The 56030-nt window shown below is 59.1% G+C and carries 58 protein-coding genes and 1 pseudogene (1 of these 59 running past the window's edge); 23 read left to right on the top strand and 36 right to left on the bottom strand.

What is annotated here, in order from left to right; all coding sequences use genetic code 11:
* From K5Q35_RS18315 to K5Q35_RS18195, 25 genes are all read right to left on the bottom strand, one after another.
* Positions 1 to 621, bottom strand: the 5' portion of a protein-coding gene (locus tag K5Q35_RS18315; RefSeq protein WP_220800863.1) for an APC family permease. 705 nt of this gene lie to the left of the window's left edge; 621 of the gene's 1326 nt are visible here — the first part of the coding sequence; the start codon lies at positions 619 to 621; its stop codon lies off the left edge, out of view.
* A gap of 198 nt (positions 622 to 819) precedes the next feature.
* On the bottom strand, positions 820 to 1485 hold the full coding sequence (locus K5Q35_RS18310) for an isoprenylcysteine carboxylmethyltransferase family protein (RefSeq protein ID WP_220800906.1): 666 nt from the start codon (positions 1483 to 1485) through the stop codon (positions 820 to 822).
* Positions 1485 to 1748: a DUF2933 domain-containing protein gene (locus K5Q35_RS18305; protein ID WP_220800862.1), complete on the bottom strand. Its 264-nt coding sequence runs from the start codon at positions 1746 to 1748 to the stop codon at positions 1485 to 1487. The genes K5Q35_RS18310 and K5Q35_RS18305 overlap by 1 nt, the downstream gene beginning before the upstream one ends.
* A gap of 15 nt (positions 1749 to 1763) precedes the next feature.
* Entirely contained in the window at positions 1764 to 4091 is a 2328-nt protein-coding gene (locus K5Q35_RS18300) for a copper-translocating P-type ATPase (protein WP_374758661.1), read from the bottom strand.
* Positions 4092 to 4440: 349 nt separating this feature from the next.
* A complete protein-coding gene (locus tag K5Q35_RS18295) occupies positions 4441 to 4806 on the bottom strand; it encodes a hypothetical protein (RefSeq protein ID WP_220800860.1) in 366 nt (121 codons plus the stop codon).
* Between the two features lie 84 nt (positions 4807 to 4890).
* Entirely contained in the window at positions 4891 to 5442 is a 552-nt protein-coding gene (locus tag K5Q35_RS18290; protein ID WP_245538197.1) for an EF-hand domain-containing protein, read from the bottom strand.
* A gap of 606 nt (positions 5443 to 6048) precedes the next feature.
* Complete coding sequence (locus K5Q35_RS18285; protein ID WP_013959895.1) at positions 6049 to 6744, bottom strand: CBS domain-containing protein; 696 nt, start codon at positions 6742 to 6744, stop codon at positions 6049 to 6051.
* A 112-nt stretch (positions 6745 to 6856) separates the two neighbouring features.
* Positions 6857 to 7036, bottom strand: coding sequence for a hypothetical protein (locus K5Q35_RS18280; RefSeq protein WP_013959896.1), 180 nt, complete (start codon positions 7034 to 7036; stop codon positions 6857 to 6859).
* Between the two features lie 6 nt (positions 7037 to 7042).
* Positions 7043 to 8863: a DUF3141 domain-containing protein gene (locus K5Q35_RS18275; RefSeq protein ID WP_259650581.1), complete on the bottom strand. Its 1821-nt coding sequence runs from the start codon at positions 8861 to 8863 to the stop codon at positions 7043 to 7045.
* Entirely contained in the window at positions 8799 to 9002 is a 204-nt protein-coding gene (locus tag K5Q35_RS22725; RefSeq protein WP_259650580.1) for a hypothetical protein, read from the bottom strand. Before K5Q35_RS22725 ends, K5Q35_RS18275 begins: the two co-directional genes overlap by 65 nt.
* A 221-nt stretch (positions 9003 to 9223) precedes the next feature.
* Complete coding sequence (locus K5Q35_RS18265) at positions 9224 to 9850, bottom strand: RNA polymerase sigma factor (RefSeq protein ID WP_220800858.1); 627 nt, start codon at positions 9848 to 9850, stop codon at positions 9224 to 9226.
* Positions 9851 to 10076: 226 nt separating this feature from the next.
* On the bottom strand, positions 10077 to 10973 hold the full coding sequence (locus K5Q35_RS18260) for a DMT family transporter (RefSeq protein ID WP_220800857.1): 897 nt from the start codon (positions 10971 to 10973) through the stop codon (positions 10077 to 10079).
* Positions 10974 to 11277: 304 nt separating this feature from the next.
* Positions 11278 to 12516, bottom strand: a complete 1239-nt coding sequence (locus K5Q35_RS18255; protein ID WP_220800856.1) for an ABC transporter transmembrane domain-containing protein — start codon at positions 12514 to 12516, stop codon at positions 11278 to 11280.
* Positions 12517 to 12533: 17 nt separating this feature from the next.
* Entirely contained in the window at positions 12534 to 13178 is a 645-nt protein-coding gene (locus tag K5Q35_RS18250; protein WP_220800855.1) for a plastocyanin/azurin family copper-binding protein, read from the bottom strand.
* Positions 13175 to 13888: a copper-binding protein gene (locus K5Q35_RS18245; RefSeq protein WP_013959903.1), complete on the bottom strand. Its 714-nt coding sequence runs from the start codon at positions 13886 to 13888 to the stop codon at positions 13175 to 13177. The genes K5Q35_RS18250 and K5Q35_RS18245 overlap by 4 nt, the downstream gene beginning before the upstream one ends.
* 44 nt (positions 13889 to 13932) lie before the next feature.
* A complete protein-coding gene (locus K5Q35_RS18240) occupies positions 13933 to 15291 on the bottom strand; it encodes a multicopper oxidase family protein (RefSeq protein WP_220800854.1) in 1359 nt (452 codons plus the stop codon).
* A 13-nt stretch (positions 15292 to 15304) separates the two neighbouring features.
* Entirely contained in the window at positions 15305 to 16765 is a 1461-nt protein-coding gene (locus K5Q35_RS18235; protein WP_220800853.1) for a TolC family protein, read from the bottom strand.
* On the bottom strand, positions 16765 to 16986 hold the full coding sequence (locus tag K5Q35_RS18230) for a hypothetical protein (protein WP_220800852.1): 222 nt from the start codon (positions 16984 to 16986) through the stop codon (positions 16765 to 16767). Before K5Q35_RS18230 ends, K5Q35_RS18235 begins: the two co-directional genes overlap by 1 nt.
* Positions 16987 to 17572: 586 nt before the next feature.
* Positions 17573 to 18340: a MauE/DoxX family redox-associated membrane protein gene (locus tag K5Q35_RS18225; RefSeq protein ID WP_220800851.1), complete on the bottom strand. Its 768-nt coding sequence runs from the start codon at positions 18338 to 18340 to the stop codon at positions 17573 to 17575.
* Between the two features lie 16 nt (positions 18341 to 18356).
* Positions 18357 to 19292, bottom strand: a complete 936-nt coding sequence (locus K5Q35_RS18220) for a DUF305 domain-containing protein (RefSeq protein ID WP_220800850.1) — start codon at positions 19290 to 19292, stop codon at positions 18357 to 18359.
* A 65-nt stretch (positions 19293 to 19357) separates the two neighbouring features.
* Entirely contained in the window at positions 19358 to 19795 is a 438-nt protein-coding gene (locus K5Q35_RS18215; RefSeq protein ID WP_220800849.1) for an ion channel, read from the bottom strand.
* A 113-nt stretch (positions 19796 to 19908) separates the two neighbouring features.
* On the bottom strand, positions 19909 to 20289 hold the full coding sequence (locus tag K5Q35_RS18210) for a rhodanese-like domain-containing protein (protein WP_220800848.1): 381 nt from the start codon (positions 20287 to 20289) through the stop codon (positions 19909 to 19911).
* Positions 20290 to 20298: 9 nt separating this feature from the next.
* Complete coding sequence (locus K5Q35_RS18205; protein ID WP_220800847.1) at positions 20299 to 21198, bottom strand: MBL fold metallo-hydrolase; 900 nt, start codon at positions 21196 to 21198, stop codon at positions 20299 to 20301.
* Between the two features lie 105 nt (positions 21199 to 21303).
* Positions 21304 to 21729 carry a Cu(I)-responsive transcriptional regulator gene (cueR, locus tag K5Q35_RS18200; RefSeq protein ID WP_220800846.1) on the bottom strand — a complete coding sequence of 142 codons (426 nt, stop codon included), beginning with the start codon at positions 21727 to 21729 and terminating at the stop codon, positions 21304 to 21306.
* Between the two features lie 12 nt (positions 21730 to 21741).
* Positions 21742 to 24252 (bottom strand): heavy metal translocating P-type ATPase, encoded by a 2511-nt coding sequence (locus K5Q35_RS18195; RefSeq protein WP_220800845.1) that lies wholly within the window; start codon positions 24250 to 24252, stop codon positions 21742 to 21744.
* 206 nt (positions 24253 to 24458) lie between these two features.
* Between K5Q35_RS18195 and K5Q35_RS18190 the strand changes: the two genes are divergently transcribed.
* Positions 24459 to 24752, top strand: a complete 294-nt coding sequence (locus tag K5Q35_RS18190; RefSeq protein ID WP_220800844.1) for a DUF2933 domain-containing protein — start codon at positions 24459 to 24461, stop codon at positions 24750 to 24752.
* Positions 24753 to 24805: 53 nt separating this feature from the next.
* Positions 24806 to 25006: a heavy-metal-associated domain-containing protein gene (locus K5Q35_RS18185; RefSeq protein WP_220800843.1), complete on the top strand. Its 201-nt coding sequence runs from the start codon at positions 24806 to 24808 to the stop codon at positions 25004 to 25006.
* Here the strand turns inward: K5Q35_RS18185 and K5Q35_RS18180 are convergent.
* From K5Q35_RS18180 to K5Q35_RS18140, 9 genes are all read right to left on the bottom strand, one after another.
* Complete coding sequence (locus K5Q35_RS18180; protein ID WP_220800842.1) at positions 24993 to 25721, bottom strand: DsbA family protein; 729 nt, start codon at positions 25719 to 25721, stop codon at positions 24993 to 24995. The genes K5Q35_RS18185 and K5Q35_RS18180 overlap by 14 nt on opposite strands.
* Before the next feature lie 10 nt (positions 25722 to 25731).
* On the bottom strand, positions 25732 to 26208 hold the full coding sequence (locus K5Q35_RS18175) for a cytochrome c (RefSeq protein ID WP_220800841.1): 477 nt from the start codon (positions 26206 to 26208) through the stop codon (positions 25732 to 25734).
* Positions 26205 to 27590, bottom strand: a complete 1386-nt coding sequence (locus K5Q35_RS18170) for a multicopper oxidase family protein (protein WP_220800840.1) — start codon at positions 27588 to 27590, stop codon at positions 26205 to 26207. The genes K5Q35_RS18175 and K5Q35_RS18170 overlap by 4 nt, the downstream gene beginning before the upstream one ends.
* Positions 27587 to 28453: a copper resistance D family protein gene (locus K5Q35_RS18165; RefSeq protein WP_220800839.1), complete on the bottom strand. Its 867-nt coding sequence runs from the start codon at positions 28451 to 28453 to the stop codon at positions 27587 to 27589. The genes K5Q35_RS18170 and K5Q35_RS18165 overlap by 4 nt, the downstream gene beginning before the upstream one ends.
* A 3-nt stretch (positions 28454 to 28456) precedes the next feature.
* Positions 28457 to 28801, bottom strand: coding sequence for a copper resistance CopC family protein (locus K5Q35_RS18160; protein ID WP_220800838.1), 345 nt, complete (start codon positions 28799 to 28801; stop codon positions 28457 to 28459).
* A 26-nt stretch (positions 28802 to 28827) separates the two neighbouring features.
* The gene (locus tag K5Q35_RS18155; protein ID WP_220800837.1) at positions 28828 to 29268 is read right to left on the bottom strand and encodes a cytochrome c; all 441 of its coding nucleotides are present in this window, start codon (positions 29266 to 29268) and stop codon (positions 28828 to 28830) included.
* A complete protein-coding gene (locus K5Q35_RS18150) occupies positions 29268 to 29837 on the bottom strand; it encodes a L,D-transpeptidase (protein WP_220800836.1) in 570 nt (189 codons plus the stop codon). The genes K5Q35_RS18155 and K5Q35_RS18150 overlap by 1 nt, the downstream gene beginning before the upstream one ends.
* A 121-nt stretch (positions 29838 to 29958) precedes the next feature.
* On the bottom strand, positions 29959 to 31410 hold the full coding sequence (locus tag K5Q35_RS18145) for an ATP-binding protein (protein ID WP_220800904.1): 1452 nt from the start codon (positions 31408 to 31410) through the stop codon (positions 29959 to 29961).
* The gene (locus K5Q35_RS18140; RefSeq protein WP_220800835.1) at positions 31410 to 32138 is read right to left on the bottom strand and encodes a response regulator; all 729 of its coding nucleotides are present in this window, start codon (positions 32136 to 32138) and stop codon (positions 31410 to 31412) included. The genes K5Q35_RS18145 and K5Q35_RS18140 overlap by 1 nt, the downstream gene beginning before the upstream one ends.
* Positions 32139 to 32383: 245 nt before the next feature.
* On the opposite strand from K5Q35_RS18140, the gene K5Q35_RS18135 reads away from it, so the two are divergent.
* The 4 genes from K5Q35_RS18135 to K5Q35_RS18120 are packed head-to-tail and all read left to right on the top strand — an operon-like array spanning position 32384 to position 34882.
* Positions 32384 to 32770, top strand: coding sequence for a DUF6010 family protein (locus tag K5Q35_RS18135; RefSeq protein WP_259650578.1), 387 nt, complete (start codon positions 32384 to 32386; stop codon positions 32768 to 32770).
* Positions 32771 to 32773: 3 nt separating this feature from the next.
* A complete protein-coding gene (locus tag K5Q35_RS18130) occupies positions 32774 to 33421 on the top strand; it encodes a TVP38/TMEM64 family protein (RefSeq protein ID WP_220800834.1) in 648 nt (215 codons plus the stop codon).
* Position 33422: 1 nt separating this feature from the next.
* Entirely contained in the window at positions 33423 to 34436 is a 1014-nt protein-coding gene (locus K5Q35_RS18125) for a cation diffusion facilitator family transporter (RefSeq protein WP_220800833.1), read from the top strand.
* Positions 34433 to 34882, top strand: a complete 450-nt coding sequence (locus tag K5Q35_RS18120) for a DUF411 domain-containing protein (RefSeq protein WP_220800832.1) — start codon at positions 34433 to 34435, stop codon at positions 34880 to 34882. The genes K5Q35_RS18125 and K5Q35_RS18120 overlap by 4 nt, the downstream gene beginning before the upstream one ends.
* Here K5Q35_RS18120 and K5Q35_RS18115 read toward each other — a convergent pair.
* Positions 34879 to 35442: a Crp/Fnr family transcriptional regulator gene (locus K5Q35_RS18115; protein ID WP_220800831.1), complete on the bottom strand. Its 564-nt coding sequence runs from the start codon at positions 35440 to 35442 to the stop codon at positions 34879 to 34881. The two genes, K5Q35_RS18120 and K5Q35_RS18115, sit on opposite strands and share 4 nt — an antisense overlap.
* 76 nt (positions 35443 to 35518) lie before the next feature.
* Between K5Q35_RS18115 and K5Q35_RS18110 the strand changes: the two genes are divergently transcribed.
* Both K5Q35_RS18110 and petA read left to right on the top strand, forming a co-directional pair.
* Positions 35519 to 36043: a hypothetical protein gene (locus tag K5Q35_RS18110; RefSeq protein WP_220800830.1), complete on the top strand. Its 525-nt coding sequence runs from the start codon at positions 35519 to 35521 to the stop codon at positions 36041 to 36043.
* 108 nt (positions 36044 to 36151) lie between these two features.
* Positions 36152 to 36709 carry a ubiquinol-cytochrome c reductase iron-sulfur subunit gene (petA, locus tag K5Q35_RS18105; protein WP_220800829.1) on the top strand — a complete coding sequence of 186 codons (558 nt, stop codon included), beginning with the start codon at positions 36152 to 36154 and terminating at the stop codon, positions 36707 to 36709.
* A gap of 70 nt (positions 36710 to 36779) precedes the next feature.
* On the opposite strand, the gene K5Q35_RS18100 is transcribed toward petA, so the two are convergent.
* Positions 36780 to 37847 (bottom strand): helix-turn-helix domain-containing protein, encoded by a 1068-nt coding sequence (locus tag K5Q35_RS18100; RefSeq protein WP_220800828.1) that lies wholly within the window; start codon positions 37845 to 37847, stop codon positions 36780 to 36782.
* 226 nt (positions 37848 to 38073) lie between these two features.
* Between K5Q35_RS18100 and K5Q35_RS18095 the strand changes: the two genes are divergently transcribed.
* From K5Q35_RS18095 to K5Q35_RS18025, 15 genes and pseudogenes are all read left to right on the top strand, one after another.
* A complete protein-coding gene (locus K5Q35_RS18095; protein WP_220800827.1) occupies positions 38074 to 38958 on the top strand; it encodes a recombinase family protein in 885 nt (294 codons plus the stop codon).
* 143 nt (positions 38959 to 39101) lie between these two features.
* Positions 39102 to 40295, top strand: coding sequence for a plasmid partitioning protein RepA (repA, locus tag K5Q35_RS18090; RefSeq protein ID WP_132998387.1), 1194 nt, complete (start codon positions 39102 to 39104; stop codon positions 40293 to 40295).
* Positions 40279 to 41211 (top strand): plasmid partitioning protein RepB, encoded by a 933-nt coding sequence (gene repB, locus K5Q35_RS18085; protein ID WP_188479601.1) that lies wholly within the window; start codon positions 40279 to 40281, stop codon positions 41209 to 41211. Before repA ends, repB begins: the two co-directional genes overlap by 17 nt.
* A 214-nt stretch (positions 41212 to 41425) precedes the next feature.
* Positions 41426 to 42637 (top strand): plasmid replication protein RepC, encoded by a 1212-nt coding sequence (gene repC, locus K5Q35_RS18080; protein ID WP_220800826.1) that lies wholly within the window; start codon positions 41426 to 41428, stop codon positions 42635 to 42637.
* 1061 nt (positions 42638 to 43698) lie between these two features.
* On the top strand, positions 43699 to 44184 hold the full coding sequence (locus K5Q35_RS18075) for a hypothetical protein (protein WP_220800825.1): 486 nt from the start codon (positions 43699 to 43701) through the stop codon (positions 44182 to 44184).
* Positions 44185 to 44223: 39 nt separating this feature from the next.
* Positions 44224 to 45165, top strand: coding sequence for an ArdC family protein (locus tag K5Q35_RS18070; RefSeq protein ID WP_220800824.1), 942 nt, complete (start codon positions 44224 to 44226; stop codon positions 45163 to 45165).
* Positions 45166 to 45188: 23 nt separating this feature from the next.
* Positions 45189 to 45395: pseudogene (locus K5Q35_RS22860) on the top strand (DUF6330 family protein); the annotation flags it as partial.
* Positions 45396 to 45485: 90 nt separating this feature from the next.
* Positions 45486 to 45875 carry a DUF3768 domain-containing protein gene (locus K5Q35_RS22855; RefSeq protein ID WP_220800903.1) on the top strand — a complete coding sequence of 130 codons (390 nt, stop codon included), beginning with the start codon at positions 45486 to 45488 and terminating at the stop codon, positions 45873 to 45875.
* Positions 45876 to 46025: 150 nt separating this feature from the next.
* On the top strand, positions 46026 to 47072 hold the full coding sequence (locus tag K5Q35_RS18055; protein WP_220800823.1) for an IS110 family transposase: 1047 nt from the start codon (positions 46026 to 46028) through the stop codon (positions 47070 to 47072).
* A gap of 574 nt (positions 47073 to 47646) precedes the next feature.
* Positions 47647 to 49629 carry a ParB/RepB/Spo0J family partition protein gene (locus tag K5Q35_RS18050; RefSeq protein ID WP_220800822.1) on the top strand — a complete coding sequence of 661 codons (1983 nt, stop codon included), beginning with the start codon at positions 47647 to 47649 and terminating at the stop codon, positions 49627 to 49629.
* Positions 49630 to 49705: 76 nt separating this feature from the next.
* Complete coding sequence (locus K5Q35_RS18045; protein ID WP_220800902.1) at positions 49706 to 50299, top strand: regulator; 594 nt, start codon at positions 49706 to 49708, stop codon at positions 50297 to 50299.
* A complete protein-coding gene (locus K5Q35_RS18040; protein WP_220800821.1) occupies positions 50299 to 50955 on the top strand; it encodes a DUF6927 domain-containing protein in 657 nt (218 codons plus the stop codon). Before K5Q35_RS18045 ends, K5Q35_RS18040 begins: the two co-directional genes overlap by 1 nt.
* Before the next feature lie 104 nt (positions 50956 to 51059).
* Positions 51060 to 51359 (top strand): type II toxin-antitoxin system RelB/DinJ family antitoxin, encoded by a 300-nt coding sequence (locus K5Q35_RS18035; RefSeq protein ID WP_008327444.1) that lies wholly within the window; start codon positions 51060 to 51062, stop codon positions 51357 to 51359.
* Positions 51346 to 51621 (top strand): type II toxin-antitoxin system mRNA interferase toxin, RelE/StbE family, encoded by a 276-nt coding sequence (locus K5Q35_RS18030; RefSeq protein WP_040884151.1) that lies wholly within the window; start codon positions 51346 to 51348, stop codon positions 51619 to 51621. The genes K5Q35_RS18035 and K5Q35_RS18030 overlap by 14 nt, the downstream gene beginning before the upstream one ends.
* 107 nt (positions 51622 to 51728) lie before the next feature.
* Positions 51729 to 55991 carry a strawberry notch-like NTP hydrolase domain-containing protein gene (locus K5Q35_RS18025; RefSeq protein ID WP_220800820.1) on the top strand — a complete coding sequence of 1421 codons (4263 nt, stop codon included), beginning with the start codon at positions 51729 to 51731 and terminating at the stop codon, positions 55989 to 55991.
* Positions 55992 to 56030 lie beyond the last annotated feature (39 nt).

Genomic DNA, 56030 nt, shown 5'->3' with positions numbered 1-56030 from the left:
AAGGATGGCCAGCGCAACGGAGGCAATGAACCCCACGATCCCCGATGGCTCGGCCGTCGGCGATGCGGCGGCGAACTGAAATCCGCTCGACCACAGAGCGGCAATACCGAAGAGAGCGATGCCGCCGATCTTGATTGCCGCCATGATCAGCGAAAACAGCCCGACGGAGCGGTTGCCTGCGATATTGACGAGAAACGCGAAAACGATCACTGCAACCGCCAGAATGGGGACGAGGGGCCCGCCGGTGATGTCGAAGGGGCGCAGGACGTAGGTGGCAAATGTCCTTGCCACGAGGCTTTCTGCAATCACCATGCTCAGCGCCATCAGAAGCGCTGCTCCCGCCGCGACTGCGCCTGATCCATAGCATTTCTGCAGGATCATCGCGATCCCGCCCGCCGAGGGCCAGGCGTTCGACATCTTGATATAGCTGTAAGCGCTGAAGCTGGTGACGATGGCACCGGCGATGAAGGCCAGCGGGAAAAGTGGTCCGGCCAGTTGGGCGATCTGCCCGGTCAGCGCAAAAATTCCCGCCCCGATCATAACGCCCGTGCCCATGGCTACGGCACCGCCAAGGCTTATTGATCCTTCGTTATAGTCGCTGCTCTTCTGGTTATGCTGCATACTGGTTCTTGCCTGCTTTCAGATTTCTCGTTTCATTTGGCGCATCGCTGTTCTGGCCAGAGCCTATTTCTGCAGTTCCATTATCGCACCCGAACGAACCCTACTGGCCTTCAGCTCTCGCTGGCAAAAGGCCCGAAAATGCAGTCAACGATGGGGACAACTAGCAATGCTAGGTACGGGCCTCATTTCCACATATTCTCAGACTTCGCGGCTGTCGTGTTTATTGCCCGCCCCCGCAAACCTTGGAATAAACGCTGGCACTGATTGCGCGTATTGCTCATAGCCCTGTCCGAAACGGGCGCTGGTGTCGGCCTCCTCGCTGCGTGCCAATCGGACGTACATCCAGACCAGTACCGGGAACATCGCCAGTGTCAGAATGGTCGGCCATTGAACGAGAAATCCGAGCATGACCAGAATGAACCCCACGTATTGGGGATGTCTGATCCTCGCATAGGGCCCGGTGACGGCCAACCGGCCCTGCCGCTGTGCATTCCACAGATGGTGCCATGCCACCGAGATCAGCCAGAACCCTCCTCCGATCAGGGCGAAGCTCAACAGGTGGAACGGTCCGAAATGCGGGTTCGACTTCCAGCCGAACATCATTTCGGGCAGATGTCCGCTATCGTGGGCGAGCCAGTCGATGTCCGGCCAAGTGGATTGCAACCAGCCGGACAACACAAAGATCGTCAACGGGAACCCGTACATTTCGGTGAACAGCGCCAAGACAAAGGTGCTGAATGCACCGAAGCTCCGCCAGTCTCGGGACGTTTGCGGCTTGAAAAAGCTGAAGGCAAAAATGATGAAGACAGCCGAGTTGATGAAGACCAGAAGCCAAAGGCCATACGATGCACCTGCATCAGTCATCATTGATCATCTCCCTTGCCATGTCCGCCGTGGCCTCCATGCCCGCCATGCATGAAGAAGTGCATGCCAACACAGAGCAGCAACGGCAGCCAGATCAGCAACCCGCTGCCCAGAATGTGCACCCGATGCTCGTAACCCAGCAGAAGTCCGCCAAGGACAAGCGCGAAGATCAGGTAGATGCCCGCGCGTGATTTCCAGAACGAGGGCGGCCTCGGCGGATTGTCCTGCGGGTGATAATCGCCGTGTGTCGAAGGTTTTTCCATGTCACTTTTCCTTTGTCAGATTTTCGCGCCGCGCAGTCGCAACGCGTTTAAAACAACTGAGATGGACGAAGCGCTCATCGCAAAGGCGGCGAACATCGGGCTGATCAGGACGCCCAGGAACGGATACAGCACACCCGCGGCTACTGGCACGCCCGAAGCATTGTAGATCAGTGCAAAGAACAGGTTCTGTCGGATGTTGCGCATCGTAGCGCGCGATAGACGCCGAGCGCGCACGATCCCGTCAAGGTTGCCTTTGATCAGCGTGAAGCCCGCGCTTTCGATAGCGACATCCGCACCGGTGCCCATGGCGATGCCGACATCCGCCTGCGCTAACGCGGGCGCATCGTTGACGCCGTCGCCCGCCATGGCGACCTTGCGACCGGCTTCCTGCAACTCGCGGATGATCCGTGCCTTGTCCTCAGGCAGAACATCGGCGCGGATCTCGTCGATTCCCAGCCGTGCGCCAATGGCCTTTGCGGTGCGTTCGTTGTCACCTGTGGCCATGATGATCCGAAAGCCCAGATCATGCAGCGCCTTTAGCGCAGCTGGCGTCGTTTCCTTCACCGGGTCGGCGACGCTGACCAGCCCGGCAATCGTGCCTTCCAGTACGACAAACATCACCGTTTCGCCTTCGTCACGCCGCGCGTTAGCCTTTGCGGTCAGCGCACCGGCCTCTAGACCCATATCCGAAATCAATGCGAGATTTCCCAGAGCCACCGCGTGGCCGTCGACCACACCCTTGACGCCCTTGCCGGTCACCGCCTCGAAATCGCTGGCGTTCGCCATATCCACGCCGCGGTCTTCAGCACCACGCACGATGGCTTCGGCCAGCGGATGTTCCGATCCGCGTTCCAGCGAAGCGGCCAGTCGCAGCACCTCGGCCTCGTCATGCCCCGGTTCGGGCAGGACTGCGATCAGCCGGGGCTTGCCTTCTGTGAGAGTGCCGGTCTTGTCTACGATTAGAGTGTCTACCTTCTCGAACCGCTCCAGCGCTTCGGCGTTCTTGATCAGAACGCCCGCCTGGGCACCGCGCCCTGTGGCCGTCATGATCGACATTGGCGTCGCCAGACCCAGCGCGCAGGGACAGGCGATGATGAGGACCGCCACTGCAGAGATGAGGGCATAAGAAAGGGCGGGCGCTGGTCCCCAGATCGCCCACGCGATGAACGACAAGATGGCGACCACAATCACTACAGGCACGAAGAACCCCGCGACTTTGTCGGCGTATTTCTGGATCGGCGCGCGCGACCGCTGGGCATTCGCCACCATTTCGACAATCTGCGCCAGCATCGTGTCGGCTCCTACTCTCGTCGCCTCCATCACCAGGCTGCCGGTGCCGTTGATCGTAGCCCCCGTCAGCACGTCACCTTCGGTTTTCTCGACCGGAACCGGCTCCCCCGAAATCATGCTTTCATCCACCGAAGAGCGTCCATCGACCACGGTGCCATCGACCGGTACCTTATCACCGGGACGAACACGTAGATGGTCACCGACTTCCACCTCTTCCAGCGGAATTTCCTCTTCGCTCCCGTCTTCGCGGATCACGCGCGCAGTCTTGGCTGCCATGTCCAGCAGCGCGCGGATCGCTTTGCCGGTGCCTTCACGGGCGCGCAATTCCATCACCTGCCCTAGCAGGACAAGGGTAACGATCACCGCCGCAGCTTCAAAATAGACGCCAACATGGCCTTCGGGATCGCGGAAGCCATCGGGAAAGATGTCAGGTGCAAGAACGGCCACGATGCTGAAAAGCCAGGCCGCCATCACGCCCATGCTTATGAGCGAAAACATATTGAGGTTCATCGTCCGGAATGAATTCCAGCCGCGCACCATGAACGGCCAGCCGCTCCAGAGGACGACGGGTGTGCCCAGTACAAGTTCGATCCACAAGGTCGTGCGTTCGCCGAATATGTCGCGGACGCCCCCAAAACCTAGATAAGGGCCCATCGTCAGAACCAGTAGCGGCAGGGTCAGCACTGCGCCGACCCAAAACCGGCGCGTAAAATCCACCAGCTCGTGGTTCGGTCCGTCCTCGACCATCGTGGCGCTTTCGAGCTCCAGCCCCATGCCGCAGATTGGACAGGATCCCGGATCGGTCTTGCGGACTTCGGCATGCATTGGACAGGTGTAGACTGCGCCTTGATAACCGGCGGGCACGGTGTCGTATCTGCCTCCCTTTTCACCAGTCGTGGTGGCGGAATGCCCATGGGCGTGGTGGCCGTGCCCGTCCGCGGCACCGTGTCCGGCGTGATCATGTTGTGGAGCCGCAACCTCGCCTTCAGGCACAAGATGCATGCCGCATTTCGGGCAATCTCCAGGTTCGGTCTTGCGCACTTCGTGATGCATCGGACAAGTATAGATCACACTCTCTTGCGTCGGGTCAGGATTGGGTCTTTGGTTCATGTGTCCGCCTCAAACGTATTCGGGTTTCTCAAGTCGTTGTGGGTGTCAGGACAGCGTGTCGAGCCTAGGTCGGCGGCCGACTACGCAGGGTCCGCACCGCATGGGTCGCTAGACACCGCGTTCGATTCCTTGCTCATCGGCAAAATCCCGATGTTTCGATACATATTGCTGTACTTCGTCCAGTAGCTGGAAGGTCAACACCTCTTATCACCATGGGGCAGATTTCGGCGACGACGGGTGATGTGTCGATATCATTCGACACGCGTGCCACTGATCGGTTGGGGAGTTGGCGTCATAACTTTACCCCCTTATTGGCCATGGCGTTGAAGAGCCCGCCGAAGATCAGCGCTGCATACCAGCCATAAAGAAAGCTTTCGGCCAGACCGATAATGAAGCTCATCGGGGTCAGCCAGACGAACCCAGGCAGCAGGCCAGCCCAGGTTTCATACATCGCGTAGTCGGGGAAAATCATGTCGAACGCGACGAAGACAACGAATGTCACTGCCAAAAACAGGCTTAGTGCCCAGCCCAGCGGAATAAGCGGCAAACCTGCACGCCCTGCCCCAGTATTTGCGCCCATGACACAGGCCCCGCAGGTCATGCGCAAGGCCAGAAAAAGGATCGCCGCTATCGCAGTGAAATAGATAATTGGCAGCATGGTTCGCTCCTTTTTTGTCGGTCAGATTGAGAACGAAGAGACCCCGCAAAATGCCGGGCAAGCCGGCTTACCCGGCATTATATCCTAGTTGTCGGAATTATCCGTCGACATAGCGCCCATCCTCTCGCGCATGCTCATCCGACCGGCCGGAGCAACCATCTCCGAGGGGCTCACTGTGCCATCTCCGTCGGCATCCAGATGCTGGAACCGGTCAACCATGGACTCGCGGATCATTGCGCTGTGCAGGGTTTCAAATTCGCTCAGGGACAGGCTGCCATCGCCATCCGCGTCAAACTCGCTCAACCGCGCTTGCATCGCCGCGGTAGCCTCCTCGACCGAGGGTACTCCCATCATTCCAGGGCCCATCATCATCTGCATCATGCCCCGATCCATCATAGCCATGCCCGGTCTGTCGCCATGATCCATCATCCGGGCGTGCATGCCCATCATCATGGGCATCATCTTTTGCATCATGTCGGTCTGATCACCAGTCATGGGACCAGACTCGCTATCGCTTGTTCCCGTGGCCACACCAGGCTGCTGAGCACCATGACCGTGACCGGCCTGGGCAAAAACCACACCCGTAGCAGCCAGCAACAGCGTGGCGGAGGTCGCGAGTATCTTAAGAGTTTGCATTATGTATTTCTTTCTTGTTTCAGTTGATCATGTTTAGCAGAAACGGCCTTGCGACCGTCTGAATCAGAGACGCCAGTGCGTCAGTTGCTGCTGCAACAGCAGCCCCCTTTGCCCGCCTTTTCCGGCTTGCTGTCTTCCGTTGGTCGCGATTCTGTCTCGGCAACGGCCTCGGTTTGAGTCACGCTTCCGCAGCATTCTTTCGACGACCCAGTGTTAATGTCTTGGGCCGGGGTATCGGAACGATTGTCCATCTGAACCTCCTCGGGTTTTTGCGTTCATTCAGTAGACGCTCACCGTCGAAAAACGTTACAGAAAAAGAAAAGTATCATGATTTTGGGGATGAGATCCGGCAGCCGCGTTGATAAAAAACGACCGGATATTAATGCCTTGGCAATCGTTTTCTGGAATAGCGACACACGGGTCCATAGACCCCCTTGAAAGTGGTCCTGCTTGTCCTCTCACTCGTTGGTCAGTTCGAATTGGACCCGACAAATCGTGTCCGTCGATATTTTTTGGAGCTCTGTCTCCGCTCCCGCGATGGTCGATCATCCCCACGCAAATGCTGTGCCGACTTCCAATCGCCGGTATCTGTTTGGGCATGCGCTCTCAAATGCCGTAGGCCCATGCCGCCAGTCGGCCCATGTGGATGTCAACACTATGGACACCGGACACGTTTTCCACGGCGACCCGAATGGCGTTCTCTTCGAAATCGCTGTCTGCAACGCCCCAGATCGCGACATTGCCCTTGTCCACGGTGTAGTTGATCAAATTGACTGTCGCACCGGGAACCTCTTTCAGGGCTTCATCTATCTTCGAGCGCAGCACCCTATCATCTTCCGATGGTTCCCCCAGTGCCCCGTCCGGGAGTGCCGACAAAGCATGGAGCAGGTTCGCACGACTGACAATTCCAACGACGGGCCCCTCTCGCAGCACCGGCACCCGTTTGATCCGGTGCTTTTCCAGAAGGCGCGCGATCTCGGCAACCGGTGCGTCTTCCTCGACCGAAACGACATCGCGGGTCATCACGTCCGCGATATGGTGGCTGTTGAGCTTGACGAATTCCTGGGCAGAATTGCCCGACCCGCTCAGCAGTTCGAGCCACCAGGATCGGCGCGGGCCGTCGGTGTCGCGGACGCGCCGCATCAGGTCTCCTTCGCTGACCAGTCCCTTCAGGGCGCCGTCCACGTCTACGACGGGTAGCGCGCTGACGTGATGGTCGAGCATCAGGCGCACGGCGTCCTCGATTTTTCCGTCCTGCGGGACGGAGATCACGGACGTCGTCATGATATCCTTGGCTTGCATGTCGTTGTCTCCTTCTCAAATACTGTGTTGACGCGTCGATCAGTTGCCGATGACCAGGCCCTTGCGACCGGACAGGTCCAAGAGTTCCATGGGATCGCAGCATTCGGGGAAGTCAGGCATCTTCCGGTTGAACCCGGGTATCGGCGGGTGCGTCTAGCACCTTCTTCTGTGCAGTTTGACGCTTCGCGGTCTTGCCGTGCTTATGCCCGCCGTGTCCATGCCCGAAGAGATGCATCACAGCCATTCCGCCGATCACGAGGACCAGAATCCAGTTTTCGATAATCCATTCCATGGTTGTTCACTCCTTGTTTGATGTGTCGGGCGGCTGGCCCGTTTGCGTGGTGGTGGCGAAAGGAAAACTGCCGTACATCGCGCCGAAGACATGTGTGAGCCATGCGTCGCGCGCTTTGCGCAATGACGCCAGGCTTTCGCCGGTACGCGCCAACAGCGCGCGTTCGGCAAGGATGGCAGGATGGTCTTTCGGCAGGGGATCGCGCGTCTCGCGCACGGAGTCGGCTGTGGATTTCACCAGCGCCATCCATGGGTTCACACGTTCGGAAAACATCGTTCTGGTCCATCGCATCGGATGCAGGGCGCGCAGCATCTCGGCACTGGCCGGGGACGTCGCGGCCTTGATCCAAGGGCTGACGAATGTCGAATAAGCCGCCTCGTTGATCCGTGATATCTGCGCGACCTGCGCCAGCGCTCCATGGTCTGACCCAAAACCGAGATCTTCGACGTCGCGCTTCACAAAACGCACGTCGTAGTCGCTGGTTTTGCGCTTTGCGCCGCCCGAAGGAATATCGAATACCATCTCATAAAGCCCGGGCGCCAGCGCCTCGACCGCCTCCAGGCTTTCCAGGATCGTCCGATGCTGAAGCCGCGCGACAGACCCGGAGACGAAGATACCCAGATGCCCGACAGTCTCGTGCGTCATGTAGACGATGCGCTGTCCTGCGGCCTTGAGCGCTTCGGTGTCAGGATACAACTTGGCAATCCAGCCCAACGCCTGCTGCGGTGGGGTGATGTTGTCGCCCTCCGAGGCAAAGACGATGATCGGGTTGCGGATCCGTTTCAGATCGATGGTGCAATGCGCGTCCAGTTGCATTTCGCCCTGCTCCAGCCGATTGCCGATAAAAAGGTTCTGCGTGATGCCGAGAATTTCCTCGCGGCTCAGCGTATAGTAGCCATTCCACAAGCGTTCGAAGTCGAGGAACCGTTCACGTTCGGTATCGGCATGGGAAAAGAGGTTGACGTATTTCTCCCAGATCGCCTTTTCGGGTTGCAGTGTTTCGAAGTTTTGCGCCAGCCACGCGCCGTCGAACCGCCCGTCGCCCAGATCGGCAATCATGTGCGCCGCCCACGACCCGCCCGAGAGCGCGCCGAGCATCCGCATCGGGCTGCTGGCCGCCTCGCCCGACCAGTAGCTGAGCGGCGAGCCATTCAGGACGATGGGTCCGGTTAGACCGTCGCAATCGGCAGCCAGCAGCGCGGCGGCCCAACCAGCCTGGCAATTTCCGTAGAGTACAGGTGCTTTGTCCGGGTGACGGCGGGCAACTTCGGTGACGAAGTTACGCAGGGCATAGTGTACGTCGGCCAGCGTCTGTCCTGGCACCGGCTCTAGAAAGAAGATCACGAAATAGACCGGATGGCCCTCGTGCATAGCCATGCCGACCTCGCTGTCGTGCTTGAAGCCGCCGATGCCCGGCCCATGACCCGCGCGCGGATCAATGACGATGACTGGCGGTTTCGCCTCGTCCACGCAATCCTCCCAGCAATCGTCTCCGACTCGCGTGATCCTGAGCAGCGCATAATTGGCGGGCCGGTCGAAAGTGCGGGCATCCATCAAGAGCTCGTAATCGAAATCCAGAAGCGGCGGCATGCCCTGCCGTTCATGCGCTATCATGTTGTCGGCGCGTTCCCGCAAGGTATCGAGGAACAGCAGCCAGCGTTCGAAGGCGTCCTGGGCGTAGGGGACATGGGCGTCAGCCGAGGGCTGTTGAGACTCGGGTTCCGTAGTTTGCTCCGTTGTCACAGTTGCAAGGCGCAAGCTTTTATTCATCATCAGTTCCCTTCTGATCATTGATTTCTCTGGATGGCCGACCTGCAAGAAGCGCAAGTGCGAGTTCCTTGGCGACCTCCTTGCGCAGACCGGTCAGCAGGTAGGCCGCATCACCGGGATTTAGGCCCAGTGCGCGCGCCGCTAGTTCCGGGGGGTGCTTTGAGATTTCCACGCGCTGGAACAACGCCAGAGCCATCGGAGCGTCTGAATGCGCGGGAGACTCTGCACAGGCACAGATCATCCCAGACAAGAAGACCGGAACGTCGGAATCGCGTGACCACGACTCCGTTACGTCGGAAGGACAATTCGTCCTGGCCCGTGGCATGTTCCGGTTCCTCCTGCTGTGCTGCTATAAGGCGCAGTCACAGAAGAAGACGTCGGTGGACGGAAAACGTTACAGAACCGACCGCGTTTCGATCAGGAACTCTGCTGCTCTGCTTCGCAATCAGTTTCGTACTCGGCGTTCTTGCAACCCTCAGGCCGACAATAGCAATCGTCACGGTCATCCTGGCAGCAAGCGCCGCAATGATTTGTCAGCGCCTCGCGCAGAGCCGTGCGCGCCCGGTGTAGCCGAACGCCAAGGGCGTTGCGGGTCAGTCCAAGGTCGCGCGCCACGTGCTCGCGGTCCTCTTCGCCGAAGTCGATGCGCCGGAGTAGTTCCGAATCCGCCGGGCGCAGTTCGGAGATTAGTCCACGATGACAGGTGCACAACCGCGCCATCTGAGTCGGCGCATCGGCGATCCATTCCTCCGGTTCGCGCGCCACTGCCGCATCCAATCGACCACGCCGCATGCCCTTGCGGTAGAAGTCATTCAAAGTGGACCTCAGGATCGCATAGAGCCAGGCATCCATCCGTTCGACGTCTCTGAGCTGATCCTTGCGTCCCAGCACGCGAATGCAGAAGTCTTGCAGGACATCCTCTGCATCCGCCCGATTTCCAAGCCGTTTGATCAGAAACCCCAGAAACGCGGTCCGTCCATCCAGCAACGCACGTTCCGGCGACGTGTCCGGCACCTTCGCTTTTCCGGTATCTTGCAGTGCCATAACGTTCCTGTCCTTTCCAAGTTTTCAGAGATTTAAGCGATCAACAACGAGATCATCGCCTTTTTTCACATTCAATGCTTGGAGACGCTAACATGAACTATCCATCCTCCTTTCGTTTCACCGCGCCGAATTCCATGAAGACTCTTCCGTTTTGCTGAGAAGTCATTCGACGACGACAACCACGATAACCGGAGCGCCTTAACTCATTGAATTGATTTTTTCCTTTCTAGATTTTGCTAAGCTGATCCTGCAGCCTACCCTTAAGATTGACGAACGAAATGCCCACAATGACCAATAAGATGCCGAAGAGTTGGACAGCTGAAAGACGCTCGCCAAAGAACAGTGCACCAATTGTGAGGCCGAAAATCGGCACTAAGAAGCTGAACACGATCGCCCGGTTTAGTTCCACGACCTCCAGCACAGAAAACCAGAGCCAGTAAACCAATGCAGAGCCAAACAAGGCCAGACCCAACAGTGACACTACGAAAACCGATGTCCATTGGATGGCAGATTGATCTTCAAGGAGTAGTGCCGCCACGGCAAGAGGCACGCTACCGATCAGCATCTGAAATCCCATTGCAAACAGACCATCAACCTCACCTGCGATAGATTTGATAGCCACGTTGCTGATGGTCACTCCAACGGCTGCTAGAACGATGTACGCAAAGCCGATGGCCGTTCCATCCTGCACTTCGTTTGCCAATTGCGGCAGTGCGATCACAAGTATCCCAGCGAAACCTATCAAGAGCCCGCCCCACCCGACCTTCGCCAGTCGCTCGCCAAGCCATGCGACACCGAGCATCGCGGCAAGTAGCGGCTGAGCATTGGCGACAACTGTAGCGAGCCCGGGAGATACGAATTCTGCCGCATGAAACATTCCCACGAAACCCAGACTTGTCGCGCCAACGCCAACAACACAGAGCGTCAGCCATGTGCGACGGCCATGCGGAATCGGCCGACGCAAAAATATTGCAATAAGCACCAATGCGACACCGGCCAGAACCGCACGCAGTGTCGCAAACGTCAGATGTGGCGAATACTGCAGTCCCGCCGTGATCAGCGGAAAGCACAGGGCCCACAAAAGCATGGCCATAACGATCTTGGTTGTTGTCGTCAGCGACACTGGATTTCCTTTTTCATGTCAACAGCAGCGGAAATTTCCGGAAATCATCCGGTTGGTACTTGTCGATCGAGGGCAATACCAAAATTGCACACGTAATGGATTCAAAACGCAGCCCTGGCGACAATCCAATTGATCATACAAGACGCCTACCAAACATACCAAACACCTGCCGCCAACGCGACTAAGGCAAAGAATAGGGCCGCCAATCTCATTATTGTTATTCCTTCGATGTTTGGTCGGTTTAGGTATCGCCGACACACTTCGGCAGACTTCTCATAATCACCCGCCGGAAGAAGAACAAAAGTCACGCATGTACTACCTCCAAAGCAAAATCATGCCTTGGCACTTCCTTTCGGTTTGCCTCAACCTTTGAGAAGAATGTGGTTATCTCGTGATATCTAATCCGGGTGTCTTCCAGAGTCTGATAATAGCGAAACAGTTCTTTCAGAGGCGCTGAAAAATCTTTGTGTGCCGCCAGCACAGCAACTAGCGCACCAAGGCTGATGCGTCCTTCGATAACGAAGTACCCTCCTAGGGAGTAGAACAGGAATGGCGTCAGCGCGGTCAAAAAGTTGTTCAGGGACTTGATAAAGAATTTCAAATGGAAAATGCGACGTCTTACTTGCTCAAGCTCACGAAAGCTGGTGCTTGTCCGTAAAAGAGGCTGGGACCCGGCTGCCTCTCCTCGTAATTGGTCGCTCAGAAGCCTGCCCAGTTGGCGAACCTCGGAAATTCGCTTTCTAGAAAGGATATTCACCCGTCTTTGCAGTTTTGGAAGCAGGATAAGTTGTATCGGCAAGACAGTCAGCGCAGCGGCACCCAAAACCGGGTCTTGCATGAACATGAACAAGAGAATGGTCGCAAGGGTTCCCCCCTGCATGATGGGTAGCGTAAGCACGTCGGCCGCGAAGCCACCGATTGGCTCAACCTCCTGTGCGAGTATGGGAACAATCTCACTCTGGTTCTTGGAATCCGGATCACTGCGCCACTGACGGAAAACCAATAATCTGAAGCGACGCAGGAACCTCTCGGCAACATAGCCCTTGAAGACGTTCAGGATGTATTTGTTCAGTCCGCTAAGTATGATGGCAAACAAGTAGAGGCCACACAAAACAAGGAGGAACGCCACCTGGTCAAATTCATAGTCCCAAAAACGGACTGGGAACCGATCAGAGTCCAATGCATTGTTCACGATTTGCTTCGGCAACTCGAGTGTCAGATATAAGATGGGCATGGCGATAAGGCTTAACATGATCATCAAAGCCTGTTGTTTTCGCGAATGCCGCAGGACAGCGTTGAATAGGCGAGGGTCCAACCCGCGAATCCAATCTCGCTGCGGCGTTACAACTCTTGGGCGACGCCACTGTTTGAGGATAAATCGAATTGTGAGAAAACCAGTAACAGCAGTGAGAAGTGCTGGCGCAAGCACCAAGATCAGGTGTAAAAATGGGTGAACCCAATCTGGAGTTGACTCGTGATAGTGATATCCAAATGTGGCGGATATTTTGTGAAAGACGTCGTGATAACGATCCAACAGAGACATGCGTTTGATTCTCGAGCTTATGGTCTTGAGCGGAAATGATCATGCACAATGATCACACCGAACATGCCTGCCTCACGGTGACCCGGGATCAGACACACAAACTCCAGATTGGTTATGTTCGAAAACTCCCAATCCAACGTCGCAGTCTTTGCGCTTGGAATTTTAACTGAGTTCTTTTCACTATGCTCCATATCAGGGTGCTTCTGCATCCATTGTTGATGTTTGGCTATCTCATCAAAGGAACCCAAAAAGAACTCATGGTCGATTGAACCTGAGTTATCTACTACGAACCGCACCACCGATCCGTGCTCGATATTGATCACATCCGGTTCAAACAGCATATAGCCGCTCTCAGTTTCCTTTATGTTCACTTCAATTGTTCGGGTGATATCCGCGCCGGCGGCCGGTCTTCCGATTGAGGTATGCCCAGGTTGTTCATATGCATTCTCATGAGGTCGAGCGCCAACCCCGGAACCTGCGCCAGCTATCATTGGCGGCAGGCTGGCTACAATACCAATAGCGATTGCCATAAACAACTGCTTCGGTTTCTTAATCCAACGGCCAAGCTTCAGAAGCGCGAGACAGTTCAGCATTTTCACTCCAATCAAATCCGAGGCGAGGTGAAAGGAGACGATAAAGAATATCGCCTCCTTTATGGTCATTTGAGTTGAGTGACAGTCAACTTGCCTTTTACGCGGTCGGCAACGAATTCGATGTCTTGACCTTCGGACATCTTGGCAATCATCGCCTCGTCGGCGCGAAACACCATTGTCATCGCGGGCATGTCGAGATTGACTAGAGGGCCGTGGATGATCGTCACCTTGCCAGCCTTAGCGTCGATCTTCTTGATCTTGCCGGTCGTGTAGTCCACATCCGCTTGCGCCATCTGGTCCCCAACTGCAACCTTACGGTGCATGCCAGACTCGTAGTGGCCGGGGATCAGGCACGCGGCCTCGAACGTACCGGCATTTGCGAAAGTCCAGACGACCTCACCAGATGCGCCCGCATCGAGGCGGATGCGGTTCGGGTCGTCGTGTTCCATGTCCATCTTGGCCATTTCAATCTTGTGCTCGGCATTGCGCTCAACCGTGTCGAGGACAAATTCGTGCTCCAATTCACCCTCGTTCGTGATCTTGAAGCGTATGGTCTCACCCTGTTTGATGTTCATCTCTTCGCTCTGGATCAGCATTTCGCCGTCATCGTTCTCAAGCAGAATGACATCAATGGTGCGATCAACTTTTTCCGAATGGCCCGGCATGCCGACAATCATTTCCGATGCATCCGTTGTTTCTTTTTTTGCATGGCCGACATCCGCGAAAGCGCCTGATGCGAACATAATGGTGATAGCTGTGCTCAGAAGTAGTTTTTTCATTTGATTTCCTATGGTTTTGGGTGGGTCGAACTTGAAGAGGCTAGTCAGCCCTTCGAGTTTGGTTTTGGTGTGAGAATGGTCTTGGGGCTGTTGTTCGAGGCGAACTCGGGCAACTCGCCGGTCCATTCGTAGGCCATCTCGCCCGGAGGATTTTCGTACCAGCCGGGGTCGGAGTAATCGTCCGCGTCGATGCCGTCCCGCACCTTTACGACCGAAAACATGCCGCCCATCTCGATGGGGCCGTAGGGCCCCCAACCCGTCATCATCGGGATGGTGTTGTCAGGCAGCGGCATTTCCATTTTCGCCATGTCCCCCATGCCGGACATCCCCATGGGCATGTATTCCGGCTGGAATTGACGGATCTTCTGGGTCAGTGGTTTCTTGTTGACCCCGATGAATGTGGGCACGTCGTGTCCCATCGCATTCATGGTGTGGTGCGACTTGTGGCAGTGAATCGCCCAGTCACCCAGATGGTCTGCGACGAACTCATATGCGCGCATCGCGCCCACGGGGATGTCGATGCTGACCTCCGGCCATTGCGCTTCTGGCGGCACCCAGCCGCCATCTGTGCAGGTGACCTTGAAGTCATAGCCGTGCATGTGGATCGGATGGTTCGTCATGGTCAGGTTGCCGACCCGAACCCGCACGCGGTCGCCCTTGTTGACGACCAGAGGGTCAATGTCCGGGAAGATCCGGCTGTTCCACGTCCAGAGGTTGAAGTCAGTCATCGTCATGATACGTGGCACGTAGGTGCCGGGATCAATATCGAATGCATTCAACATGATCAGGAAGTCGCGATCCACGGGCATGAATTTCGGGTCCTTGGGGTGGATCACAAACATCCCCATCATTCCCATCGCCATCTGGGTCATCTCATCGCCGTGTGGATGGTACATGAACGTGCCCGACTTCACCAAATCGAACTCGTAAATGAATGTCTTGCCCGGTGGGATACTAGGATGGCTCAGACCTGAAACACCGTCCATGCCCGAGGGCAGGATGAGCCCGTGCCAATGAACTGTCGTTCCTTCGGGTAGCTTGTTGGTGACGTAGATACGTACTCGATCGCCCTCGACCGCCTCGATTGTGGGACCCGTGGACTGGCCATTGTAGCCCCACAAATGCGCGATCATGCCGTCTGCAAGTTCGCGTTCGACGGGTTCGGCAACAAGATGGAATTCCTTGACGCCGTTGTTCATCCGATAAGGCAACGTCCAGCCGTTCAGCGTGACAACCGGGGTATAATCCACGCCCGAAGAGGGGCGCGGCGTCACCTGTGTGGCAGCGGTGTCCATAAGTGCCGCTTCCGGCAGACCCATGTTCAGTGTCTGGCCCCAAGCTTTGGAGGATACCAGGGTCGCACCTGCGGCACCGGCTCCGAGTAGTTGACGTCTATTTAACATATCATCATTCCTTTCAGTGTCCTGGGCCGCCGCCGGCGGCTACGGCTGCGCCCTCACCATCGCCACCACCGGCGACGCCACCGCCGTAGATCGCGGCTGTAATGTTGGCTTGGGCAATGTAGAAGTCGCGCTTCGCGTTAGCTGCTTCCAAGGAAGCGGCCAGTTTCTGACGGACGTCCGTCAGCAATTCAAAAGTGTTGGTGATCATCCCGTTGTAGGAAAGCAGACCCTCCTCCTCGACCGTCGCGCGCAACGGAACCAAAACGTCCCGATAGTGCCGTGCGATCTTGTATGAGGAGTGATAAGCGACTTCCGCGCTTCTGGCCTCTGACCGGACATTCACCGCCCTTTCGGCCAGAACATTGGCCGCCTGAAGGTACATCAGTTCAGCCTTGCGCATGCGTGCCTTGCCAGTGTCGTAGATGGGGATCGCGAATTCGACCTCAAGTTGCGGCAGGGTTTCGGTTTCCGTATTGCCATCCTCGCGCTCACGTTCCGATTCGACACCGGCGACAAGCTCTAGATCGCTAACGATGCGGGTTTGGTCCGTCAGTTCGAAAGCTCTCGCCTGTGCTTCCAAGCCGAGTTTTGCCACGCGAAGATCGACGCGGTTGGCCAGCGCTTTTTGTTCGATGCTTGTCACTCGCCCGACGGATCCAGGCAAAGCGGGCAAGGCATCCGGAACATAGTAATTAACATCGCTGCCCCAGAGTCCCATCAGCCGGGTCAGCCGCTCTTTGGCGAGAGTTGCGTTCAGACGCGCCTTCGCCAGTTGGCCGGCGAGTTCGGCGTTGAATGCCTGCTCCCTTGCCTGCCCTGCTTTGTTCAACGCGCCGGTCTCGCCCAGACGCAGAGCAAGCTCGGACCCCGCATCCGATGTGGCCTTTGCCTTCTTGAGGTAATCTGCTGTCTCAAAAGCGGCGACAGCTTCGATCCACGCCATACGCGTTTCATTGGCCAGCGCCAGCGTGTCGCTGACCGCTTCCAGCTGAGCACCCTGAAAGTTGGCATCTGCGATCGCGATACGCTGCTTGCGGGTTGTCGCGTCCAGAATGTTGGTCCGGATCAGCCCCTCGATGGACCGGTAGACTCCCAATTCCGGTGCGCCGATCCCGATCAGCCCGATGGAGATGACCGGGTTTTCAGGTGTTGCCTGCTGCCAGGCTTCCGCCGCTGACAATCCTACATTTGCATAGGCAGCCTGCAACCCTTTGTTGTTCAAAAGCGCGACCTGAACCGCGGTTTCCGCAGAAATGGTTTTTCCGTGAATCATGGATCTGACTTCTTTGGTCAACGCCACGTTCTCGGCTTGTGTCTGCGCGAAAGCAGTCCGTTTGCCAAGAGCAGCAGAAGTCTGGTTGGAAACGTTAAGGAAACCTGCTTTCGGCTCGGTATAGGCACTGGGTACGGCTGTTGCGCAAGCACCTAGTAGCAAAGGAATTCCAAATATTACGGGAAGTTTTGAGACGCGCATCAGTTGCCCTCCGTCTGTTCTTCGTTGACCGAGCGCCAGTCGCGTGGACCGGTGGGTGCGCGATAGGTATAGCCGGCCAACGGGTCCTGATATTGGACCGGTGAAAGGACGGAACTGTTCGTGGCTGCTTGCTGATCAATTACGATCGGTAGAGGGGTGGGCTCATACGCACATGCGCCGAGCACGAGGGCAGAGGCCCCCGAAAAAACATAGGATTTCATGGATATTACCTGACTTTAGTGGACGATGTCGTCGCGGCACGAGGGCCAGATGACAAACCTCAAAGAAGAAAAATCAGATCAATTCTCGAGGCGGCCGCAGATCGGCAGTCGCACCTGCTGAGGGTTCAAATTCTGCGGCCCGTACAAAAGTCTCGGACGCCTCTACACGCACAGCAGCTTCTCGGGGCTGTGGTGGCATGAAGGACATGCAAACGCCATCGCAGCACTCAACAGATGCCTGATGTTCGCCCGCGGCCAGTGGCTGTGTCTCACAGATGCCTGATGCGGCATGGAACTCACAATGGTTTGCTTCATTATCAGAGATCAGACTGTGTTCATGGACCACGTTCGGAAAAGCGTGATCAGGCGCATGTGAACCAGCATGTCCGAGTCCGGATGTCGCAACGACCAGCGTAAATACTACGACTAGCTTCAGAAAAGCCAAACGTAACTGAGGTGTCCAAAGGCGCTGCATCATCCCATACGTCTGCCGAATGGATGGGAAACTGTCAATGGGAACAGTGCCTTACAATTTGATACATTTCGCGTTGGCGCCTGTTCCGATTTCGAGCATTGGACATCGGCCCTAAATCCACCCAAGAGCCCGCGCTGGCATCCAGAGACCCATAAAGATCATCATAAGGTTCTCGGTCAACGACACAAAGCCAAGGGGGACGTTCGAGCCGCCACCGACGCAAGCACACTTCAACTCCCTCTTGTCGATGTAGACAGCTTTGAACACGGATACCGCACCGATGGTCCCAATGACGAGTGCAATCGGCGCGCTGATCCAGAGAAGAGCCCCCGCTACCATGAGAATGCCGGCGATGGCTTCCCCAAATGGATAGACGTAGCCGTACCGTACCCAACGCTGCGCGAGTAAATCGTAGTTCAGGAACATCGTGGAAAATCCTTCGATATCCTGGAGTTTCTGCACGGCGAGGAAACACATTGAGATCGCGATGAACCATTCGAACGCGCGAACGGTGAAAACCGAACCATAAAACGCCCAACTAAGACCCAAAGCCATCAAGAAAGCGACAGAGAAAATTGCGATGACGGGCTGGTAGGACGTTTCATCATCGCCGCGGACCTCCCATCCGAAGTGCTCACGTAACGCGTCGTATCCGCCGATGCGCTCCCCACCGATAAATGTCTGCGGTGTGGTCTCGACCGAATACTCTTCCTTGAAAGCATCAGTTTCTTCTCGGGAAGTAAGGTGATGGTCCTCCACCGTGTATCCTTCCCGCTCCAGAAGGTCCTTTGATTTCAATCCGTAGGGACACAAATGGTCTTCCATAACCATCCGATAAAGAATGGCCTTTTGAGTTGGTTGATTGCTATCTTTTGGCATGTCTAATTCCTATTCTTCAGCTGCTGCAGGTCCAATATCCCATAAAGCCGACTGCTAGAGGCGTTTCACCCGTCAGCTCGAAGAGAAGGCTTGAGACTTCACCATCATCGGCGTCGCTTGGCGTCAATGTCACTTGGCCACCGTCGGCTGCCAGCACACCACCTGACGCGACACTACCCTGCGCGCTGAACGTCACCAACGCGCCAGATACCTTTGCAATGGCCTGTCCGTTGCCATCTGTCGCCAAAATCGGATCAGCATTGACCGCGCGAACAAAAGTGCAAACCGGTTGGGCTTTCAGGCCACGGTCAATCTCTTCGGCCGAGAGCGGAGCGGGACGAATGCCTGCAATGACCGGGGTCGAAATCGCTTGCGTCAAGCTCTCCAACGGCGCAGGACCTTCTGACTTACCAAGCGGCCAATCTGACCTGGCTTCACCATTGGCCGCGATGTCAGCCAGCAAGAAGCGCATCTCCGCGATTTCCCGATCTTGAGCCACGACAATTTCTTCAGCGAGGACTTTGACACGTGGGTCGGTGATTTCGGCTCTCTCACTTGTCATGATGGCGATCGAATGGTGGGGGATCATAGCACTCATCCAGCTTTCGTCCTGGACGGTCTCTTGGCTGCGCACAAGCCAGAGCGCGCCAGCGAACATCACTGCAGAGCCCGCAAGGATGGCAACATTGGCCGCCATGTTTTTGTACATGCCCCACATGAAAAGAAGCATCACGACTGCCATCGTCGCGCCCATGACGAACGTCATGTAGAAACGTGTCTCGCTCCAATAGATGTGCTCAAGTGAGTAGGAGTTGAGGTACATCAACCCGAACATGATGGCGGTTGACGTACCAACCATTGCGAGAAAGCGGCCATACGATGACTTGCTGTGCGCCTTATTGCTTTCTTCACCCTCAACTCTCGAGTGATTTTGATATGTTGAATCTGACATAGGAGTTCCTTTCGCTTTCATCCAAAACTAGGCTCCAGCGCTGGAGGGTTCCCAACGGTTCAAATTTATTTTCGAAAAGGGTTCTTTCCAGACATCACCTGCAACAAATAGCCACCCGACGCAGTGATAAGCAGAAAGCCATGAAACGCGCTGATACCAGTCAGGAACCGCAAATGACCTGATGGTTGCAGATCACCCCGGCCAAGCGTGGTGAGGTTCACAAGCGCGAAATAAAAATAATCCATGGGGTACAAGTTCGCTGTGGGATCCTGCGCCAATTGCAAAGAGCCAATGTCAATCTGGTGCACAGCAACCCAAAAGGCCGAGGCGTAGATGGCCGCCTCTATGATGTGCGCTGCGGTGATCAACGAGACAGAGATGAATAAACATCTTCTGGGGTGCGCTGCCGGATCAACAATCCGCGTCGCAAAACGAAGAGCGCCGTAATGAATTGCTGTGCACGCAAGGATGAGAAGCGCCGCAAGAAGCATTGACTGAAGCATTTGTTGATCTCTGTTCGGTTGCTTTGCGCGGCCGTCTCTGACGTGCGAGAAGAACAGGATAGTGATCAGGGACAGCGATCAATCCGTGATCCGTCACCGTACCCTAGCCTGTGCTATTTGACTGATTTCCGTACAGGCGCACCACTGGCCATATCCGTCGTGACATAATCCAGCTTTGCGTCTTTCCACGCGCCAAATCCTCCTTCCAGATGGGCGATCCGTTTCGCGCCGGATTGTAGCGTTTTTCGCGCCATCTTTTCCGATCGCGCCGACGACCCGCACATCAGAATAAGTCGCTTTTCGTTGTCTTCTGGCAAGAATCGCGGATCGAAAAACGCCATGGGCAGAAGCAAGGCGCCCTCGACGTGCTCAAATGCATATTCGGCTGGCGTGCGGACATCCACGAGGACGATCTCACCCTTGCGCAAGGCTGCTTCAACCTCTTCCGGCGTCCAGGTTTCGAGGGCACCACCATCAACCATTTCTTTCTTCATTGCCTCACCTCAGAATTTGTTTGCAGGTATCTTGAAATAGGAATTACCGTCGGCCTCCGCTGGTGGAAGACGCCCACCACGCAGGTTGACTTGCAAGGCAAAGAGCATGCGATCAGGTAGCCCCAGCGTCGCGTCGCGCTCTTCCCGAAGTTTGATGAACGCCTCTTTCGACTGATTGCCGCCGACGTGCGGATTGTCGGCCCGGTGTTGGGCGACAGTTGCCTCGCAGGCCGGTCTCTCGCGTTTATCGGTCCCGTAGTCGTGACCGATAAAAAGACGGGTGTTTTCTGGCAACGACAGAATTTCCTGTATCGAGTTCCAAAGCTCCCCGGTGCTGCCACCCGGAAAGTCTGCGCGCGCGGTCCCCACATCGACATGCATTAACGTGTCATGTACGAACGCCGCATCGCCAACGACATAGCTGACAGAGCCGAGCGTGTGTCCTGCCGAAAGCAGGACTTTGACACCAAGTTCACCGATGGAGAAATCGATGCCCTCGGGAAGCAGACGGTCGAAATCATCTGCCACCGGAAAAGCGTCAGGCAGATGATAATAGTCCCGCCAAAGCTTCGCGATCTCGGTGACCTTTTCTCCTATGACATGCGGCGCACCGGTGCAGTCCGCCAGCCACCGTCCGGCGGTCAGGTGGTCGGCATGCGGATGTGTGTCGAGGATCCATTGCACGTCGTAGCCGTGCTGCTTCACGATCCCCAAAAGCTTTTCCGCAGACTCGGTTGACGTGCGGGCATGGGCGGGATCGAAATCCAGCACCGGATCAATGATTGCGCACTTTCCAGTGGCGGGATCCGCACAGATGTATTGCCACGACCCGGTATCGGGTTCGTACAGACAGTGAATCAGCGGCCCACCGCTGCTAGAATGGCTGGTGAATTCTTGTCCGACCGACATGTGTTCCCTCCTGTCTTTTTCGCACTTATCAACCGAACAACCTTCCAGCACTGGATGGTTCCAAGGGATTTCGCCAACGAAAAGAGGAATTTGGAAAACGTTGCGCTAATCCGCGCTTCTTCCGGTCGTTGGTTTGCATCCAGCGAGCGCACCAGAAAGATCCTTTAGGATCGGGCAATCCGGTCGGTGGTCGCCATGGCAGGCCTCGACGAGATGCGACAAGGTCTCGCGCATCGCTTGAAGCTGCGCGATCTTGTCGTCGATTGCGCTCAGATGCTCTTCAGCGATGGCCTTCACCTGGGCGCTTTCCCGCGTTTCATCTTCGTAAAGGCTCAAGAGATTACGGCAACCTTCAATCGAAAACCCGAGAGCGCGCGCGCGACCCAGGAATGCAAGTTTGTGCAGATCGGTCTCGCGGAACGTGCGGTATCCGTTGCCGCTGCGCTGCGGCCTGACCAGGCCGATATCCTCATAGTAGCGGATGGTTTTGGGTGGGATCCCTGACCGCTCTGCAACTTCTCCAATGTTCACGACACGATCCTCCTATTCCGCGGGTTGGGTCTGTGCACTGATCCGTGGTGCGGTGATGTCTCTGTCTTCACGCAAGGCCGGCGCGATGCGGCGCAGACGCAGGGCGTTTGTCAGAACCGATACCGACGACAGGGCCATAGCACCCGCCGCGAAGACCGGGGAAAGAAGCAAACCAAAGGCCGGATAGAGAACCCCGGCGGCGACCGGGATCAGCGCGACATTGTACCCGAAGGCCCAGACGAGGTTCTGGCGAATGTTCGACATGGTGCGCCTGGAAACCTCAACCGCATTCACCACGCCGCGCAGATCGCCTGACATCAAGACCACATCGGCGGATTCGATAGCGACATCGGTTCCGGTGCCGATGGCGATGCCGACATCCGCATGGGCCAGGGCCGGTGCATCATTGATGCCGTCGCCGACGAAAGCAATCATTCGGTCTCCCGCGCGCAGATCGTCGAGCGCTGCGACCTTGCCATCCGGCAGGACACCCGCGATCACGTGGTCGATTCCGGTTTCGCGCGCGATGGCCTCCGCCGTCTCGCGTTTGTCTCCGGTGATCATCGCAACCTTGAAGCCGCGCGCGTGCAGGGCTGCAATGGCTTCCTGGCTGGCGGGTTTCACGGGGTCCGCCACGGCGATCACTGCGGCCAGTTTGCCGTCGATCGCCGCATAAAGCGCTGTCCGGCCCCGCCCTGCCAGCTCGGCTTCCGTTTCGACCAAGGCGGCGATTTCGATCCCTTCGCGGGACATATAACGGTCCGCGCCGACCATCACCTCCTGACCTTCGACAGTCGCGGCGACGCCGTAACCGGTGATCGACCGGAAGCCCGTGGCATTCGGAACGGCGATCCCTTCGGCCCGCGCGCCGCGGCCAATGGCTTCGGCGATGGGATGCTCAGACTGGGCCTCCACAGCGGCGATCAGGCTCAGCACTTTGTCTCGGTCGAAACCGTCGGCGGTGACCAGATCGGTCAGTGACGGCTGGCCTTCGGTGACAGTCCCCGTCTTGTCGAGTGCGATGACATCGACTTCGGACAAGGCCTGGAGCGCATCCCCCTTGCGAAACAAGACTCCCATCTCTGCGGCGCGCCCGGTGCCCACCATAATCGACGTGGGTGTGGCCAAGCCCATGGCGCAAGGACAGGCGATGATCAGAACCGAGACGCCGGCCACCAGCGCAAAGGTCAAAGCCGGGTCCGGTCCGACAAGCAACCAGACCACCACCGTGAGCGCGGACAGCACCATGACCGCAGGCACGAACCACAGGGTCACGCGGTCAACAAGGCCCTGGATGGGCAGCTTGGCGCCTTGCGCCTCCTCGACCATGCGGATGATCTGTGCGAGCGTGGTATCCGACCCGACCCGTGCGGCCTTGAACGTCAGGCTGCCAGTGCCGTTGACGGTCCCGCCCGTTACGGCCGCACCTGCAGCCTTCTGCACGGGCACAGGCTCTCCGGTAATCATGCTCTCATCCACATTGCTCGATCCCTCGGTAACCTCGCCGTCCACAGGGATCCGCTCACCCGGGCGGACCAGGATCACATCGCCGACGGCGAGTGCATCTACATCGACCTCTACCGTGTCACCACCCCGGACGACGCGCGCGTTGCGGACCTGCAGGCCCAGCAGAGCCTGAATCGCAGCGCCGGTGCGGCCCTTGGCGCGTGCTTCGAGCCACCGGCCAATCAGAATAAGGACGACGATGACCGCAGCGGCCTCGAAATAGACCGCGCGCACACCCTCTGGCAAAAGTCCGGGAAGAAAGGTTGCGACCACCGAATATCCCCAGGCCGCGCCGGTGCCGACGGCGACGAGGCTGTTCATGTCCGGGGCGCCCTTGAAAAGCGCGTGAAACCCCTTGGTGTAGAAATGGCGTCCCGGCCCGAAGAGGACGAGTGTTGCGAGGACGAACTGGATGATCCAAGACGCTTGGAGACCAATCGTCGTCATCACCAAGTGATGAAATGCCGGAATAAGGTGGGAGCCCATTTCTAGGATGAAGACCGGTAGCGTTAGAATTGCTGCCAAAAGGACGCTGCGGCGCAGTCCGTCGGCTTCTTCTGCCTTGAGTGCGACGCGAGACTGGCTCGCCTGCGACTCTGCAATGTCAGCCGGGTAACCAATCGCCGTTGATGCGGCCATCAAGTCGCCCAAGGACACCGCACCCTCGAGATACTCGACCGTCGCCGTTTCTGCCGCCAGGTTCACGCTGACGGAAAGCACTCCGGGCACGTCCGCCAGTGCCTTGTCCACCCGTCCGACGCAGGATGCGCAGGACATGGACGCAATGTTCAAGGTGACCTTGGATGTTCGCGCGGGATAACCCAAGGAGGCAAGCGTCTGCGTGGCGTCGGTAAGCCGAGACGGATCATCCAGCGAAAGGCGCGCCGTCTCAGACGCGAGGTTGACGGCGACGTCGGAAACCCCGTCGAGCCCCGCCAAGGCCTTTTCAACACGCCCCACGCAGGATGCACAGGTCATGCCTTCGATGCTGAGCGTTGTATGGCTGGTGTCGGTCATGGCTTGCTACCTCGATTTCGTACTCGAGGCAGATATAGGGCTTCCAGTCACTGGAAGCTCAAGGGGTTTATCGGAGATTTCTTTTTCAACCGGCACAGCATCAGCCTACAGTCTCTCTAACCCCCTCTTTCCGATTGAAATGTATCGATTTGTAAACTTGTCGCACGAGCGATTGGTGCGCTATTTCCAGTTTCGGAGCGTGTACAATGAATAGTTCAGATCAAGAAAAGCAGCCGCAGAATTCAAAGATGATGCACGTCGGCATGTGGGTGTGCTGCGCGGTCATGCTGCTTCCACTGCTTGTCTTCTTTGCCCGCGGCGGCACACTTTCTGGCCTGCAGGACAGTTTCGGCGTTCTAACCCCGATCATACTCTGCCTCGGCGCACATGGCGTGATGTTCTTTTTCATGGGAGAATCCTGCCATGGAGATCGCAAGACATCGAACAGCGACGCGCCCGGCGAGGCAAAAATCCCTGTCCAGACATCAATGGACGCTTGACCTTCTACCAACCGCAAGCCCCATCTCTCATCTGGTGAAAGAAAGGGTGCTCCATGCGACTTCACGTTCCGGGCATGAGCTGCGGCCATTGTACCGCAGCGATTACCAAAGAGATCACGGCCCTGGACACTTCAGCGAGCGTTAGGGCGAACCTAGACTCGCGAACGGTCGATGTGGACACGTCGTGCACGATCAGTGCTGTCGTCGAGGCGATCAAAACTGCCGGATACGCAGCTGAACTTATTTCTTCATAGCCCGCGCCTCTTGGGTGAGACGGATCATTTGATCTGCCTCGATGACGCCCGGAACCAGCGCATCTCCGATCACGAAAGACGGGGTGCCATTGAAGCCGAGCTGACGGCTCATCTCCATTGACGCCGCGATATGGGCATCGATCTCAGGCGCCTGCATGTCCCGTCGCAGCTGCGCGATATCCAAACCAATTTCCTGCGCGACCTGGATGACGGATGCTTCCTCGGCCCGGCCTTGCATGCCCATCAACGCCCAGTGAAATTCCTCGTATTTGCCCTGCTCTCGCGCGGCCAATGCGGCGCGCGCGGCAAAAACAGAGCCGTCTCCGAGGATCGGCCACTCTCGATAGACCAGCCTCACATTGGGATCTTCGTCCAAGAGCGCTTCGATATGCGGCTTCACCCGACGACAATAGGGACAGTTGTAATCGAAGAACTCCACGACCGTGACGTCGCCGTCTGGATTTCCGAGAACCGGCGCGTTCGGGTCGTTCTCGAGGAGATCGCGGTTTTCGGAGAGGACACTCGCCGCTGCGGCCGTCTGCCGCGCCTGTTCACGCTGTTCAATGATCTGAACCGCCTCGAGGACGATTTCCGGGTTTTCGCGGATGGCCTCCAGAACCAATTCCTTGACCCGGTCTTCGCTGAGCGCGTCAGCATGAGACGCGAGTGGGGTAACCAGAGTGGCAACCAATGCCATTGCCGTTGCGATCTTCATGAGCGTTCTCCTAGTTCACCGGCACGCCATTGGTGCGCGCGGCTTGCATGTCCTGAATTTCCTCGGGCCAGGTTGACTTAATGTACCCGAGGACATTCCAGATTTCCTGATCGGTGAGTTGATCTCCGAAGCCGGGCATGCCGCTGTCGAACTCCATGCCTTGCGCCGCCATCATCTCGCGGCCTCCTAGTCTCGTGTAGTTAAACAGAACCTGGTCTTCGTGATGCCAGGTGTGACCGGTTTCATCATGGGGTGGTGCGGGCAGCCGACCGTCCTCGCCCGGACTCCGCCAGCTGTCCTGACCTTCCAGATTGACCCCATGGCACGCGGCACAGGTCTCGGCATAAAGCGCCTTGCCGGCGACGAGATCGACGCTTTCCGGCATCACACCGCTTTGGACATCACCGGCAGACCCGGTCCAGACATAAGCCGCCGCCCCGAGAGCCGCCAGGACACCAATCCCCAGGATGGCAGTCATAGCTCTCATGCCACATTGACCCATGCCATCATGCCCGACGCCGCGTGTGACAGCATATGGCAATGCAGCAGCCATTTTCCGGGGTTGTCTGCCACGAAAGCAATGTCGCGCACTTCGCCCCGGTCGAGCAGCGTGGTGTCGCGCAGCGCGCCGAGACTGCCATCGGGTGCGATCTCGTGAAAATGCATGCCATGAAGATGCATGGCATGCGGAAACGATGTGTCATTGGTGATCTTCAGCCGAACGGATTCGCCACGCGACAACTCCGCCAGTGCTGGACCATCCATGCCACCCACCGCGCCATTGAAGGCCCAGAAGTTTCCTGTCTCCATCATGTCGCGCATCGAAGACATCCGACCGCCCATCATGGCACCGCGCATGCCGCCCATGGCCCCCCCTTCCATCAGCAATCCGATGTCCCTTGCCGATCCCAGATCGGGCATGGCATGGGCATTCGGCGGCAAGGGTTGAGGCGTTCCGCGCCGCGCGCTTGTACCGTTGCCTGTCACCCCGAAAGCCACCTGAGAAAAGCTTTCATCGCGGCTCAATTGCACGATATGGCCCGCGCTGCCGACCTCTGCGGTCACGTCGACGATCAGGTCCACCCGTTGTGCCGACGACAGCAGGAATGAACCTTCCACGGGTTGCGGCACGGCCAGCGGCATCCCGTCCATGGCCACAATCCAGCCTTCGAGCCCCTCCAGCGCAAGTTGGAAAATCCGGGCGTTGGACGCATTGATCAGCCGCAGACGCAGACGCTCATGCCGTTTCACATTCTTCGCGAGATTGTAGACGCCGTTCGTTGTGATGTAGTTCCCAAGGCGCCCGGCATGGCTGAGGTCATGCATCGCCCCGAAGGTATCCGCAATCTGTGCTGTCTCCGGATCGATGCGCCAATCGTCGAGGATCAGGACTTCTTCATGGTCGATATCGATCGGCTCCGGCTCTTCGACGATCAGCGCACCCTGAAGACCACGTGCGACCTGCTCGAACGAGCGGTTGTGCGCGTGATACCAGTATGTGCCCGCGTCGGGGACAACGAAATCGTAGTCAAAGCTGTCCCCGGGGCGAATGGCGTCCTGCGTCAGACCGGCCACCCCGTCCATCGCATTGTCGATGCGGATCCCGTGCCAATGGGTCGATGTCGGATCGGGTAACTCATTGATAATACGTCTCTGTACCCGCGCGCCTTGCGTAACCCGGATTTCCGGGCCCGGCGCGATACCATCGAACCCCCAGATCTGCGTTTTTCCATAGTCATCAGGCAAAAGCTGTATATCTGCGACCCGGGCTGTCACCGCGCGCATGTCTGTCTGCGCGAACAGTGAATTCGGCATGCACGCCAAACCGGCAGCACTCATGCGAAGAAAATCGCGTTTTGAAAGTTTCATGATGGCACCGTTAGGATTGAGGTGAAGACAGCCGTGGCAAGCAAGATGACACTGATACAAACCCATTCGAGAGAAATCGATCTTGCAAGGTGCGGCCCAGCTTTGGGATCACCGCTCTGCAAAGCGGGCACAATCCGTGTTTTGTTGATGGCGGCAAGGGCCAGAAGCAGCGTCACGACGGCAATCTTTGCCAGAAGTGTCAAACCATAGGCAGTGCCGAGAAGCGCGGATAACGAACCCACCAGTCGCCAGGTCATTACCACGCCAGCGAGTAGTAGGAGTGGGACCGCAACAGATGCGACCTGTCCAAAGCGATGTCCAAGCACGGCAGCAACTCGCAATGTGTCCGCAGACCCCGCAAGCTTATGGAGCGGAAGAAGGACGCCGATCCAGAATGCGGCAACGATCAGATGACCGAACAAGACGCTCTGAAACCACAGGCGATCTTCGCTGGCGACATGACCGATCTCGCAAAAACTCCAGATTGCCAAGAAACTGCCCAAGAGCGCGACCCATAGCCACCGCCCCCCCAAGACCACACCGGTCAGGAGTGCCCCCAGGCCCAGTAGCCGCAACAGCAGGGCGTCTCCGGGCGGCGTTTCCCAGAGCAACGCCAGGATCGCCAGATCAGTCATGCCTGAAGCATCATCCATGAGCACTGCGCCCCGCACGGCAAAGCCGAGGAATGACATTGCAGCCGCCAAAAGCGCAAAGAAGACGGCCCAGGCGCGTAGAAAACGGTCGAGCCCAGCCAACTGCTCGGAAAAGACTTGGCGACAGAGTATCAGCCCGGCACTCGTGAGGACGCCGAGATAGAGCAAAAACTTTGTGGCAACCGCAGCCTGTCCCCAGATATCCGGCACCGCTCACTTCACTTCAAACGAGAAGACACCGTTCATCGGGTGCCCATCAACACCAAGCCCGCGCCATTCAATGTGATACATGCCCGGCCCCATGGGCGTGAGAGGAAGCGAGAATTCTTTGACAAAACCGGATTGGGTGCCGAGGTCCAGAGCCTCGGTGTGCGTCTCAGCATGGGTCATTTCGACTTTCGTCAATCGCATCCCATCGTTGAAGCGCAATCCAATCGTCTCTGGTACGGCGTCAAGAATGGCTCCGTCTGCAGGCGTCATGCTTTCCTTTTCAGAATGGGCGAGGGCTTGCGCGCTGGTCAGCGCCAAAAGAATTGTCAGTGCGACTCTGTATATCACGGATCGTCCTTCGTCGGTTTCTTCAGTCAGTTTATACCATTCGCGCGTTGCAACTCACGCACGTAGGCCACGATCATTTTCACATCGCCATCGGTGACACCTTCGACCGGCGGCATGTTCCCAAAGCGCCAATGATGCGCACGGACACCATTCTTGGCCGCCAGAAGGAAGGCGGCATCCCCATGGTGGCTGGGTTCGTAGATTTTATGCACAAGAGGGGGCGCCACACCGTCCTGCCCGGCCGCATTTGCGCCGTGACAGGCTGCACATTTCGCATCGTAGGCCAGTTTGCCGACCTCCGCGTTGGCCGACAGCGCTTCCGGCAAGGCGACATCGACCATGGGTCCGTTGGCGCGAGACGCGTCGTCCGTGGTCGTTGCCACGTCATCGTCAGTTGGTCCTGTCCACCAGAAGCCAATGCCAAGAACCACCGCAAGGGCGACGGATAAGATCGTGTAACGCCCCATCAGATCAATTTGACCTGCGTTCCGACCGGTGTCCGATTGTAAACCTCAATGATATGTTCGTTGTAGAGGCCGATGCAGCCGCTCGACGAACGACGACCAATCTTGCGCGTATCGTGTGTCCCGTGAATGCGATAATATTGCCAGGTCAAATGCAGCGACCGCACCCCGAGCGGATTGTCCGGACCTGGCGACATATAGGCCGGCAAGGACGGATCGCGCTCGCGCATGGATGGCGTGGGCGTCCAATCCGGCTCAGGATCTTTGAAAACGATCTCTGTATAGCCCCGCCGCGTCAGCTCATCCGTCATTGGAACCGATGTCGGATAAAGAAACATTTCACCGTCGGCTGTCCATTGCTGAAGCGCCCGGGAATTGGTGTCCGCGATAATGATGCCTTTGCCCAGATGATCGAAGTGGTCTTGCCAATCGTGGGTTCTGAAGCTCGAAGCGTTGCGCCGAACCGGTGCGCGTGTTTCTGCGCGCAGCACCGAAGGCGCAAACAGGAGCGCCGCGCCGACGCCGCCGACAAAATGACGACGCGACCAAAAGGATCGATTTCTTGCCTGCATGGCTCTGCCTCGTTTCCATGTCGAACACTTTGTTTTCTATCGAAGATCAGTGAGCGACGGAACGCAGGAAGGCCCGGAATTTTGTAAGGTTATGTATCAACCCGCCGGTTGGACGGTGGCGCTACACTTTTTTGGTCCGAGCCGAAAATCCGGTTTCGGCGCGCGCTTCGGGATACTCGGGCGAGGGTGTCATCGCGGATTGATGCGCAGTCACGGGCAAAACAATGCGCGCACGGAGTCCACCCTCCGCGCGGTTCGACAGGGAGATCGTGCCACCGTGTTGCAAAACGATGCTGCGGGCGATTGAAAGGCCCAGCCCATGGCCGCCGGTTTCGCGGGAGCGCGATCCCTCAAGGCGCAGGAAGGGCTGGAAGACATCGCGCAACCGGTCATCGGGGATCCCCGGCCCATCGTCCTCGACCAAAATCTCGATGCTCTCGTCAGAGACGCCCCAGGTCAGGGTCGGGTTGCGCCCGTAGCGCCCCGCATTGTCGATGAGATTGCGCAAAGCACGACGCAGTGCCTTGGGCTTGATCTGCACCGTTGCCTCGGGTCCCGGGCGCACGTCCAACGCACCGTGGGTTGCGTCCCGAATGTCGGTCAGGAACGCGCCAATCTCGGTCCGTTGCAGGGCCTCGTCCTGTCCCACACCGCGCGCATAGGCCAGCGTTGCTTCCACCATATCCTGCATCTCGTCGAGAGAGGCCGTGATGCCGGTCTTGGTCTCCGCATCCTCCACCATCTCGGCATGAACCCTGAGCGCGGTGAGTGGCGATCTCAAGTCATGAGCCAGGGCGGCCAGCATTTGCGTCCTGTCCGTGACAAAGCGAGCCAGGCGCGTCTGCATGTCATTGAAGGCTGTCGTCAGGTTCCGCACTTCATTTGGGCCGACCGGCGAGAGGGGTCCCTGCCCGCCACCGCGCCCGAACTCCTCGGCTGCCGCGGCGAGATCATTCAGGGGCCGCGTTAGGCGCGTCAGAAGAAACCAGAAGATCGCCAGCAGCAAAACGGCTGCCGTCAACACGAAAGACAGCGTGGAGGCCCAGGACCATTGTATGGGCGGCCGCTCGAACCGGGTGGCGACGTTCAGCCATTGGCCTCCGGCAATGGCGATCGAGACCTCCATCTCGAGGGCCGCCAGGGTGCCCTGCATCATCTCGGCGTGCATTTCCGCCATTTCCGGAGAGAGGTTCGGCAGCGGCAACAGCCCCTGTTCAATCTCATGCACTTCGACCCGGATATCGCGGGTGTAGCCATCGTTCAAAAGCGCCCGCACCCGCGCTTCGATCGCTCCGTTCTCATCATGGTGGGTATGCGTTACGGCAGGCGTGTCGCCGAGATCGAAGCGTACAAGGGGCGAGTTTGCCGCGGCCACGATATCCTCATGCAACGTCGGCGGTGCCTCCTCGATCAGGCGGGCGACGTTTGCCGCGCGTCCAGCTGCCTCGCTGCCGATGGCCGCCTGCACGGCAAGCGACCGTTCATCGACAAAAAGCCACAGACCCACGACCTGCGCCACGAACAGGACCACCACCACCAAAAGGGCGATCTGTGAGCGGAATCCCATCCGCATCAAGCCTCGACCTCCACATCACAGTTCAGGCAATATCCACCATTGCGCACCGTCGATATGATCCGGGGGCGAAGCACATCGGGTTCGATTTTCCGGCGCAGGCGCGAAACCTGATTGTCGATCGTACGGTCAAATGGTCCGGCGACTCGGCCGGCGCTCAATTCCAGAAGCTCATCCCGGCCGATCACCGCCCGGGGACGCTCCAATAACACCGTCAGCAACTTTGCTTCGGCCGTGGTCAGTGTATTGACCGTGCCATCGGGGCAAATGACATGGCTGGCGTCGTGATCGAATGTGATCCCGGCAAATACGGCCCGCTTGCCCGCAAATGTTCCGCCATGGGGTGCGTATCCGTCTCCCGCGCGGCGCAGTATCGCGTTGATCCGGGCCAGAAGCTCGCGCGGATTGAAGGGCTTAGACAGGTAGTCATCGGCACCGGTGTCGAGCCCCTTGATCCGAGCGTCATCGTCGCCGAGCGCCGTCAGCATGAGAATCGGGGTTTTCTGCTGCTCCCGGCGCAGCCGTGCGCAGGCCGCGAGCCCGTCCTCTCCCGGCATCATGATATCGAGCACGATCAGATCGAATTTGTCCTCGCTCAATCGTGCATTCATCTCGCCCGCACTTTTGGCTCCCGTCGCGCGCAGCCCGTTTTTCTCCAGGTAGCGCGTCACGGAGTGCCGGATCTCGGCATGATCATCGACGACCAGAATATGCGCCGATGCCGCCATCAGCGATCGGGTCCCACACATCGGCACGTCTGGCCGATCGGCCCACTGTTTAATAGACTGAGTTCCATAACAGCCAGAATAGACTGTTCTTTCGGGAAAGACCCGCACCTCGTTTGTCGCAATATGTATCAATAGACCTGACATGTCTTGACCCTCCAGCTGCTGGAAGCCCCATCTGACGGGGCATGACAGGCGCAAGACCAGACATATCGGGGCAACATCCCGCCCAATCAGTGCACCGGACCATGGCGGCGCCCGCTTGGATCGGATTTGCGCTTTTTGTGGTCACAATGCCCGCCCACCTCCTCCTGGAACAGGCAGACTCGCTTGCCTTGGCAGCGGTCACACTGGCCCTGATTGGCGGGGCCTATATCGGGTTCGGTGCCGCCGATGGCCGTCGCTCCGTGTTCTGGTCTGAGCTGGCGGTTGCTCTCGTCTTTGGGGCGGCGGCCGTAGCGGGTCTCCTTTGGCATTGGGCAGCCTTGCCTCTGGGTCTCGCGCTCCATGCGCTATGGGATCTTGCCCATCACAATGCGGTCCGCCTTGCCCGGGTCCCACACTGGTACATCCCGTTTTGCGTCGTCTTTTACCTGATGGCGGCAGCCTTTCTTGTGCTGCTTTATACGAGGTAGGCCATGGTGCGTGTCGTTGTTCTTGTCCTTCTGGGGCTCTTACTTCTCGTCCTGGCGCGTCCGGACCTTGTGGGGCTCGATGCCGATCTGCCGGAGCGCGACGACCTGCGGCGCTGGATCGAGGCGGCTGGTCTTCTTGGTCCGCTTCTGGTCGTGGCGCTGATGACGCTGGCGATCGTGGCCAGTCCCCTGCCCTCGGCGCCGATCGCGCTGGCTGCCGGGGCCGCCTATGGTCACACCTACGGAACACTGCTCGTCGTGCTCGGCGCGCTTACCGCGTTTCTGCTCGCGCGCGGGCTGGGGCGCCCTTTCGTGGAACGCCATGTCGGCGAGACGATCGGACGTGGACTTCTGGGGTCACAGAATACACTGACGTTTCTGGTCTTCGGAAGCCGACTTCTGCCGTTCCTGTCCTTCGACATGGTCAGCTACGCTGCAGGATTGAGCGTCTTGCACCTTTGGCGGTTTGCCCTGGCGACACTCGCGGGGATCATTCCGGCCAGCTTCTTGCTCGCCCGTCTCGGCAGCGAAGCCATGAATGGGGACGTGCAAACTGCCACCTGGACGGCGCTGGCGCTTGGAGCATTTACCGCCCTTTCCGTCCTCTTTGCGGTCTGGCGCGACCGCCGCACGCCGAAGAAGGAGATCTGACATGGCCACTCATTCACATGCGGGACATATGCCGTCGTCGGGAGAAGCTCTGGTCATATCTGCCTGGCTGACCGGCATCTACTTCGTGATCGAACTGGCCGTCGGGCTCTGGACCGGCTCGATCGCGGTGCTGTCAGATGCGTTTCACACGTTGTCCGCCGTCGGGGGCGTGCTCGTCGCCATCATCGCGCAGCGGATCGCGCGCCGCCCGGCGGATATGGCGCGCAGTTACGGGTGGTATCGCGCAGAGATCATTGGCGCGCTGGTGAATGGCGGCTTTCTTCTCGGCATGGCGCTTCTAGTGATCTGGATGGGGGCGATGCGACTGGGAAATCCGATCCATCTGCCCACGGGACCGATGCTCTGGGTGGCCTTCGGTGGCTTGGTCACCGAGGTGATCTCGCTCGGCCTGATGTGGAAATCCAGCCAGGATGATCTGAACGCCCGCGGGGCCCTCTGGCACATCATCCAGACCTTCGTCGGCAGCCTGCTGATCATCGTGACCGCGCTTGTCATCGAGTTCACTGGATTTCTGGCGATCGACCCGATCCTTGGTATGGCCTTCGGGGTCGTGCTCCTCTGGGCCTCGATCGGAGTTATCCGCGAGGCAGTGCATATTCTGTTGGAAGGCACCCCGGCGGATACTGATCTCTCGGCCGTGACCGCTGATCTGCGCGCGCAGGACGGCGTTCTCGATGTCCACCATGTCCACGCCTGGACCCTGACCAGCGGCAAGCATGCCTTCTCGGCCCATCTGCGCCATGCAGAACCTGCCGATGCCGCGCGCATCCTTGAGACCGCCTATATGCACCTGACCAAGCATCACCGGTTTCACATGGTGACCCTGCAGCTTGAAACCGATTGCCTCGACGAGCGCCACGCGGACGATTTGGACGTCACGCAATCGATAGGGCCGCAGGCAGAGCTTCATGCACCACCCGTGCACCGCGATCACCTCGACAGTGCCGCTCCGGATGCTAATCTCGAACACAATTCAAAAGGAAACGACATATGAAACGACGTAGCTTTCTGCTGACCGGCGCTGCCGCCACAATCGCGCTTTCGGCCACGGCCGATGCCGGGCCCATCATCAAGGTTGTCAAAACCGCGACCTGCGGATGCTGCACGGCCTGGGTCGATCATGTCCGGCAGGCCGGGTTTCAGGTCGAGGCCCAGGATGTCGATCAGGACGCCCTCTATGCGCTGAAAAATGGGCTTCAGATCGCGCCGGAACTGGCCGGGTGCCACACCGCCGTGGTGGGCGATTACTTCATTGAGGGCCATGTGCCGGCAGAAGACATCGCCCGGCTTCTCTCAGAGCAACCGGCGGCGCGCGGGCTGAGCGTGCCGGGTATGCCGATGAGTTCCCCTGGCATGGGCGGTCCCGGTGCCGGCGATACGTTTGATACGCTGCTTGTCGGGCCCGATGGCGCGACATCGGTCTTTGCCAGTCACAGCTAGGCCAATCGGTAGGTTCCGCGGGATGGGTTGTTGACCCGACCCGCTTCGACAAGCGCCCGCAGCGCACGGTAGGTCGCCTCATGCGTCAGCTGGAGGCGCGCGGCAAAGTCGACGACGGTGCCCTCCAGAAGACCCGCGACGATCCCCGCCATCACCCGATCCTCGGCGCGTCGGATGCCGACAATTTCCATGATCTGCCGGTGCGCCTGAACCTGTTGGGCCGCCTGGCGTCCATAGGTCCGCGCAAAGTCCGGGTTCGCAAAGCCGGCGAGAACCGCGGATTTGTCGATCCGGATCAACGCACCTGCATCCATCACGATGGCATCGCAATGATAGCGCTCCGAAAAGACCGAGGCTTCGGCAAAGCTGGTCCCGGATGTCGCCCGGTGAATGATGAGCCGCTCGCCATTCGGACCAACCCGCTCGAGATGCACGCGCCCGGTCTTCAGCACATAGAGGCCAAGGGTCCTTGCACCCTGTCGAAAGAGCACGTCGCCAGTCGCAATGGTTTGCGACTGACGCGCAGTTGTCGGGAGAAGGTCGTAGGGCTCTGGCAGCATATGATTGAAATCATATTCCAGAGCAGGCCTGCGTGCTACGAAAAACGGGTATCGTGCCGTTCAAAAGGATCCCCCCATGCGCCTTGTTGCTCTCCTGCTTGCCCTGTCATTGTCTGGACCCGTCGCGGCCCAGCACAGCCATTCCGCAACCGGGCATGCGATGCCGGGTCCGCAGGAAACCGGGCAATCGGCCTTTGCCGCCATGGCCGAGATCGTGGCGCTCCTGCGCGCCGATCCGGACACCGATTGGGCAAATGTCGATATCGCGGCTCTGAGGCGACATCTCGTGGACATGGAGCTTGTGACGATGGAGGCCGAGGTTACCCGCAGTGTGCGGCCCGCCGGTATCCGGTTCGAAATCCGCGGAGCACCGCGCGTTCTCGAAGCCATTCGCACCATGGTGCCTGCCCATGCGCCGTTCCTTGCATCCGAGACGGGTTGGGAGGTCACGACAGAGGATCTCGGGGATGGTGTTGCCCTCCTCGTCGATGGCGATTCCGACCAGATACAGGGTCTTGGGTTCTTCGGGCTGATGACCATCGGCGCGCATCACCAGGAGCATCACCTCATGATGGCAAAAGGCGAACCGCCCCACCATTGAGCTGAAGATCCGCCACAGTTTCCCTCCGCCAGCCCCCGGGTTGCAGACAAAACATTACAAAACCCGCGTTGACGTTCCGGGGCGGGAAGGTTGCACACTCGCTGTGCTATGGATGCCACCGACGACACTGAACGCAGGGATTTCCTATATTATGCCACTGCTGGCGCGGGCGTCGTCGCCTCCGGTGCGGCGCTCTGGCCGCTGATCAATCAGATGAACCCTTCGGCGGATGTGCGCGCCCTGGCGACAATCTCGGTGGATATCTCCGGGCTCGCAGAAGGCACGCAACTGACCGTCAATTGGCGCGGAAAACCCGTCTTCATCCGCCACCGGACGCAAGCGGAGTTGGCCCAAGCGCGTGAACAGGCGGTCTCCGCGTTGCCAGACACCGATGCGCGCAATCCCAACCTTCCTGGCGAGGCCGCAGCGCGGGATGAGAACCGCGCCATTCCGGGCCATGACGCCTATCTGGTGATGATCGGTGTCTGCACGCATTTGGGATGTGTCCCGCTTGGCGATGGCGCGGGCGATTTTGGAGGATGGTTCTGTCCCTGCCACGGGTCGCACTACGATACCGCGGGTCGTATTCGCAAAGGGCCTGCGCCGGAGAACCTGCACATTCCACCTCTGGCCTTGTCCGACAACATGGTGCTGACGCTCGGGTAACGCACTTCAATGGCTGACCGTACACTTACCGCCTGAATTCAGAGCATAATTCAAATGGTTGCCGATAAGCTTAGTCAGCAATGCACCACATACGATATCGCCCGTGCCCAGTCACCTCGCGGATCAAACCGCTTTCTTCCATCCACGCCAGATTTCGCTGAACAGCGGAGCGACTCGCTCTGGTCATGGCCTCAGCCATTGGGGCGGAGACCAGAGGCCACTCCGTAAGAACCTTTCGCAAGGCGGCTGGCGTCCGACCAGATAGTTGCTCCATGACGTTTTCTGCCCGCCCGTTCCACGCTTCAATATCATCAAGCGTTCGCATCGCCGCCAGAATTGCGCTGTTCATCCCATCCAACCAGCGTACCAAGCGTTCGGCTGGCAAACCCGACACACGCAGCCCCCCTGCCCCGCCCATGGCGAGCGGCGCGAAGATGACGCCGCTTCCATCGCTGGCCGCGAACCTGGACGCGGTGACGGCGGCTTCTATCTGATGGCTGTGCTGTCCGAGGCCGGCCAGGCTCCAGAGATGAAAGCCCATGCAAGCCCGCGTGATTGGGTGGAGTTGGATTGCTGCCGCCATTACGTCCAACCATCCGCCCGCGCGATCTTCGAAACGCTCAGCGCTGCCTTCAATGTTCTCGGGATCCCGGCGATCCAAGAAGGCGGCCAAGTCAGCCTTCGGTCCGGGACCGCCTGTCAGGCGCCGAACAGCCCATCCAACTCTTGCTAGGGCATTTGGGTCATCCTGTGCACCTGATAGCCGCATCGATATCCAGAGCGCCAGACGATCAGAACTCACCCTATCCCCTGCGACCCAGCTGAGGTTCGCTGCCTCGATCAAAGCGAGGCGATGCCGCCAGCCTTTGGGGCCGCGCAGCAGCCGGTCATCCAGAGCACCCAGACGTCCGGCAACCCGTGCCAGTCGCGCAGCGTGAACGCTTTCTGCCTTTGCCCAGTCTTCGATGACCGCAGTGTCGGGCGGTTCTGCCCGTGGCCCAGGAGGCAAATCATCTGGTTCTTCATCGAGTGGTCCCGGCAGAAACCAGAGATCCTCTTCGTGAGCTTCTTCATCCTCCTCGGTGGTGATGAGGGGGTCATCGAAATCATCAGTCAAAGCGGATGCTTGGGGCTTCATATGTGCAAAATACTGTTCTTTTGCACATTACCCAAGTGATTTTGTGGCGGCTGCCTTTACTCTTTATATAGTATGCGCACGCGACTGCAGGTGGAACCTCTCAGATCGCCCACAGCGCAAGGAAACCAAGGGTTTTTAGACGAGTGCGACGAGAGAGCACCTACTTGCATTCGTTTACAAACGGTCGTTTATTGGCGGTATATGAAACTGCAAACGGCCTGTTTTGATGCCGCCGATAGGTTATGCCCGCGTATCAACCGAGGATCAGACCCCCCTGCCCCAGTCAGAGGCTCTGAAGACTGCAGGTTGCGTCGAGATATTTGAGGAGCAAGCCTCGGGCGGCAATCGTGCGCGGCCGGTGCTTGCGCGGGTGTTGGAACGCATCGGCAAGGGCGACACGCTCGTTGTCGTGCGGATCGACCGCCTGGCGCGGTCGTTGTCGCATCTGCTGGAGGTGATCGAGCGGCTCGAGGCCAAGGGTGCGTTCTTCCGTTCTATTCAGGACCCGATCGACACCGGATCCCCGCAAGGCAAGTTCACGCTGCAGGTTCTGGGCGCTGCGGCCGAGTTCGAGCGCGCCCTGATCCGGGAACGCACGAAGGCCGGCCTCGCCAGTGCCCGAACAAAAGGCCGCGTGGGCGGAAACCCTGGGCTCCGGGCCAAAGACCCAGCCGCTCTTCGCAAGGTCCGGCTGGCCCGACAGGACGGCTACATGGAGCGGTTGAACCAGACGGCGCAGGACTGGGTGCCCCACGTGCGCCGCTTGCGCCCCGATATGGCTTGGGAGGACGTGCTGCGCGTCGTTAACGGCCCCCTGCCCCACGACCGACACTGGACGCAAAGCCGCCTGCTGCGCGCCGTCAACGTCTATGTCCGGGACGGCTTCCTGCCTGCCGAGGTGCTAACCCGCGCCGGGCGCCGCGAAACGGACGACCGCCTGCCCGCAATCGTCGCGGCCATCAAGGGCGCGGATCCCGACATCACGCTTCAGGCGATCTGCAGCCGCCTGGAGGCGATGCGCGAACGCACGCCCCGTGGGAGGACAAGCTGGCAGCCGTCTTCGGTGAAGATGCTGCTGGAACGGGCTGAAAGGTTGGGTCTGCTGGATTGAATTCAGCGGCCTCGGCTCTTGTGCCTGCTGCGATCAGCTACACTAAATCTAGAAAGAGCTTGCGCGAATCTCATCGCTCGGGCAATAGTCTCGAAAAATACCGCGCAATCACATAAAAAACGCGCCCACGGATCGAGGCATACATGAGCGAAGCTGAGCAGGACCTAGACATTGCCATCGGGCAGTACGCAGAGCTTCTCGCGTCGAACCTTCATGCGCAACGTGCCGCCCACTTTCCCCCAGACGCCAAAAAGGTCATGCGCACCTTGACCAGCGGTGAAGCCGCAGAGTTGCTTGGCGTTGATCATACCTACCTTCGCAAGCTTCATCGAGAAGGAAAGATCGCTGACGTCGAAACCACCGCTGGCAGCCACAGGCGATATACCCTCGATGATATCTGGGAGATTCGCCATGCCCTTGAGAAAAACGCGAAGAAGCCTGGAACCTACGTTCCGGGTCGCCGTGCCGGTGACGAGCTTCAAATCGTCTCTGTTGTGAACTTCAAGGGCGGAAGCGGAAAAACGACAACATCGGCTCACCTTGCACAGCGCTTGGCTCTCAAGGGATATCGTGTCCTTGCGATCGATCTGGATCCGCAGGCATCTCTCTCTGCGCTGCATGGTATCCAGCCCGAGCTGGACCTGATGGAGGGTGGCACACTGTATGACGCGGTTCGCTACGATGAACCGGTCCCGATCTCAGATGTGATCCGCAAGACCTACATCCGCGGTCTTGATCTTATTCCGGGCAACCTCGAACTCATGGAATTCGAGCACGAAACACCCGCCGCCATCCAGCGCGGTGGCGCCCGCGCCTTCTTCGCCCGTGTACGTGACGCGCTCGACAGTGTCGAAGCGGACTATGATGTCGTTGTCATCGACTGCCCGCCGCAACTTGGCTTCCTTACCATGTCCGCCCTCTCCGCATCCTCTGGGGTGCTTGTAACCGTTCACCCGCAGATGCTCGATCTGATGTCCATGTCGCAGTTCCTGCGCATGACCGCCGATCTGCTTGGCGTCATCCGAGATGCCGGCGCAAACCTCCGCTTCGACTGGCTGCGTTTTTTGCCAACCCGATACAAGGTGGGCGACGCCCCACAGACCGAGGTGATTGCCTTCATCCGGGGTCTGTTCGGCAGGTCAGTCCTGACCAACCACATGGTCGAGTCGACGGCTATCTCTGATGCAGGGCTGACGAAGCAGACGCTCTACGAGGCTGACAAGAAGGACTTCACGCGCCAGACTTTTGATCGCGCGATCGAGTCCATGAACGCCGTAAACGACGAGATCGCTGCGATCATCCAGAACACGTGGGGACGCAATGGCAAGAAAGCCTAAATTGGGTCTGCCCCTGCAGACACTTCGCAATGCTCCCGACGCTCTTGAGGGGCGCCGGCTACGCGGTGGTGTGTTTGAAATTGATCCTGGCCATATCGAGACAGCTGGACGGCTAGACGACCGTCTGCAAATTGAGATCGAGGGTCTCAAGGCGTCGATCTCTAAAAATGGCCAGCGAGTTCCGATTCTTGTCCGTCCGCTTGAAGATGACCGATACAGCCTGATCTATGGCCGTCGTCGGCTGGAAGCTTGCAGAGAACTTGGCATCAAGGTCCGCGCCATCGTCACCGAGATGGAGGGTGATCAGGCCCTTCGCGATCAGCTTTTGGAGAACCAGGAGCGGCGTGATCTAAGCTTCATTGAACGTGCGCTCGTGGCCTCCGCCTTGCTCGAAGGTGATCATCTGAGCCCTTCTGAACGGACCAACAAAGGTGTCGCCGAGGTTCTCAATCTGACCGAGGCCGGGGTGTCTCAGTTGTTGAGCGTGGTCCGTACCGTTGGAGAAGAACTGGTACTGGCCATCGGTGCCGCGCCAGGTATCGGGCGGCCACGATGGGAAGAGCTGAAGAAGCTGATCGGAACTTCAGAGGCTGATCGCGAACTGCTCGCTGCCTTGGCCAGTGAGGCAAAGAGCGCATTCCCTGGCGGCATTGATGAGAAGTCCGATCAGGCATTTTTGGCGGCCCTTTCCGCAGCCGGAAAGCCCGATAACTCCGAATCCGCACCTCGCCCGCGTGGGCGACCCGCCACGGTCATTCCGGGCGTTGGGGCGGCGACAGTTACGACTGGACGTCGTGGCAAACAACTCAAACTCGAGCTGAAGGCCGAGGACAGCGATTTTGTCAGCTGGTTGGAAGGCAATGCCCCACAGCTGCTTACCGAGCTTCACGAGCGCTGGAAGCGTTCGGAAGACTGAGGAAGAGCAACAAACAAAAAGGAGGCACGATACAGGCAAAAAAGAAAAAGGCCCCGAGAAGCTAACTTCACGAGACCTTTCTTAGGTTTCGCACGGGACCAGCCCGCTACAAAACTTCAGTTTTCGCACCTCTGAATGTAGCGTTCTGGCCCCTATCCCGCAAGCGCAAAGCGATTCGCGGGCCCAGTAAAATTTTGCCTTCGTGAATGACATCATGGAGTACACACCGATTTCACCGTTTATGCGGTCGATCTCGCACGCTCATCTGCGTGTGGTCGAGCGGCCCGAGGCGTCTGTTCCGGGCAAGCCCGTCAACAAGTGGGAGCTCCTCCGCGAGCTGTCCAAGGCCCAGGCCGCCTTTGGGATTTCCGAGCGCGATCTGACCGTTCTTCAGGGGCTTCTCAGCTTCTTTCCAGACGACAAGCTTGGCGGGAACGCTGAAATGGTCGTCTTCCCGTCCAACAAGGCCATTTGCGAGCGGCTGAACGGTATGCCCTGCTCGACGATGCGGCGCCACCTCGCGCGTTTGGTAGAAGCTGGCTTGCTTGTGCGGCGCGACAGCCCCAACGGCAAACGTTACGTCCGCAAGCATGGCGAAGAACGCGTGGCCTTCGGCTTCGATCTCTCCCCGCTTTACTGCCGGGCAGAAGAGGTCGCGCGAGCCGCAGAGGCCGTGCGTGAGGCTGAGGAGCGTGTCAGGCGTCTGAGAGAGGTTGTGAGCCTCATGCGGCGCGATCTCGCAGCCTTGGCGGAGTTTGGTGAAGAAGTTCAGCCTGGGCTTGGGCTCTGGGATCAGCTTCGCGATACGGCCGTCCTCACGGCCCGGGCCCTTCGCCGCAAGCTTCCACTCGAGGATCTCGCAGCCCGTCGCGCGAACCTAGAAGCTCTTCTTGACCAGGCACGCGACGCTATTGATGGCCCTGAAACAGAAGAAATGAACACCAGTGATGCCCGTTTCGAGCGTCACCATCATAATTCAAATAAAGAATCTATAGATCTTGAACCTGCCTTAGAAAAAGGCGGGGCGGCGGCCGATGTTCCAGAGAAGGATAACGATGAGCCTTTGGCTGACGTTGAAGGGCCGGACACACAGCGGGTGCCCAGGATCCCACTTCATCTGGTGATTGCGGCCTGTCCTTCGCTCAAAACTTTCTACCAAGGGGATGTTCGGCACTGGCACCAACTTTTCGACGCTGCCTGCCATGTGCGGCCAGCAATGGGCATCAGTGCGTCCGCCTGGGAAGAAGCGCAGCGGTTCATGGGGCCCGAGCAGGCGTCGATCGTTGTCGTTGCCATGCTGGAACGCTTTGCCGACATCAGATCGCCGGGTGGATATCTCCGCGCGCTGACATCGAAGGCAGCGGCGGGCGAGTTCTCCTGCGGGCCGATGGTCATGGCGCTGATCGGCCGACGGAGCGCGGCTTAACAGCTGTTAAGTGTCCGGTGAAAGTGGGCCGCTCTGATGTGACTTAACAGCTGTTAAGTCTGGTCTGACCGCCAAGTACTTTTTAGCAGATCAAGGACTGGAGGTTTTTTGGACACCGGTGAGACAGATTGGGAAAATGGGTGTCGGCGGCTGTCGTGGAGAACATCTGATGATCAAGGCGGCTCAGAAAGCCACCCTGTTCCAATCGTGGGACAACCCCTTTGACAAGCGTGTGCAGAGCCAGCCCAACGTCTGGCGCATCAAAGTCGGAACATCGCTGGAAGGATGGTCTGGAGATATCGTAAACTGGGGTCCACTGCAGGGCTTGAGCGCGCGGAATACCGCGGCTGCGCCTTCGGTTCACCACAGCAGGTCGAGCATCGCATTAAATAAACCTCTGCAGTCCCTGCCCTACTAGGTCTTGATGCTGAGGATGAGGTGACGCTGGATCAACTCATAGCCTTCACCGCCAATCCGGATATTGGGAGCAAGTTCATTTCTGTGATGCAGTCAGGTTAGACTCATAAGGTGCCCTACATAAACCGACCGAACCACGGTACGCGGTTCCAATCTGAACCAGGGCTTAAGCTTGTTGAATACCTCGATCAATTCGCGCGAACGGCGCTGTGTCTTGTCTGAGCTCATACGCGCCGCCCGTTGCAGTGCGTCCTGACAACGCCCAACTGTCATAGCGATCCGCGGACACGTGCGCAGCGGTGTCGTGATTTTGCTTGGTTCGAACTGGCCGGCCTATGCGAAGTTCTTGATGTGCCTGAGGACGCAAGCCTCGCAAAATCCATGATATCATATAAGCCATTGATAATAATAAGAAACAAACGAATGTATTGGCTACATTCACCGATATTACTTGCCGATCCGGGGGGGCGATCCGGACTTGCTGGATAGGATCGCAGTTATTGGCGGATATGTCGGGGTTTCCGGTCTGTTTCTGCTTACTGCCCGCAGAAAGTGAAAGTGTCCTTCGGGTTTTGTGACTGACGGATGAGGGCCCTTGGGGTCCCTCGGATGGGTCCGGGCCGGGTTCCAGTCTGCCGTTTCTGATGAAGGGCATTCCCATGCAAACAGGTGTCTTGCGCGTGTTGCGCGCAACCGCTGCCTCCTGGTGGCGGCTTAGAGAACTGCGCCGAACCGGCGAGACGGAGCTGGCCCGGCGGCTCGAGCGGAAAGCCGTTCTCCGCGATCTCGGCTATCTCAGGCAGGCTGCGACTCTGCCAAACGCGCACGTGATCTGCGGGGAGGGTGGGACGTTCCTCCATCTCGGCTGGACTACCGTGTCGACCTTTGCGCCGATCGAGCGCTTTCCCTTGGCCGCACTTGCGGTCGCACGAGGAACCCCGTTCATCGATATCCGACACGACACGGATGTCATCGCCTTCGCGAACCTGCCGCGCGTGACGCGTGACGGATCGGTCGACCCTGGCCATTCGGGTGCCGGCAAGTCTGTCTCGCTGAGCACCTACATCGACATGGTCGAAAAGCTCGGTGCGAGGATTCTCAATGATCCGCGACCCCGTCGGTCAATCTGATCCCCAAACTTCTCACCCACACACGAAAGGAGGCCAGACATGGCCCGATCCCGCACGCCCAAATTTGATGCCTCCGAGGTCATCACGAACGAAATCATCCGCATCATCGAGCGCGGCGTCCTGCCGTGGCGCAAGCCCTGGACCGCAGGTGGCAGCTCTCGTCCCCTGCGCGTGGGCGGAGAACCCTACCAGGGAGTGAACAACTTCCTGCTGACAATGCGGACCGTGATGGCGGGCCACAGCTCACCTTTCTGGATGACGCTGCCGCAGGCCAATGCGTTGGATGCCAAGGTCCGCAAGGGCGAAAAGTCCTCTGTCGTCGTTTATTACGGTCAAAGCCGGAAAGACGCGGGCGGCGATGAGCATGACCGCAGCGACGGGGATGATCGCTCCGAGGAAGCCCGTTTATTCCGCTTCCAGAAATCCTACCGCGTGTTCAATGCCTGCCAGATCGAGGGTCTGCCCGAGAGCTTCTTCCCCGACCCGGAGCCAGCGCCCGAGCATCCGCCCTCCGAGCCGATCCTGCACATGCAGGCGTTTTTCGATGCCATCGACATCATGACCGTCTTCACGGGCACGGAGGCGTACTATTTGCCGCCCGTGGACAAGGTTTACATGCCATCCATCACGCGGTTCCAGGACCCGCGCAATTTCTACGGGGTCTGGGCCCATGAGCTGGCCCATGCCACGAAGGCCCCCCATCGACTGAACCGTGATTTCGGGTTCTCGAAGTTTGGCAACACGTCCTATGCGCGCGAGGAGATCGTCGCGGAATTGACCTCGGTGTTCCTGGGTCAGACGCTCGGCTTCACGGCGCATACGCTCGAGATGAATGCCGCCTACCTGCACAACTGGTTGCGGGTCCTTCGGTCGGACAAGGGCGCGATCTTCCGGCACGCCGCAGATGCGCAGCGCGCCTGTGATTATCTGATCGCCAGATCGGAGGTGGGCAGGGCAGGTCGCAGTGCCGAGGCCGCCTGACCGCACGGAGAACGGAGACACCCATGTCACGTAAGGAACCCAAGACGCTGCGGGTGGCCTGCTTCGAAGACGGCCGCCGCAAGATCATCACCTTCAAGCGCGGTGCCTATTGGTGGAGCGCTGCCGAGGGCGCTTATCCGCTCTCGGCAGCGCTCGAGAGCATCAAGGAACAGGGTGGCTGGATCGAAACCATCCCCAACCCGAACCACAGAGCCAGAGGGCTTTTCGGGCAAAGCGCCTTAGACCTCAATTCATCCGCCAAGCGGAAAAGGAAAAGCGGGCTTTGGGAAGGGTGTTTCAACTTCTCAAAGGAGATCCCCATGTCCATGATCGTTCAACCCCAGCCAGACCGGCCGGATCCGAGTGTGATCGCGGCGCAGAACGACGCGTTTCGCAAGCTCGCATGCCTCGGAGTGCCGCCCGCGCAGCCCATCCAGGGCCGGATGCATGTCACCCGCGCGCTCATGGAGGCCGGTGATGGCTTCATGGCCGAGGTGGTGAAGGCCACCGGTGAGTTTGCCACATTCGAGCCTGAGAATGACCCGGAAGGCTGGCACGATTTTGGCGCGGTCGAGATCCGGGGCGAGACCGCGTTCTGGAAAATAGATCTCTATGAGGCAGATTCGGACTTCCGCTACGGGGCTGAGACCCCGGACAATCCTGCCTCCACCATGCGCGTGCTGACCATCATGCTGGCGCGCGACTGGTAGATACCGTAATGGGGCGGGCCCCGATCTCCAACGTTTCGCTTGTTGTGACCGCAGAGGTGAGGTGTCTTTGCCCTGGGCACACGGATTTTGCTTACGAGGTATTACTACGAAGCGCGCCCAAATCTGAGAACAGTTTGAAGGGACAATGAAATGGAGTTATTTATTGGTTTGGACGTCTCGCTAGCAAGTACGGCGGTCTGCGTTCTGAATTCACACGGGCAAGAAGTGAAAGAGGCGACGGTCACGAGCGAGCCTGAGGCGCTGGTCGAGTTCATGCGCGGCCTTTCGGGCAAAGTGGCTGCTGTAGGCTTGGAAGCTGGCCCACTTTCGCAATGGCTACATAGACATCTGACAGAGGCGGGTTTTGAGACCGTGCTGATGGAGACGCGCCAAGTCAAAGGTGCCCTGAAAGCCATGCCGATCAAGACCGATCGCCGTGATGCAGCCGGTATTGCGAGGCTTCTCCAGATGGGGTGGTTTCGACCGGTTCATTGTAAGTCTGTATCCGCGCAGGAAATGCGAGCAGTATTGACGGCGCGCAAATCGATCCAACAGGCCTGCGTCAATCTCGAGCTGTCTATACGCGGGATCCTGCGTAATTTTGGTCTGAAGATTGGCAAGGTTTCCAGAGGGAACTTTGAATTTCGTGTTGGCGAATTGGTCGAGGACAATCCCATGTTGAAGGCGGCCGCAGACCCGATACTCAGGGTGCGCGCGGTGTTGCGAAGCGAGCTGGCGGCACTCGATAAGCTGACCCGCGACCGTGCTAAGGCCGATTCTATCTGCCAATTAATGATGACTATGCCAGGCGTCGGAGCGGTAGTAGCGCTCACGGTCAAAGCAGCCATCGACGATCCAAAGCGGTTTCGTTCATCCAAGGACGTGGGACCGTGGGTTGGTTTGACGCCGCGGCGTGCGCAGTCGGGCGAGCGCGACATTATTGGACAAATCACTCGGGCAGGGGATACCAGCCTTCGCACAGCACTCGTTCAGGCCGCAACGATCATGTTAAATCGTGGACGACCCAATTGGCTGACTGCGTGGGCACTTCGCGTGGCGCAGCGTCGGGGCAAAAAGCGTGCGACGGTCGGGTTGGCGCGTCGCATTGGTGTAGTTCTTCACAGGATGTGGCGGGACAGTACTGAGTTCCGTTTCACTCGCAAACCGAACATGCCCCCTGGTGTCGCATCAGCGTAAATATCCAATTGGTTTTGAAGCCTAAAGATAGGAGTTAGCCGCGCTTGACAGTCCGGCTTGCCGAGGTCCCTCGCAGGGACGCTGTTCCCGATGATGCCGACCCCTGCCCAGTACCGAAACTATGTTTCGAGTACGTCTGGTAGATGGGCACGCGGGAATTGCAATTGAACCAGTATAGTGTGGCGGCCTTTGTGCCGACTACGGACAGAAGCATTATCCCTGCGACGGAACCAATTTTGGCAAGCCACGAAACCAAGCTGCAGCTGATTTTTGGTCAAAACGATTCAGTCCTGAGGGCTAGTGATCGTTGGTTTTCTTATACCGATTTTGTACTGAATTCTTCCTGCTAATCATAGAGCGCTATGGTTCGTGTTGTATTCGTTTGCTTTTAAGCGGCTTGACTCAATGCCCCATTACAGAAGGGCAGGGGACACCCCCTCCTGTAACCCTAGGCAATGAAGGCCCACTGACCCTCAAAGGGAGAGTGGGCCTTTTGTCGTGGTGATCCCTGAAGCCGGGGATTGGTCACGCGCAAGCGCGCGGGCCGCATCTCACCCACCTGGAAGGATATCCCATGACCACAAGCTTTGCCCCTCTCACCGTCGCCATCGGTGATCTGGTCCCGCATCCCGCGAATGTGCGCAGCAACTCACCTCAAACTTATGACCTCGAAAACATCGCGCATCTGAAAGCCAGCATCGCTGTGCTGGGCCTGCTTCAGCCGCTCTTGGTCCAGAAGCTTGACGGCAAATATGCCGTCCTCGCCGGTGGCCGACGCCATGCCGCGCTGAAGGAGCTGGTCGCCGACAAGGCAGCCAAGGGGTTCACCGCGAAAACCAAGGTCGACTGCCGCCTCGTGCCCGAGGATTGCGATGTCACCACGGTCTTGTCGCTCGCCGAGAACATCACGCAAGCCCCGATGAACGCCATCGACGAATTCGAGGCCTTTGCGCGGATGATGGAGGTCGACGGCCAGACGCCCGAGACGATCGCAAAAACCTTTGGCACCACGGTCGCCGCCGTGAAAGGCCGGTTGCGCTACGGTCTGATCCACCCCGACATCCGCGCCGCGGCTAGGGCCAAGACGATCACGCTCGACACGATGAAGGCCTTTGCTGAGCATCCAAGCCAGGAGGCGCAGCGCGAGGTCTTCGAGGCGCTCACGAAAGACGGCGGCTATCTTCAGGCCTATACTGTCCGTCAGGCCCTCAAATCCCGCGGGGTGCAGGTCAGCGACGATATCGGGGCTTTCGTGCGCGAAGACTACGAGGCCCGCGGCGGCGCCGTCGCAGCCGATCTGTTGGATGAGCATTCCGTGCTTGAGGATGCGGCTCTGGTCGAGACCATCCTGCTCGAGAAGCTCGGTGCCGCTGCCGAGGACGCCCGTATGAGGCTGGGCTTTGCCTGGGCCGATGCGATGGTCCGCTACGATTACGCGGCCATGGCCGACTACGGCCGCGTCTATCCCGGCCCGATCGAGCCCGACGAGACCGCCCAGAAGCGCATCGATGAGATCACCGCCGAGCTCGAGAAACTGCAGCTCGAGATGGAGGACGAGGGGCTCGAGGACGGTGCCTACAATGCCCTTTACGAGCGCGTGGACGCCTTGGAAGAGGAAGCGCGCGATCTGCAGGAGGCCTACAGCGCCGAAGACCTCGCGCGGTCCGGGGTGATCGCGTCGTGGCAGGGTGGGCAGGTCACGCTCCATGTTGGCCTCGTCCGCCCCGAGGACACCGTCAAAGAGGAGGGCGCACGCGGCTCCTCGGCTAACCCGACGGGAGAGGAGGCCCCGGACGCCGGAGAAATCACTTATCCAGCCTCGCTGGCAGAGGACCTCAAGACCGAGCGGGCCATGGCCCTCGGCGCCGCGATGGCGCTTCATCCTGAGGCCACGCTCGATCTCACGCTCTTCAAGCTGGTCAGTGATGTTCTGGCCAGTGGAATGAGTGTCACGCAGGCGATCAAGATCGATGCCCGCAAGGGATACCGCAGCCACGCCAAGATGGACGAGATCGACGAGACCTCGCTCGAGCAGGTGGCGGCGGCGCATGATGCGCTTGATCTCTCGTGGCTTGATGACACCCGGTCTCCCGCCGATCAGTTCGCGGCGTTTCGCGCGCTGAAGCCGGGCGAGAAGGCCAAGCTCGTCGCCTATGCGACGGCCAGCACGACGCAGTCCTGCTTCGCGCGGGACCGCCAGCGCGACAGCCTGATGCATGCGTTCGAGATCGAGATCATGCCTGACATCCGCGCCCACTGGACGCCGAATGCGGCGCTGTTCAATCGCTTCAACAAGGCCTGGCTCCTGAAGATTCTGGGCGAGGATCTGGGTCTCGCCCAGGAGGCAGTGACGCTGGCCTCGTCGAGCAAGAAGGAAATCGTCGCCTTCTGCGACAAGCTCTTCGCCGAACCCTTCGCCACACTCACGGACGCGCAGCGCGCTGCCGTGGCCGCCTGGTGCCCGCCCATGATGCAGACCGCCGGTGGCGCCTGTGATGAGACGGCGCCGATCACGGAAACCCCGGAACCTGACGGCGAGGTCGCGCAAGCGGCCTGAGTCCTCACGCGACCCGCGCGTGGATCATGCCACCCGCGCGGGTCGACCCTTCCAAACCGAACAGAAAGACATCCCCATGGCTATTCTCAAGTTCTCTGCGTCCGCTGTCGCGGCGCAAATCGCCCATGCGCGCGCCTGCAAAACCTTCCTGCCCAACTGGAACGGACCCGTGGACAGGCCCGCCCTGATCCTCATCGTCGGCAATGGTGTGCATCTGCGCTCAAACGGCATCGATGGCACGACCACCCGCATCGTCACCACCGAACAGGCCGATCCGTCCTTCGCCTTCGCCGAAGGCATGAACCCGTTTCGGGACACCGACTGGATGGCGCAGCGCCGCATGGCGTTTCGCGATCTGACCGGCCAGTTCTACACCGACATCCTCGACGATGTGCAGGTGCTCATCGACCGGGGGCAGGGGGCGATCCGGCTCGCCACCGATGGTCACAGTATCCGCGTCTTTGTGCGCCGGGCCTCGGACTATCTCATCGGCGGAACCTACGAAGTGCCCTCGGGCCTCGGCGGCACCTTCCGGGTCGTCCTCAAGGATGCCTGCGACACCTTCGCGATCGTGCAGAACTGCGGCAATTGCGAGGATTTCGACGCAATGCAGCCCTACCGCGTGCCGCTGGATGCGCTGATGGAGATCGATGACCGGAGGGCGGCATAATGGGATGGCTTTTCTACACCGACGGCCGCGTTAAAACCTACGTGGATGAGAGAGAGGAGATCACCCGGCTCTGCACTTTTGAGGGCGAAACGCGCAAAACCGAACTGGTCAAGGCCTGCAAGGTCGGCTCAACCTGGTATGCGGCGGCAAGGGTCACCAATCTCGACGGCACCGCTGTCGAAGACGCGACCTATGTCACCGATGCGGATGGCTCCATCACTTTCGGGGCTGTCTTCCTCACCCGATACGATGACGGCTGCTGGGGCTACAAGGACATGGAGGAAAGTGCTGGCCCGAACGTGTCTCGTGCTCCGCTTGGGCTGATCGAGCTCCTCTCCGACCTGAAAAACCCGGACAGCTACGCCCAGGACTGGCGTCAGCGCTGCCGGGATTGGGCTGCGATCCCAGACTACCAGGAAGGCGACAAGATCAGGCTCGCCACCCCTGTGACGCTCACCGATGGCAGCACCTGCCAGATCGTCACTGCGACGCACTACAGGCGGGGGCGGCAAAAACGCCGCTGCTACCGCATCGAGGAAACCGGTGGGCTCGTGCGCCTTTCGAGAGCTTCGCTTGCGGGCTCGGAGCTGCTCAGCTCCGCGAAAGTCGCGGCCAGTCCTGTGCTGGCGGAGTTCCTGGCGGGGCAGGGTGGCTGAGTTTCCCGCTGAGACAACACCACGGGACCACGCGCGCGCATACTGCCGACTTGAATTCGTATCTCAAATGAGATACATCACTCCCATCAACTGGAGGAACATCCATGCCTGCCCAAACATCCATGCTTCATGTCCGTGTTGACGATCAGCTGAAAGCACAGGCTTCGGACGCACTTGCGGGCGTCGGTCTGACGCTCTCCGACGCGGTGCGTATTCTTCTGACCCGCGTGGCCGCAGAAGGCGGCTTGCCTGCCGGATTGACTTCTGATCCGGATGCCTATGACGCCTGGTTCCGGGCGAAGGTACAGGAAGCGCTGGACGATCCTAGGCCCACAACGCCCCATGCCAAGGCGATGCAAGACGCCCAGGCGTTGATTGACGGGAAGCGCCTTGCCAAATCTTGAATGGAAAGCCACGGCCATCGCCGACTTGCTGGCAATCATTGACTACATTTCCGACGACAACCCGGATGCCGCCCAAGTTCTCAAAGATGAGATTGAACACAAGACGTCCCTTCTTCCAGAACGCCCTCAAATGTATCGTGCGGGCCGTGTCGATGGGACCCGGGAGATGGTTGTTCGGCCAAACTACATCGTGGTTTATGTTGAAGGCCCTGAGATGGTGACCATTTTGCGCGTTCTTCATGCTGCGCAGCAGTGGCCATGATCGGGGTGCAGGCCCCCCGCTAAGAAATTGCCCGCTCTACGCCTTCAAAGTGTAGAGCGGGCTTTTTGTCCTTTGGAATTCAGACCCTGATCCAAAGGAAAATCCCCATGTCCAAGCCCAAACCGGCAAACCCGGCTTTCCCAATCTCTGACACTGATCTCGCAAATGCCATCGCGCAAATCGGCGCGGAGATCGACCACCAACCCCTGCGTAGCTCAGCGCTCGCGCGCATCATGCGCGAGACGTTTCATGGCAGCGATGCCGGCGGTGCCTGGGACTGGCGCATGGCATATGACCTGATGCAGGCCGCAGCCATCCAGGTGCTGCTGCGTGGGGACGGCGCGGCAGGTGACATCGCCGCTGCAAGGCTGCTTGCCTCGCGGCTCCTGACGGAAACCCGCCGCTCCGAGCAGCAGATCCGGCTGCAGCAGTTTTCCACGCCGCTGCCATTCGCGGCGCTGGTCTTGCGGGCCGCGGCGATCCGCAAGGGCGAGACCGTTCTGGAGCCCTCGGCTGGCACCGGTGCACTGGCCGCTTTCGCCGCCCGGGCTGGTGCCACGCTTTTGCTCAACGAGATCGACCCCTTTCGCCAGCGCCTCCTGCGGGCCCTCTTCGGCGGCGAGGTGACGGGCCATGACGGCGAGCATATCGACGATCTGCTGCAGTCGCCGCTTCTACCCGACGTCGTGGTGATGAATCCGCCCTTCGCCTCCTCGGTCGATCGGTCGCGGGACAAGCACATCGCCGCCAAACATCTCATCGCGGCTGCCAAGCGCCTCGCGCCCGGTGGCCGGCTGGTGGCGATCATGCCGCCGGGGTTCACGCCCGAACGCGATGCCGCGCATTGGTCCCGCGCCTGCGGTCTCCTGACGCCGCGCTTGGCGCTGACGATGCCGGGGCAAGTCTACCGCAAGCTCGGCACCTCTGTCGAAACCAAGCTCATGGTCTTCGACAAGGTGCAGGAGGACGGCGAGATGATCTGCGCCAGTGTCCGGGATCTGGATGAAGCCTTGGCATATGTCGATGCCGTGGCCGCAACCCGGCCCGAGTTGCGCCCCGCCCAACGGGCAGAAGTGGTCCCTCATACTCGGTCGAGCGTTCCATCATCTGCCCCGCGCAAGACCGACGCTGCGCCTGTCGCCGCCTGCAAACCCCGGGCCAATGTCGCTATCCCGCTAACTTTCAAGAGCTTCGATGTCCCGCGCGACAACACGCCCATCTCGGACATCTATGCGCGCTACCGTCCGCAGCGGATCGAGATCGCGGGTACGCAGGAACATCCCACGCCGCTCGTTGAAAGCATCGCCATGGCCTCGGTTGCCCCGCCCATGCCCTCAAATACGGGTCGTGATGACTTGCGCCTGCCCGCACGGTTGGTCGAGGAGGGAGATCTCTCCGAGGCGCAGCTCGAGACCATCATCATGGCGCATGATGCCCATGGGCGTGATCAGCCCGGTCGGTTTACCATCGATGACGACCAGACCAAGCTGACGCGCGCCGATGATGACCCGGATGCACGTGCCTATCGCCTCGGCTATTTCCTCGGCGATGGCACCGGTTGCGGCAAGGGGCGCGAATGCGCGGGGCTGATCCTTGTCAACTGGCTTTCCGGGCGCAGGAAGGCGATCTGGGTGTCCAAATCCGCCACGCTCATCGAGGACGCGATCCGCGACTGGACCGATCTCGGCGGCTCGCCAGCCGACATCCAGCCGCTCTCCAAATGGAAACCGGACCAGCCCGTCCCTATGGGTGACGGCATCCTCTTCGTCACCTACGCCACGCTGCGCTCGGCGGGCAAATGCGGCACCACGCGGCTGAGCCAGATCCTCGACTGGATGGGCGACGACTTTGAGGGCGTGCTGGCTTTCGATGAGGCCCATGCCATGCAGAACGCGGCAGGGTCCGAGCAGGGCAGGGGGGTCAAACCCTCCCAGCAGGGCCTTGCTGGCCTGCGGCTGCAACTGGCAGCACCCCGCGCTCGCGTCTTCTACATCTCGGCCACGGGTGCCACGAGCGTGCACAACCTGGCCTATGCCGCGCGGCTGGAGCTCTGGGGGCAAGGCCCCGAATACCCCTTCCCGAGCCGCGAGAGTTTCGTCTCGGCGATGGAAGCAGGCGGTGTCGCCGCCATGGAGGTGGTCGCGCGTGATCTCAAGACGCTCGGCCTCTACACGGCCCGCGCCCTCAGCTTCGATGGCGTGGAATATGACGTGCTCGAACACGCGCTCACCCCGGCCCAGATCGAGATCTACGACGCCTATGCGGGAGCCTTTCGCACGATCCACCACAATCTCGAGACAGCGTTGACTGCGACCGGCGTCAATGATGCTTCGGGAGAGACCAATGCCTCGGCTGCTCGCGCCTCGGCCAAGTCCCGCTTCGAGAGCACGAAGCAGCGCTTCTTCAACCATCTCCTGATGGGCATGAAAGCCCCGACCATCATCCGCGCGATCAAGGACGATCTGGCAGCGGGCAAGGCTTGCGTCATCCAGGTGGTTTCGACAGGCGAGAGCCTGCTGAAACGCCGGCTTGAGACGATGGATTCCGACGACGAGCTCGTCGAGGGTGCCTTGACGCCGCGTGACTACGTGCTGGGCTACCTCGAACAGGCCTTCCCAATCCATGCTCAAAAGCTCGTCGAGATCGACGGCAATATGGTGGTGGAACCTTTACGGGATGAGACCGGGGCGCTCGTTGTCTCGCGCGAGGCGCTTGCCCTGCGCGATGCGGCCATGATGGAGTTGATGACGCTGGCCCCGATCCCCTCGGCGCTGGATCAGATCCTCTGGGCCTTTGGCGACGAGGCCGTGGCCGAAGTGACCGGAAGGTCGATCCGACCTCTGAAGGCGGACGATGGCCACCTCTTCATCGAGAAGCGCGCCGCCAGCAGCAATTCCTCCGAGACACAAGCCTTCATGGACGGCGAAAAGGATATCCTGATCTTTTCCGATGCGGGTGGCACGGGCCGGTCCTATCACGCGGCGCAAACGGCGAAGAACCAGAAACGGCGGCGGCACTACCTGCTGGAGCCCGGCTGGCGCGCGGATGCGGCCATCCAGGGGCTGGGCCGCACGCATCGCTCGGCTCAGGTCAGCGCGCCGTTCTTCCGGGTCTGCACCTCGGATGTGCATGGCGAAAAGCGTTTCACGTCGACTATAGCCAAACGCCTCGACCAGCTGGGGGCCTTGACCAAGGGTCAGCGCGAGACCGGCTCGCAGGGCATGTTCCGCGAGGAGGACAATCTCGAAAGCCCGATCGCACGGGCGGCGCTGCGTGGGTATTTCGCCGATCTTGCCGCCGGGCGCGCTGAGGCGATGAGCTACGAGAGCTTCACCGACTGGACAGCCCTGCGGCTGATCGACAAGGACGGGGTGCTCCTTGAGGAGCTTCCCCCGATCCAGCGGTTTCTCAACCGGGTGCTTGCCCTTCCCATCCACATGCAGAACGCACTCTTTGCCGAGTTCATGCGCCGGATTGCCGATCAGACGGAACGGGCGCGCGCGGCGGGCACGCTCGATCTCGGCGTCGAAACCCTGCACGGCGAAAAGATCGAACAGGTCTCCACAGAGGATCTCTGGACCTGCCCGAAATCCGGCGCAGTGACGCGGATCATCGGGCTCGAGGTGACGGACCCGGTCCACGTGCTGTCGGCGGCTGACGCCCTGTCGAGCAACCCCGACAAGCTGCCGATGGTCAATCGCGCCTCCGGTCGCGCGGCGCTGATCTCGGCGCGGCCCATGCAGATGTATGACGAGGACATCGTCACGCTGATGCGCAAGGCGGTGCGGCCAAACGGGTCGAGCTATATCGAAGAGGCGCGGTTCGAGTCCTCGGTCTGGGAAGACATCGGAAGGCCAGAGTTTGCAGGGCTTTGGGATACCGAGGCTGCATCGCTGCCAAAAACCACCACGACCAAGCTTTACCTGCTGACTGGGCTGCTGCTGCCGATCTGGAAGGATATTCCGACCACCAATGAGCGCATCTACCGGGTCACGCCCGATGGGGCGAAAGCCATGATCGGGCGCACGCTGAGCGAGGAAGGGGCAGCGGCCCTCCGCGCCCGCTTCCTCGTCTCCGACCCGCAAACGCCGCAGGAGATGCTGGCCGCCGCCCTCGGCACCACGGCGCCGGTCGATCTGGGCCGGGGTCTCACCCTGACCCGTCGCCGGGTCACAGGCGAGATGCGTCTCGAGCTGGGCGGTGCGGATCGGGGCATGATTGAAGGTCTCAAGGCCATGGGGTGTTTCACGGAGATCATCGCCTTTCAGCTACGGGTGTTCCTGCCGCATGGGGACAGGGTCGACACGGGAAGCATTCTGGCCCGGATCGTGGGGCAGGCACCAGATGCCCCCTCAGTGGCAGCAGAATAGGCAAGGGAGGGAAAGATCATGACACTTGATGAAATCAAG

The organism is Roseobacter sp. OBYS 0001, from assembly GCF_019654895.1.
Taxonomy (GTDB): domain Bacteria; phylum Pseudomonadota; class Alphaproteobacteria; order Rhodobacterales; family Rhodobacteraceae; genus Roseobacter; species Roseobacter litoralis.
Note: the sequence above shows the minus strand (reverse complement) of the source record. Positions and strands in the feature narration are given on the sequence as shown.

What these genes read in the sequence shown, in the direction of transcription:
- K5Q35_RS18135 (WP_259650578.1), top strand. Translation starts at nt 32,384, where the DNA reads ATGGCGGCGCCCGCTTGGATCGGATTTGCGCTTTTTGTGGTCACAATG.
- K5Q35_RS18125 (WP_220800833.1), top strand. Translation starts at nt 33,423, where the DNA reads ATGGCCACTCATTCACATGCGGGACATATGCCGTCGTCGGGAGAAGCT.
- K5Q35_RS18185 (WP_220800843.1), top strand. Translation starts at nt 24,806, where the DNA reads ATGCGACTTCACGTTCCGGGCATGAGCTGCGGCCATTGTACCGCAGCG.
- K5Q35_RS18195 (WP_220800845.1), bottom strand. Translation starts at nt 24,252, where the DNA reads ATGACCGACACCAGCCATACAACGCTCAGCATCGAAGGCATGACCTGT.
- K5Q35_RS22855 (WP_220800903.1), top strand. Translation starts at nt 45,486, where the DNA reads ATGTCCATGATCGTTCAACCCCAGCCAGACCGGCCGGATCCGAGTGTG.
- K5Q35_RS18265 (WP_220800858.1), bottom strand. Translation starts at nt 9,850, where the DNA reads ATGGCACTGCAAGATACCGGAAAAGCGAAGGTGCCGGACACGTCGCCG.
- K5Q35_RS18155 (WP_220800837.1), bottom strand. Translation starts at nt 29,268, where the DNA reads ATGGGGCGTTACACGATCTTATCCGTCGCCCTTGCGGTGGTTCTTGGC.
- K5Q35_RS18115 (WP_220800831.1), bottom strand. Translation starts at nt 35,442, where the DNA reads ATGCTGCCAGAGCCCTACGACCTTCTCCCGACAACTGCGCGTCAGTCG.
- K5Q35_RS18215 (WP_220800849.1), bottom strand. Translation starts at nt 19,795, where the DNA reads ATGCTTCAGTCAATGCTTCTTGCGGCGCTTCTCATCCTTGCGTGCACA.
- K5Q35_RS18130 (WP_220800834.1), top strand. Translation starts at nt 32,774, where the DNA reads ATGGTGCGTGTCGTTGTTCTTGTCCTTCTGGGGCTCTTACTTCTCGTC.
- K5Q35_RS18070 (WP_220800824.1), top strand. Translation starts at nt 44,224, where the DNA reads ATGGCCCGATCCCGCACGCCCAAATTTGATGCCTCCGAGGTCATCACG.
- K5Q35_RS18235 (WP_220800853.1), bottom strand. Translation starts at nt 16,765, where the DNA reads ATGCGCGTCTCAAAACTTCCCGTAATATTTGGAATTCCTTTGCTACTA.
- K5Q35_RS18285 (WP_013959895.1), bottom strand. Translation starts at nt 6,744, where the DNA reads ATGCAAGCCAAGGATATCATGACGACGTCCGTGATCTCCGTCCCGCAG.
- K5Q35_RS18100 (WP_220800828.1), bottom strand. Translation starts at nt 37,847, where the DNA reads ATGAAGCCCCAAGCATCCGCTTTGACTGATGATTTCGATGACCCCCTC.
- petA (WP_220800829.1), top strand. Translation starts at nt 36,152, where the DNA reads ATGGATGCCACCGACGACACTGAACGCAGGGATTTCCTATATTATGCC.
- K5Q35_RS18035 (WP_008327444.1), top strand. Translation starts at nt 51,060, where the DNA reads ATGCCTGCCCAAACATCCATGCTTCATGTCCGTGTTGACGATCAGCTG.
- K5Q35_RS18025 (WP_220800820.1), top strand. Translation starts at nt 51,729, where the DNA reads ATGTCCAAGCCCAAACCGGCAAACCCGGCTTTCCCAATCTCTGACACT.
- K5Q35_RS18310 (WP_220800906.1), bottom strand. Translation starts at nt 1,485, where the DNA reads ATGACTGATGCAGGTGCATCGTATGGCCTTTGGCTTCTGGTCTTCATC.
- K5Q35_RS18095 (WP_220800827.1), top strand. Translation starts at nt 38,074, where the DNA reads ATGCCGCCGATAGGTTATGCCCGCGTATCAACCGAGGATCAGACCCCC.
- K5Q35_RS18150 (WP_220800836.1), bottom strand. Translation starts at nt 29,837, where the DNA reads ATGCAGGCAAGAAATCGATCCTTTTGGTCGCGTCGTCATTTTGTCGGC.
- K5Q35_RS18040 (WP_220800821.1), top strand. Translation starts at nt 50,299, where the DNA reads ATGGGATGGCTTTTCTACACCGACGGCCGCGTTAAAACCTACGTGGAT.
- K5Q35_RS18230 (WP_220800852.1), bottom strand. Translation starts at nt 16,986, where the DNA reads ATGAAATCCTATGTTTTTTCGGGGGCCTCTGCCCTCGTGCTCGGCGCA.
- K5Q35_RS18295 (WP_220800860.1), bottom strand. Translation starts at nt 4,806, where the DNA reads ATGCTGCCAATTATCTATTTCACTGCGATAGCGGCGATCCTTTTTCTG.
- K5Q35_RS18170 (WP_220800840.1), bottom strand. Translation starts at nt 27,590, where the DNA reads ATGAAACTTTCAAAACGCGATTTTCTTCGCATGAGTGCTGCCGGTTTG.
- K5Q35_RS18290 (WP_245538197.1), bottom strand. Translation starts at nt 5,442, where the DNA reads ATGCAAACTCTTAAGATACTCGCGACCTCCGCCACGCTGTTGCTGGCT.
- K5Q35_RS18225 (WP_220800851.1), bottom strand. Translation starts at nt 18,340, where the DNA reads ATGCCAAAAGATAGCAATCAACCAACTCAAAAGGCCATTCTTTATCGG.
- K5Q35_RS18190 (WP_220800844.1), top strand. Translation starts at nt 24,459, where the DNA reads ATGAATAGTTCAGATCAAGAAAAGCAGCCGCAGAATTCAAAGATGATG.
- K5Q35_RS18245 (WP_013959903.1), bottom strand. Translation starts at nt 13,888, where the DNA reads ATGAAAAAACTACTTCTGAGCACAGCTATCACCATTATGTTCGCATCA.
- K5Q35_RS18240 (WP_220800854.1), bottom strand. Translation starts at nt 15,291, where the DNA reads ATGTTAAATAGACGTCAACTACTCGGAGCCGGTGCCGCAGGTGCGACC.
- K5Q35_RS18205 (WP_220800847.1), bottom strand. Translation starts at nt 21,198, where the DNA reads ATGTCGGTCGGACAAGAATTCACCAGCCATTCTAGCAGCGGTGGGCCG.
- K5Q35_RS18210 (WP_220800848.1), bottom strand. Translation starts at nt 20,289, where the DNA reads ATGAAGAAAGAAATGGTTGATGGTGGTGCCCTCGAAACCTGGACGCCG.
- K5Q35_RS18305 (WP_220800862.1), bottom strand. Translation starts at nt 1,748, where the DNA reads ATGGAAAAACCTTCGACACACGGCGATTATCACCCGCAGGACAATCCG.
- K5Q35_RS18075 (WP_220800825.1), top strand. Translation starts at nt 43,699, where the DNA reads ATGAAGGGCATTCCCATGCAAACAGGTGTCTTGCGCGTGTTGCGCGCA.
- K5Q35_RS18045 (WP_220800902.1), top strand. Translation starts at nt 49,706, where the DNA reads ATGGCTATTCTCAAGTTCTCTGCGTCCGCTGTCGCGGCGCAAATCGCC.
- K5Q35_RS18120 (WP_220800832.1), top strand. Translation starts at nt 34,433, where the DNA reads ATGAAACGACGTAGCTTTCTGCTGACCGGCGCTGCCGCCACAATCGCG.
- K5Q35_RS18300 (WP_374758661.1), bottom strand. Translation starts at nt 4,091, where the DNA reads ATGCATCACGAAGTGCGCAAGACCGAACCTGGAGATTGCCCGAAATGC.
- K5Q35_RS18180 (WP_220800842.1), bottom strand. Translation starts at nt 25,721, where the DNA reads ATGAAGATCGCAACGGCAATGGCATTGGTTGCCACTCTGGTTACCCCA.
- K5Q35_RS18145 (WP_220800904.1), bottom strand. Translation starts at nt 31,410, where the DNA reads ATGCGGATGGGATTCCGCTCACAGATCGCCCTTTTGGTGGTGGTGGTC.
- K5Q35_RS18140 (WP_220800835.1), bottom strand. Translation starts at nt 32,138, where the DNA reads ATGGCGGCATCGGCGCATATTCTGGTCGTCGATGATCATGCCGAGATC.
- K5Q35_RS22725 (WP_259650580.1), bottom strand. Translation starts at nt 9,002, where the DNA reads ATGGCTCTGGCGTTGTTCCAGCGCGTGGAAATCTCAAAGCACCCCCCG.
- K5Q35_RS18110 (WP_220800830.1), top strand. Translation starts at nt 35,519, where the DNA reads ATGCGCCTTGTTGCTCTCCTGCTTGCCCTGTCATTGTCTGGACCCGTC.
- repB (WP_188479601.1), top strand. Translation starts at nt 40,279, where the DNA reads ATGGCAAGAAAGCCTAAATTGGGTCTGCCCCTGCAGACACTTCGCAAT.
- K5Q35_RS18050 (WP_220800822.1), top strand. Translation starts at nt 47,647, where the DNA reads ATGACCACAAGCTTTGCCCCTCTCACCGTCGCCATCGGTGATCTGGTC.
- K5Q35_RS18280 (WP_013959896.1), bottom strand. Translation starts at nt 7,036, where the DNA reads ATGGAATGGATTATCGAAAACTGGATTCTGGTCCTCGTGATCGGCGGA.
- K5Q35_RS18220 (WP_220800850.1), bottom strand. Translation starts at nt 19,292, where the DNA reads ATGTCAGATTCAACATATCAAAATCACTCGAGAGTTGAGGGTGAAGAA.
- repC (WP_220800826.1), top strand. Translation starts at nt 41,426, where the DNA reads ATGGAGTACACACCGATTTCACCGTTTATGCGGTCGATCTCGCACGCT.
- K5Q35_RS18255 (WP_220800856.1), bottom strand. Translation starts at nt 12,516, where the DNA reads ATGTCTCTGTTGGATCGTTATCACGACGTCTTTCACAAAATATCCGCC.
- K5Q35_RS18175 (WP_220800841.1), bottom strand. Translation starts at nt 26,208, where the DNA reads ATGAGAGCTATGACTGCCATCCTGGGGATTGGTGTCCTGGCGGCTCTC.
- K5Q35_RS18055 (WP_220800823.1), top strand. Translation starts at nt 46,026, where the DNA reads ATGGAGTTATTTATTGGTTTGGACGTCTCGCTAGCAAGTACGGCGGTC.
- repA (WP_132998387.1), top strand. Translation starts at nt 39,102, where the DNA reads ATGAGCGAAGCTGAGCAGGACCTAGACATTGCCATCGGGCAGTACGCA.
- K5Q35_RS18250 (WP_220800855.1), bottom strand. Translation starts at nt 13,178, where the DNA reads ATGACCATAAAGGAGGCGATATTCTTTATCGTCTCCTTTCACCTCGCC.